Annotated in this window: 46 protein-coding genes (1 of these 46 cut by a window edge); 32 read left to right on the top strand and 14 right to left on the bottom strand. The window is 64.9% G+C overall.

Annotated elements, in window-relative coordinates; translation table 11 throughout:
• The first annotated feature begins 415 nt into the window (after positions 1-415).
• The 6 genes from ACIQLF_RS20010 to ACIQLF_RS19985 all read left to right on the top strand — a co-directional run bounded on the left by ACIQLF_RS20010 (position 416) and on the right by ACIQLF_RS19985 (position 8294).
• Positions 416-2422 (top strand): M13 family metallopeptidase, encoded by a 2007-nt coding sequence (locus tag ACIQLF_RS20010; protein WP_400302448.1) that lies wholly within the window; start codon positions 416-418, stop codon positions 2420-2422.
• Positions 2423-2682: 260 nt separating this feature from the next.
• Positions 2683-4314 carry a lysine--tRNA ligase gene (lysS, locus tag ACIQLF_RS20005; protein WP_400302438.1) on the top strand — a complete coding sequence of 544 codons (1632 nt, stop codon included), beginning with the start codon at positions 2683-2685 and terminating at the stop codon, positions 4312-4314.
• 1 nt (position 4315) lies between these two features.
• Positions 4316-4492: a hypothetical protein gene (locus tag ACIQLF_RS20000; protein WP_400302435.1), complete on the top strand. Its 177-nt coding sequence runs from the start codon at positions 4316-4318 to the stop codon at positions 4490-4492.
• A 120-nt stretch (positions 4493-4612) separates the two neighbouring features.
• Complete coding sequence (locus ACIQLF_RS19995) at positions 4613-4933, top strand: Lsr2 family protein (protein ID WP_210002809.1); 321 nt, start codon at positions 4613-4615, stop codon at positions 4931-4933.
• Between the two features lie 217 nt (positions 4934-5150).
• Positions 5151-7664 carry an ATP-dependent Clp protease ATP-binding subunit gene (locus tag ACIQLF_RS19990; RefSeq protein ID WP_400302432.1) on the top strand — a complete coding sequence of 838 codons (2514 nt, stop codon included), beginning with the start codon at positions 5151-5153 and terminating at the stop codon, positions 7662-7664.
• Positions 7665-7787: 123 nt separating this feature from the next.
• Positions 7788-8294, top strand: a complete 507-nt coding sequence (locus ACIQLF_RS19985) for an amino-acid N-acetyltransferase (protein ID WP_400302430.1) — start codon at positions 7788-7790, stop codon at positions 8292-8294.
• 34 nt (positions 8295-8328) lie between these two features.
• Here ACIQLF_RS19985 and ACIQLF_RS19980 read toward each other — a convergent pair whose 3' ends face one another.
• Positions 8329-9210 carry a LysR family transcriptional regulator gene (locus ACIQLF_RS19980; protein WP_400302427.1) on the bottom strand — a complete coding sequence of 294 codons (882 nt, stop codon included), beginning with the start codon at positions 9208-9210 and terminating at the stop codon, positions 8329-8331.
• Between the two features lie 119 nt (positions 9211-9329).
• Between ACIQLF_RS19980 and ACIQLF_RS19975 the strand changes: the two genes are divergently transcribed.
• Positions 9330-10403, top strand: coding sequence for a YeiH family protein (locus ACIQLF_RS19975; protein ID WP_400302424.1), 1074 nt, complete (start codon positions 9330-9332; stop codon positions 10401-10403).
• A gap of 518 nt (positions 10404-10921) precedes the next feature.
• Here the strand turns inward: ACIQLF_RS19975 and ACIQLF_RS19970 are convergent.
• Genes ACIQLF_RS19970 through ACIQLF_RS19950 form a run of 5 tightly spaced genes read right to left on the bottom strand, consistent with a single transcriptional unit; the run spans position 10922 to position 16182 of the window.
• Positions 10922-11620 (bottom strand): SDR family NAD(P)-dependent oxidoreductase, encoded by a 699-nt coding sequence (locus ACIQLF_RS19970; protein WP_400302421.1) that lies wholly within the window; start codon positions 11618-11620, stop codon positions 10922-10924.
• Complete coding sequence (locus tag ACIQLF_RS19965) at positions 11617-12483, bottom strand: alpha/beta fold hydrolase (RefSeq protein WP_400302420.1); 867 nt, start codon at positions 12481-12483, stop codon at positions 11617-11619. The genes ACIQLF_RS19970 and ACIQLF_RS19965 overlap by 4 nt, the downstream gene beginning before the upstream one ends.
• A gap of 45 nt (positions 12484-12528) precedes the next feature.
• Positions 12529-14442, bottom strand: a complete 1914-nt coding sequence (locus tag ACIQLF_RS19960) for a flavin-containing monooxygenase (RefSeq protein ID WP_400302417.1) — start codon at positions 14440-14442, stop codon at positions 12529-12531.
• A gap of 50 nt (positions 14443-14492) precedes the next feature.
• A complete protein-coding gene (locus tag ACIQLF_RS19955) occupies positions 14493-15305 on the bottom strand; it encodes an alpha/beta fold hydrolase (RefSeq protein ID WP_400302415.1) in 813 nt (270 codons plus the stop codon).
• Positions 15298-16182, bottom strand: a complete 885-nt coding sequence (locus tag ACIQLF_RS19950; protein ID WP_400302412.1) for an ABC transporter ATP-binding protein — start codon at positions 16180-16182, stop codon at positions 15298-15300. The genes ACIQLF_RS19955 and ACIQLF_RS19950 overlap by 8 nt, the downstream gene beginning before the upstream one ends.
• Before the next feature lie 353 nt (positions 16183-16535).
• Here ACIQLF_RS19950 and ACIQLF_RS19945 point away from each other — a divergent pair, with 353 nt between their 5' ends.
• The 19 genes from ACIQLF_RS19945 (at position 16536) to ACIQLF_RS19855 (ending at position 38145) form a co-directional block, all read left to right on the top strand.
• Positions 16536-17369 (top strand): SDR family NAD(P)-dependent oxidoreductase, encoded by an 834-nt coding sequence (locus ACIQLF_RS19945; RefSeq protein ID WP_400302411.1) that lies wholly within the window; start codon positions 16536-16538, stop codon positions 17367-17369.
• Between the two features lie 41 nt (positions 17370-17410).
• Positions 17411-18262 (top strand): ABC transporter permease, encoded by an 852-nt coding sequence (locus ACIQLF_RS19940; RefSeq protein ID WP_400302409.1) that lies wholly within the window; start codon positions 17411-17413, stop codon positions 18260-18262.
• 93 nt (positions 18263-18355) lie between these two features.
• Positions 18356-19171, top strand: a complete 816-nt coding sequence (locus ACIQLF_RS19935; RefSeq protein WP_400302407.1) for an SDR family NAD(P)-dependent oxidoreductase — start codon at positions 18356-18358, stop codon at positions 19169-19171.
• Between the two features lie 113 nt (positions 19172-19284).
• Positions 19285-20187: a LysR family transcriptional regulator gene (locus ACIQLF_RS19930; protein WP_400302405.1), complete on the top strand. Its 903-nt coding sequence runs from the start codon at positions 19285-19287 to the stop codon at positions 20185-20187.
• Between the two features lie 398 nt (positions 20188-20585).
• Positions 20586-22799 carry an acetate--CoA ligase family protein gene (locus ACIQLF_RS19925; protein WP_400302403.1) on the top strand — a complete coding sequence of 738 codons (2214 nt, stop codon included), beginning with the start codon at positions 20586-20588 and terminating at the stop codon, positions 22797-22799.
• 2 nt (positions 22800-22801) lie between these two features.
• Complete coding sequence (locus tag ACIQLF_RS19920; RefSeq protein ID WP_400302400.1) at positions 22802-24376, top strand: acyl-CoA carboxylase subunit beta; 1575 nt, start codon at positions 22802-22804, stop codon at positions 24374-24376.
• A 10-nt stretch (positions 24377-24386) separates the two neighbouring features.
• A complete protein-coding gene (locus tag ACIQLF_RS19915; protein WP_400302398.1) occupies positions 24387-25772 on the top strand; it encodes an acetyl/propionyl/methylcrotonyl-CoA carboxylase subunit alpha in 1386 nt (461 codons plus the stop codon).
• Positions 25773-25774: 2 nt separating this feature from the next.
• Positions 25775-25996 (top strand): biotin/lipoyl-binding carrier protein, encoded by a 222-nt coding sequence (locus ACIQLF_RS19910; RefSeq protein ID WP_400302397.1) that lies wholly within the window; start codon positions 25775-25777, stop codon positions 25994-25996.
• Between the two features lie 2 nt (positions 25997-25998).
• Entirely contained in the window at positions 25999-27015 is a 1017-nt protein-coding gene (locus ACIQLF_RS19905; protein ID WP_400302395.1) for an NADPH:quinone oxidoreductase family protein, read from the top strand.
• Between the two features lie 72 nt (positions 27016-27087).
• On the top strand, positions 27088-28206 hold the full coding sequence (locus ACIQLF_RS19900; protein WP_400302392.1) for an ABC transporter substrate-binding protein: 1119 nt from the start codon (positions 27088-27090) through the stop codon (positions 28204-28206).
• On the top strand, positions 28203-29288 hold the full coding sequence (locus ACIQLF_RS19895; protein WP_400302390.1) for a phosphotransferase family protein: 1086 nt from the start codon (positions 28203-28205) through the stop codon (positions 29286-29288). The genes ACIQLF_RS19900 and ACIQLF_RS19895 overlap by 4 nt, the downstream gene beginning before the upstream one ends.
• Positions 29289-30542, top strand: a complete 1254-nt coding sequence (locus ACIQLF_RS19890; RefSeq protein WP_400302388.1) for an acyl-CoA dehydrogenase family protein — start codon at positions 29289-29291, stop codon at positions 30540-30542.
• 457 nt (positions 30543-30999) lie between these two features.
• Positions 31000-32121, top strand: a complete 1122-nt coding sequence (locus tag ACIQLF_RS19885) for an ABC transporter substrate-binding protein (protein WP_400302386.1) — start codon at positions 31000-31002, stop codon at positions 32119-32121.
• Between the two features lie 361 nt (positions 32122-32482).
• Positions 32483-33499 (top strand): PDR/VanB family oxidoreductase, encoded by a 1017-nt coding sequence (locus ACIQLF_RS19880; RefSeq protein ID WP_400302384.1) that lies wholly within the window; start codon positions 32483-32485, stop codon positions 33497-33499.
• Positions 33500-33511: 12 nt separating this feature from the next.
• The gene (locus tag ACIQLF_RS19875) at positions 33512-34729 is read left to right on the top strand and encodes a cytochrome P450 (RefSeq protein ID WP_400302381.1); all 1218 of its coding nucleotides are present in this window, start codon (positions 33512-33514) and stop codon (positions 34727-34729) included.
• Between the two features lie 102 nt (positions 34730-34831).
• Entirely contained in the window at positions 34832-36484 is a 1653-nt protein-coding gene (locus ACIQLF_RS19870; protein WP_400302379.1) for an amidase, read from the top strand.
• 209 nt (positions 36485-36693) lie between these two features.
• Positions 36694-37011, top strand: a complete 318-nt coding sequence (locus ACIQLF_RS19865; protein WP_400302376.1) for an EthD domain-containing protein — start codon at positions 36694-36696, stop codon at positions 37009-37011.
• Positions 37012-37063: 52 nt separating this feature from the next.
• Positions 37064-37483 (top strand): heme-binding protein, encoded by a 420-nt coding sequence (locus ACIQLF_RS19860; RefSeq protein ID WP_400302373.1) that lies wholly within the window; start codon positions 37064-37066, stop codon positions 37481-37483.
• Between the two features lie 50 nt (positions 37484-37533).
• The gene (locus ACIQLF_RS19855) at positions 37534-38145 is read left to right on the top strand and encodes an NIPSNAP family protein (protein ID WP_400302371.1); all 612 of its coding nucleotides are present in this window, start codon (positions 37534-37536) and stop codon (positions 38143-38145) included.
• An 89-nt stretch (positions 38146-38234) separates the two neighbouring features.
• Here ACIQLF_RS19855 and ACIQLF_RS19850 read toward each other — a convergent pair whose 3' ends face one another.
• From ACIQLF_RS19850 to ACIQLF_RS19835, 4 genes are all read right to left on the bottom strand, one after another.
• Positions 38235-39437 (bottom strand): acetyl-CoA C-acyltransferase, encoded by a 1203-nt coding sequence (locus ACIQLF_RS19850; protein WP_400302368.1) that lies wholly within the window; start codon positions 39435-39437, stop codon positions 38235-38237.
• 72 nt (positions 39438-39509) lie between these two features.
• Positions 39510-39983: a MaoC family dehydratase gene (locus tag ACIQLF_RS19845; RefSeq protein WP_400302366.1), complete on the bottom strand. Its 474-nt coding sequence runs from the start codon at positions 39981-39983 to the stop codon at positions 39510-39512.
• On the bottom strand, positions 39980-40738 hold the full coding sequence (locus ACIQLF_RS19840) for an SDR family oxidoreductase (RefSeq protein ID WP_400302364.1): 759 nt from the start codon (positions 40736-40738) through the stop codon (positions 39980-39982). The genes ACIQLF_RS19845 and ACIQLF_RS19840 overlap by 4 nt, the downstream gene beginning before the upstream one ends.
• A 57-nt stretch (positions 40739-40795) precedes the next feature.
• Positions 40796-41449, bottom strand: coding sequence for a histidine phosphatase family protein (locus ACIQLF_RS19835; RefSeq protein ID WP_400302361.1), 654 nt, complete (start codon positions 41447-41449; stop codon positions 40796-40798).
• Between the two features lie 792 nt (positions 41450-42241).
• Between ACIQLF_RS19835 and ACIQLF_RS19830 the strand changes: the two genes are divergently transcribed.
• Positions 42242-43462, top strand: coding sequence for an acyl-CoA dehydrogenase family protein (locus ACIQLF_RS19830; protein ID WP_400302358.1), 1221 nt, complete (start codon positions 42242-42244; stop codon positions 43460-43462).
• Positions 43463-44015: 553 nt separating this feature from the next.
• Positions 44016-44819, top strand: a complete 804-nt coding sequence (locus ACIQLF_RS19825) for an oxepin-CoA hydrolase, alternative type (RefSeq protein WP_400302355.1) — start codon at positions 44016-44018, stop codon at positions 44817-44819.
• A gap of 206 nt (positions 44820-45025) precedes the next feature.
• Here the strand turns inward: ACIQLF_RS19825 and ACIQLF_RS19820 are convergent, their stop codons facing one another.
• Positions 45026-46054: an A/G-specific adenine glycosylase gene (locus ACIQLF_RS19820; RefSeq protein ID WP_400302353.1), complete on the bottom strand. Its 1029-nt coding sequence runs from the start codon at positions 46052-46054 to the stop codon at positions 45026-45028.
• Positions 46055-46113: 59 nt separating this feature from the next.
• Between ACIQLF_RS19820 and ACIQLF_RS19815 the strand changes: the two genes are divergently transcribed.
• Positions 46114-46740 (top strand): hypothetical protein, encoded by a 627-nt coding sequence (locus ACIQLF_RS19815; protein WP_400302351.1) that lies wholly within the window; start codon positions 46114-46116, stop codon positions 46738-46740.
• 39 nt (positions 46741-46779) lie between these two features.
• Here ACIQLF_RS19815 and disA read toward each other — a convergent pair whose 3' ends face one another.
• The 3 genes from disA to ACIQLF_RS19800 form a co-directional block, all read right to left on the bottom strand.
• Entirely contained in the window at positions 46780-47856 is a 1077-nt protein-coding gene (gene disA, locus ACIQLF_RS19810) for a DNA integrity scanning diadenylate cyclase DisA (RefSeq protein ID WP_400302349.1), read from the bottom strand.
• A gap of 117 nt (positions 47857-47973) precedes the next feature.
• Entirely contained in the window at positions 47974-49359 is a 1386-nt protein-coding gene (gene radA / locus ACIQLF_RS19805; protein ID WP_400302347.1) for a DNA repair protein RadA, read from the bottom strand.
• Positions 49360-49415: 56 nt separating this feature from the next.
• On the bottom strand, positions 49416-50543 hold the full coding sequence (locus ACIQLF_RS19800; protein WP_400302345.1) for an aromatic acid exporter family protein: 1128 nt from the start codon (positions 50541-50543) through the stop codon (positions 49416-49418).
• 225 nt (positions 50544-50768) lie between these two features.
• Between ACIQLF_RS19800 and pstS the strand changes: the two genes are divergently transcribed.
• From pstS to pstA, 3 genes are all read left to right on the top strand, one after another.
• Complete coding sequence (pstS, locus tag ACIQLF_RS19795) at positions 50769-51887, top strand: phosphate ABC transporter substrate-binding protein PstS (protein ID WP_400302343.1); 1119 nt, start codon at positions 50769-50771, stop codon at positions 51885-51887.
• Between the two features lie 151 nt (positions 51888-52038).
• Positions 52039-52971 carry a phosphate ABC transporter permease subunit PstC gene (gene pstC / locus ACIQLF_RS19790; protein WP_387529937.1) on the top strand — a complete coding sequence of 311 codons (933 nt, stop codon included), beginning with the start codon at positions 52039-52041 and terminating at the stop codon, positions 52969-52971.
• Between the two features lie 44 nt (positions 52972-53015).
• On the top strand, positions 53016-53271 hold the 5' end (the start) of the coding sequence (gene pstA, locus ACIQLF_RS19785; protein WP_400302446.1) for a phosphate ABC transporter permease PstA. 860 nt of this gene lie beyond the right edge of the window; 256 of the gene's 1116 nt are visible here — the first part of the coding sequence; the start codon lies at positions 53016-53018; its stop codon lies off the right edge, out of view.

Raw genomic sequence — 53271 nt, 5'->3', positions numbered from 1 at the left:
TGCACTCGGGAGGGTGTGGGAGAGTAGGACACCGCCGGACAACTTGTCCCGGAACCCCCCAGCCACGGGCTGGGGGGTTCCGATGTTTAACCCCGAAAACCCGGGCACCCGGAACATCGGGCACCCCCGGGAACCCCGGGGCGCAGGGCCCCCGCACGCCGCGGGGGCCCTGCCTGCGTTAACGGGCCGGGCCCTTCCCCGCAAAACCCCCGAGCACCCGCGGTAAATCGTTATCCACAACTTCTGTGGATAACAGGCTGCGGATGAAAGTAGTGATTGGTTCACCGCTGGAGTAACCAAGAAAAATAGTCTCAAATTCTTGTTTCAGACGCGTAAAGTGAATCATTGAGACCCAGGACATATCGCTCGAGCCCCTACCCATGGGAAAGAGCCCGCTCATATGAAGAGGACAATGATGGATGCCAAATCTCTAGTTCCAGCCGATGAAGCAGAAGTATCGACAGTTCGTACGAGCCATCGGGATGAGGACGTTCGCCCTCAGGACGACCTATACCGCCATGCCAACGGTTCATGGCTGAGCACCGCACAGATCCCCGCGGATCAAGGCACCTACGGATCCTTCATGGCCTTGCGCGATGACTCCGAGGCGGCGGTGCGCGCCATCATTGAAGCTGCGCAAGAAGAGACGATCCAGAATGCAGGGGAAATCGACGGCCGCAAAGAGCGCATTGCCAATATCTACACGAGTTTCATGGATGAAGCGCGAATCGAAGCAAATGGTGTCGAGCCAATCCGTGCGGATGTTTCAGCAATCTACGAGACCACCAACATCGAGGAACTCATACGTCTGAGTGGCTCATTTTATCGACGCGGAGTATCAGGGTTCATCCAGGCTGGCGCGAGCTCGGATGCAGGCGCCCCTGAGCGTAATCTGCTGACCTTCACACAGGGCGGCCTCGGATTGCCCGACGAGTCGTACTACCGTGAGGAGCAGTTCGCCGAGCTTCGCGGAGAATATCAGGAGCACCTGGCCCGTTTGATGGCATTGGGCGAGTTGAAGGACACTGAAACGGCAGCCCAAGCCGTCATCGACTTGGAAACCAAGCTTGCTTCGCACCACTGGGACCGCGTGAAATGCCGAGACGCACAAGCCCGTTACAACTTGATGAGCAACAAGCAACTGCTTGAACTCATTCCTTCCCTTGAGCTTTGGCTGAAGGGCGCCGGCATCGCCGAGAAGTACTACAACGAGGTCGATGTGTGGCAGCCTAGCTACCTCAATGGCCTTGAAGAGATCCTGCATGATGCTCCATTGGAATCCTGGCAGCACTGGCTTGCCGTCCAGCTGATTCGCTCGAATGCCCCATACCTGTCGAGCGCTTTCGTCAACGAGAACTTCTCCTTCTACTCGGCGAAACTTTCCGGTGTGCAGGAGCTGCGTGATCGTTGGAAGCGTGGTGTTGCCTTTACGGAAGGAGCCGTCGGCGAAGATATTGGCCAGCTGTACGTGGCCGAGCACTTCCCACAGCGCAGCAAGGACAAGATGGAGGCGTTGGTCGCCAAGCTGATTGACGCTTACAGGATTTCCATTGCCAACCTCGAATGGATGAGCCCGGAAACCAAGGAGAAGGCCCTCGAGAAACTCTCGATGTTCCGCTCCAAGATCGGCTACCCCAATGAATGGATCGACTATTCCTCGATTGCCGCGGTCGCAGATGACGTTATTTCAAACGTTGCTGCCTCTAACGAATTCGAATTTCTGCGCGAGCTAAAGAAGATCGACGACGGAGTCGATCGCGAACTTTGGTTCATGTACCCGCAGACCGTCAATGCGTACTACCACCCGCTGCTCAACGAGATCGCGTTCCCCGCGGCCATCTTGCGTTTCCCCTTCTTTGACGCAGATCGAGACGCTGCATCGAACTACGGCGCCATCGGCGCCGTAATCGGTCACGAGATCGGTCACGGCTTTGATGACCAGGGATCCCAATTCGACGGGACCGGTGAGCTGAAGAATTGGTGGACCGATGAGGACCGTGCGGCCTTCGATTCGCTGACTGGAAAGCTTGTCGAGCAGTATGACGCGCTTGTGCCGCCGGAAGCACCCGAACACCATGTCAATGGCAAGCTCACTCTGGGCGAAAATATCGGTGACCTTGGCGGATTGGGCATCGCCTACACCGCCTACAAGATGGACCTTGCCGCAAACAGCGTGGAACTCGACGAAGTTGTCGATGGGCTCTCTGGTGATCAGCGATTCTTCTACTCCTGGGCTGAATGCTGGCGCACCCTGATGCGTCCGGAAACCATGGTCACGCGAATTACGACTGATCCCCATTCGCCGGGCGAGTTCCGCTGCAACCAGGTTCCGAAGAACATGGATGCCTTCCATGAAGCATTTGGAACCAAGCCCGGTGACGGAATGTGGCTTGATCCGGAAGACCGCGTGAAGATCTGGTAATTGGCAAGGACCCTTCACAACAGAATATTTGTGAGCAACGATGATTCCTCCGTTCCGAGGAGAGTTTTCCCTGGAACGGAGGAATCATCTATTTCATTCCATCCCAAAGGCCGGCTCCGATTTCAACTAGGTGTACTTTAAGGCCGCTGGCAAAGAGTCGTGTATTCCTTTTGGTGTGTCTATAGGTGCAGGTGCTCATCCCTAAGCAAGGTATTGCATTACGGACATAGGGCGAGATGGTCCCGTCGTCCGATACCGGAATGTCCTCTCTCAGGTTTCATATTTCCTGGAAGTGGTTGTCAACAGGCGTTGTGGTGTCGCTGGACACCTCGCAGCCCACACTCAGCAAATGCAACGTAGAATTAACGATTGTGACTGCCGAAAAAACTTCCCCCGTAGCTAACACCACCGACCCCAACGACCAGCGTCAAGTACGCATGGATAAGCGCGCCGCATTGTTGGCACGCGGCGAAGAAGCATACCCGGTGGGAGTTGCACGCACTCACTCGCTTCAAGAAGTCCGCGCGCTTTTCCCGGAACTTGAACCAGACACGGCCACCGGCGTCCAGGTGGGCATCGTCGGGCGAATCGTCTTCATGCGAAACACCGGAAAGCTCTGCTTTGCCACTTTGCAGGAAGGCGGCCCGGAAGGCGCAGGAACCCGCCTCCAGGCCATGCTTTCCCTGGCTAATGTCGGCGAAGAAAAACTTGCCGACTGGAAGTCGCTGGTCGATCTCGGCGACCATGTCTTGATCACCGGTGAAGTAATTTCTTCGCGTCGCGGCGAACTTTCCGTAATGGCCACAGACTGGCAGATGGCCTCCAAGGCACTGCGTCCGCTGCCGGTCCTGCATGCAGAGCTCAACGAAGAAACCCGCGTGCGCCAGCGCTACGCCGACCTGATTGTCCGTGACGAAGCCCGCCAGATGGTTTACAAGCGCGCCGCAATCACCCGCGCGGTTCGCGACACCCTGCACTCGTATAGCTACGTTGAAGTTGAAACCCCGATGCTTCAGCTGATTCATGGTGGCGCTTCTGCACGTCCGTTCGAGACGCACCTAAACGCCTTTGACCAGCACATGACCCTGCGCATCGCGACCGAGCTTTACCTCAAGCGCGCAGTGGTTGGCGGAATCGATCGTGTCTTCGAACTGGGACGCATCTTCCGCAATGAGGGCGTGGACTCCACCCACTCACCGGAATTCACCACGTTGGAATGCTACGAAGCGTACGCAGATCAGTTCGTGATGGCCGATCGCATCAAGGAAATCATCCTTAATGCGGCCGATGCGATCGGTGCTGGCCGCGTTCTTGAAACGTCCAGGGGTACCGTAAACCTTGACGGCGAATGGGCATGGCTTAGCGTGTACCCGGGCCTCTCCGAAGCTGTGGGCGAGGAAATTACTCCGGATACTGATGCTGAAACCCTGCGTACAATCGCGGAGAAGCATGAAGTAAAGATCGACCCTAAATGGGGATCTCAAAAACTTGTCATGGAATTGTTTGGCGAAATTGTTGAGCCGACTTTGATTAATCCGACATTCGTCTATGACTACCCGCCGGCAGCGCAGCCGCTGGCACGCCCACACCGTAGCAAGCCGGGTGTCATCGAAGCCTGGGACTTGATCATTGGTGGCATGGAACGCGGCACCGCTTTCTCGGAGCTTATCGACCCGGTGGTGCAGCGCGATCGCCTGACCGAACAATCGCGCATGGCTGCGGATGGCGATGACGAAGCCATGCAGTTGGACGAAGACTTCCTGCGTGCACTTGAGTACGGTGCCCCGCCCATGGGCGGCATTGGATTGGGTATTGACCGACTGGTGATGCTCTTTGCCGACACCGGAATTCGCGAAACCATTCTATTCCCGTTGCTCAAGCCGGAGGCATAATATGCCTTATATCGAGGCACTGCTTCCAACCGTAGTTGTAGCGCTGATATTTTGGTTTGTTATTCGAGCTGTATCAAATGTCGACCGTACTGAACGCTTGGCTGAAGCTGAAGTCGACGAACAAATGAAATCGAACTTAGATGAAACAGGCAAAAATAGTTCCCAGTCTGAGAATTAGCTGAATGCCATAATTTCTACTTGTTAGATGATGCTTACTTGTGTTTATGATAAGGGTGGGCGCATGGATTGAAACCGTTATTAGGTTCAGGCGCTTTCCCATCAACACAAGGAGTAGCTAATGGCACGTCAGGTTCAGATTGCATTGATTGACGATATTGACGGTTCTGAGGCAAGCGAATCCATCGTTTTTGGCATTGGTGGGCAACACTATGAAATTGATCTAAACGAAGCGAATGCTGAAGCATTCCGCGAGGCCTTGAAGCCGTACATCAAGGTTGCGCGTGCGTCGAAGCAGTTCACTCCAAAGGAAGCTCCGGCCATCCGCGCCTGGGCCAAGGAGAACAACGTGAAGGTCAACGCTCGTGGTCGTCTGCAGGCAGATGTAATTGCCGCCTACCATGCTGCGATGGCTAAGAAGTCTCGTTCGAAGTCGAAGTAGTCATGCCCGGAGGGCTGCCATTTAGCTGTTAGTGGGAGCCCGATTGGGGAAATGATTGTCTGCAGGGGATTGGGTCCAAACGGGCCCGATCCCCTTGCGCGTTTAATGCATATGGAAAACGCCGAGGGTGAACAATGTTATCCCTTGGGCGAACATTCCACACGAGCGGGAAATTGATGCGTAGCATCGAAATACGTGTTAGCTAGGAGTGTGCCGCATGTTTGAGAGATTTACCGACCGTGCCCGTCGCGTTGTCGTGCTTGCCCAAGAAGAGGCGCGCATGCTCAACCACAACTACATCGGAACCGAGCACGTTTTGCTCGGCCTCATCCATGAGGGCGAGGGAGTCGCGGCCAAAGCCCTTGAGTCGCTGAACATCTCGCTTGGTGCAGTTCGCGAACAGGTTCAAGAGATTATCGGACAGGGCCAGCAGGCTCCTTCCGGTCACATACCCTTCACCCCCCGCGCCAAGAAAGTCCTGGAACTTTCCCTGCGTGAAGCGCTGCAGCTGGGCCACAACTACATCGGGACCGAGCACATCCTGCTTGGCCTGATCCGCGAAGGCGAGGGCGTTGCCGCCCAGGTCCTCGTGAAGCTCGGGGCGGACCTGTCCCGCGTCCGCCAGCAGGTCATCCAGCTGCTCTCCGGATACCAGGGCGGCAAGGAAACCGCAGGCGCCGGCGTAAGCTCCGGCGGCCAGTCAGAAGGCACGCCTGCGGGTTCCGCAGTGCTTGACCAGTTCGGCCGCAACCTCACCGCTGCCGCCCGCGAGGGCAAGCTCGACCCGGTCATCGGGCGCGAGTTCGAGATGGAACGCGTCATGCAGGTCCTCTCCCGCCGCACGAAGAACAACCCTGTGCTCATTGGCGAGCCCGGCGTCGGCAAGACCGCTGTCGTCGAGGGCCTGGCCCAGGCGATCGTGCGTGGCGACGTCCCGGAAACGATCAAGGACAAGCAGCTCTACACGCTGGACCTTGGCTCGCTGGTTGCCGGATCCCGCTACCGCGGCGACTTTGAGGAACGCCTGAAGAAGGTCCTCAAGGAAATCCGCACCCGCGGAGACATCATTCTGTTCATCGACGAAATCCACACCCTCGTGGGTGCCGGTGCCGCCGAGGGCGCAATCGATGCCGCCTCGATCCTGAAGCCGATGCTGGCCCGTGGCGAACTGCAGACCATTGGCGCCACCACGCTTGACGAGTACCGCAAGCACATCGAGAAGGATGCAGCGCTTGAGCGTCGCTTCCAGCCGATCCAGGTCAAGGAACCTTCCGTGGAGCACACCACGCAGATCCTGCGCGGCCTGCGTGACCGCTACGAGGCACACCACCGCGTCTCCATCACCGATGGAGCCTTGGTTGCGGCAGCCCAGCTGGCCCACCGCTACATTTCCGATCGCTTCCTGCCTGACAAGGCGATCGACCTGATCGACGAGGCCGGCGCGCGCCTGCGCATCCGCCGCATGACCGCCCCTCCTGCGTTGAAGCTGATGGACGAGGAAATCTCGACCGTTCGACTGGAGAAGGAAGCGGCCATCGATGCCCAGGACTTCGAAGGTGCTGCAGCCTTGCGCGACAAGGAAGGCAAGCTCCAGGAAGCCCGCGCCGAGAAGGAAAAAGCCTGGAAGAACGGTGAGCTCGACGAGATCGCCGAGGTCGATGCCGAACTCATCGCCGAGGTCCTTGCCAACTCCACCGGCATCCCGGTCATCAAGCTGACCGAGGAAGAGTCCACGCGCCTGCTGAACATGGAAGATGAACTGCACAAGCGGGTCATCGGCCAGGACCAGGCAATCAAGGCCATCAGCCAGGCCATCCGCCGCACCCGTGCCGGCCTGAAGGATCCGAACCGCCCCGGCGGCTCGTTCATCTTCGCCGGCCCGACGGGCGTCGGCAAGACCGAGCTGGCCAAGGCCCTCGCGGAGTTCCTCTTCGGTGAGGAAGATGCACTGATCACCTTGGACATGTCCGAGTACTCGGAGAAGCACACGGTTTCGCGCCTCTTCGGTGCCCCTCCGGGATACGTCGGCTACGAAGAGGGTGGCCAGCTCACCGAGAAGGTCCGTCGTCGTCCGTTCTCCGTCGTGCTCTTCGACGAGGTCGAGAAGGCGCACGCCGACCTGTTCAACTCGTTGCTGCAGATCCTGGAGGACGGTCGCCTGACCGACTCCCAGGGCCGCGTCGTCGACTTCAAGAACACCGTGATCATCATGACCACGAACCTTGGCACCCGGGACATCTCCAAGGGTGTGATGACCGGCTTCCAGTCGGCCACCGACACCCGCACCGGCTACAACCGCATGCAGGCCAAGGTGCAGGAAGAACTGCGTCAGCACTTCCGCCCCGAGTTCCTGAACCGTGTTGACGACGTTGTGGTCTTCCCGCAGCTGACCCAGGACGAGATCGTGGAAATCGTGGACCTGTTCCTCGCCCGCCTGCAGAAGCGCCTGGTCGACCGGAAGATGACCATCGAGCTTTCCCCTGCGGCTCGCGTGTTGCTGGCAACCCGCGGCTACGACCCGTCGATGGGTGCCCGCCCGTTGCGCCGCGTCATGCAGCGCGACATCGAGGACCAGCTCTCCGAGAAGATCCTCTTCGGCGAGATCACCGCCGGTCAGCACATCAAGGTCGACGTCGAGGGCGAGGGCGACGAAGCGACCTTCACCTTCAAGGGCGAGGGCGGCACTCCGCAGCTCGAAGGCGAACCGGCTCCGGTCGCCATCGAGGGCTAACCGCCGATCGAACCACCATCAAGAAGCCCGCAATCCATGAACTTGGATTGCGGGCTTCTTGGCGTCCCGGGGTGCTGCTACATAAAACGCGGCCCTCCGGCCCGGTGGGCATAGGATAAAAACATGACCTCCTTTACCGTCAGGCGCGCCCGTACCGGCGATGTGAAAAGCATCCGTGAACTAGTCAGGCCGTTGGCCAAGGACAGGGTGCTGCTGGAAAAGGAAGCCGTTGCCTACTACGAAAACCTGCAGGAGTTCTTCGTCGCCGTGGATGAAGCCGGAGCCGTGATCGGTTGCGGCGGCCTTCACGTGATGTGGGAGGACATCGCCGAGGTGAGGACCCTGGCCACCGACGGCGCGTGGCGCGGCAAGGGCGTCGGCCACCGGATCCTGGACCGGCTGCTGGCCGAGGCCCGCGAACTTGGCGTGGCACGGGTGTTCTGCCTGACCTTCGAGGTCGACTTCTTCCTGCGGCACGGCTTCAGCGTGATGGAAGAGCAATCCGCCGTCGACCCGGAGGTCTACTCCGAACTGCTGCGTTCCACCGATGAGGGCGTGGCCGAATTCCTGGACTTGGCGCGGGTCAAGCCCAACACGTTGGGCAACACCCGGATGATCGTCAGCTTCTAGCACTCCGGGCTGTCTGCCGATTCCCGGCGGGTTCTCAGTAGCCGGACCGCGCCCGTGCGCAGATGCCCAGCAGCATTGCCGCGGGCCCTTCCGTCGGGGCGGGACCCCGCCAGATGGCCTGCAGGTTCCTGACCAGGTTTCCCTCGTGCAGCGGCACCTGGATGAAGCTGCCCATGCGCAGGGAGCCTTCCACGGCCAGGCGGCTCAGCACCGCCGGCCCCATGCCGGCCGAGACCGACTGGCAGATCGCCGAGTTGCTGTTGAACTCCACGATCGGCGTTGCCCTGGCAGCGCCGACGCGCTCGTCGAGGAAGGCGCGGGTCCCGGATCCGGCTTCCCGCTCCACCAGGTGCGTCGCCGCCAGCTCCCGCAGGGTGACCGGTTCCCGGCGCGCGGCCCAGGGGTGGCCGGGCGGGGCGATGAGCACGAGCTCGTCGGTCCACACCGTGGCTGAGGACAGCTGCGGGGGCACATCCGGGGTCTCGACGAACCCGAGCGCGACGTCGCGGTTGTTTACGGCGGCGATGACCTCGCGGGAGTTCATCACCCGCAGCTTGGTCTTGATGCGTGGATCGACCTCATGCAGCCGGCCGATCCACGTGGGTGCCAGGTGCTCGGCAACCGTCATGCTGGCCGCGAAGGTGAATTCCCTGTCCGCCGGGGCGGCCAGGGCCTGGGCGCCTGTCCACAGGGTGTTGAGGCTCTGGAGCGCCTCGCGCGCCCACTCGACGACCAGCGTTCCCTCCTGGGTGAGCTTCGAGCCGGTCGTCGCGCGGGAAAGAAGCGGGAACCCCAGGCGGCGCTCCAGGGTCTTCACGGCCCGCGTGGCGTTCGATTGGGCCATGCCCACGGAGCGTGCGCCTGCGCTGAGGCTGCCGTGGTCGGCGATGCCGACCAGCAGCGCGAGCGAAGACATTTGTATCCAGTGTTCGATCCCGGGCATTCGTCCCGCAGCGCTATCCATATCAACATCATATGTCCGTGATGGCCAGCCTGTGCCTACCTGTGACGGCCCGGGCGTGAAAACGTCGTAGTATGCGAAAAGAAGACATATCACTCGAAGCCCCGAGGAGCATTCCCGCCCCGAAGGCAGTGGAGCCGACGCTGGCCCCGGCCCCCGGTTCGGGGTTCAGCCGGCTGCTGCCCGGCCTGGTCGCCTGCATCATCGGCGGGGCGATCGCATTGGCGGCCTCCAAGCTGCTGCCCGGGGCCAGCCCGCTGCTGATCGCCATCCTGCTCGGCGCGATATGGCGCAACACGATGAATGTCCCCGCGATCTTGATGCCCGGGGTGACGGTCTCCTCCAAGAAGCTGCTGCGCACGGGCATCGTGCTGCTGGGGCTGCAGCTTTCGCTCTCCCAGATCCTAGGCCTCGGCCCGGGCGTGCTGCTGGTGGTTGTGCTCAGCGTCGGCGTGACGTTTGGCGCAGCACTGCTCATCGGCAAGTGGCTGGACATCGAGCTGCCGCAGCGCCTGCTGATCGCCGCAGGGTTCTCCATCTGCGGTGCGGCGGCCGTGGCGGCCGCCGAAGGCGCGACCAAGGCCAAGCAGGACCAGGTGGCCACGGCCATCGGCCTGGTGGTGCTCTTCGGCACCCTGATGATCCCGATCGTGCCTGCGCTTGGCGCTCTCATGGGCATGAACGACGAGGCCATCGGCATGTTCATCGGCGCCTCGACCCACGAGGTGGCCCAGGTGGTCGCAGCCGGAGGCGCGGTCAGCTCCAGCGCCCTCGCCGTGGCCGTGACGGTCAAGCTGGCCCGCGTGGTCACCCTGGCCCCGATCGTGGCCGGCGTGAGCATCTACATGCGCAAGAAGCATGACGTGACGGATGCCAAGAAGCCGCCGCTGGTGCCGCTGTTCGTCCTCGGATTCATTGCCATGATGTTGCTGCGCACCACCGGCGTGGTGCCGGCGGGCCTGCTGGATGCCGCCAAGGTGGCCCAGACTTTCCTGCTGGCCGCCGCGATGTTCGGGCTCGGGCTCGGCGTCCACATCAAGGGCCTGATGCGTTCGGGCAGCCGCTCGCTGGTGCTCGCGTCCCTGGCCACGCTGGTGATCCTGGTGGTTGCGGCCGCCGGAACGATGCTCTTCCCGCCGCTGTCCTAACCGGAATCGGCTGCCGGCAGCCGGCTCCACGGGCCGTTTCCAAGCGAATCCCGGCACGCATCCCGAAACGGGGCGCGTGCCGGGATTTTGCGTTGTACGGGAAACCCTGGACGGGACCCCAAGGTGTTCGGCACGCCGCCGTGATCGGGCGGTCGGCCGCCCGGGGCTTCATTCCGCCGCGACGAGGCCCCCGTCGGCAACTGAGGGCCCGGCTCGCCCGCGGCGGGCTCGGGGCCTCAGCCGGCGCCGTGGGCGTCCTGCGGCCCCCTGTGCCAAGGCCGCTCCGCAATGTCCTGCCCGCGGTCGCCGGGACAGGCGGTTACGAGCCCCCCATGAGCCAAGCCCTCAAGGCGCCGTAGGCTCCGGGCGCGACACGCCTCCTCGTGCAGCATGCCTCGCGCTCTGTGCCGCTCGCCGGAGCACGGGCTGCGTTGTGTGGAACCCGCTCGGGCACCAAAAAGCCGCCGGCCCGCACCCCGTGAGGGGTGCGGGCCGGCGGCCTGGGATGGATGCGGGAATCAGCGGCGGATCGAACCGCCGTCGACGACCAGCGTCTGTCCGGTGACAAACCCGGAGCCCTCGGAGAGGAAGAAGCGGGTCGGTCCCACGTAGTCCTCGACCACGGAGGCGCGCTTGATGGCGCGGGTCTCGATGTTCTTGGCCTCGCCGCCGGCGAGCTTGGCGGCCAGCGGCGTCATGACCAGCCCGGGGGCGATCACGTTGACGGTGATGTTGCGTTCGCCCATCTCCACGGCGAAGCTGCGGGCAAAACCGATGATGCCCGCCTTGGACGCGGCGTAGGCGGCAGCGCCACCCGGAGCCTTGAACACGGTGCCCGAGGAGTACAGCACGATGCGTCCGCCGTCCTCCACCAGGTCGGCGGTTCCCTGGATGAAGTTCAGCGTGCCGTGCAGGTTCAGCAGCAGCGTGCGCTCCCAGTCGGCCTTGGAGGTATCCAGGAACTTGCCGAACAAGCCGACGCCGGCACAGTGGATCAGCGAGTGGATGCTGGTGCGGCCCTGTGCAGCCAGCGACTCGCGCACGGCCTCTGGTGCGTTTCCGGCGACGTCGCCCGCCACGTATTTGACCCCGTCGAGCGGGTTGGTCGGCAGCGAGCGGGAGACCGAGGTGATGTCCCAGTCATTGCGAAGGTCGTTGACCAGACCTTCGCCGATTCCCGAGGAACCGCCCGAAATAACCAGTGCCGGCGCGCTCATGCGTTGCCACCCTTCGTGATCTCGGTCAGGAACCCATTGATGAGGTCCCAGGTCTGCTGTGGCTGGCTGATGTTCGGGCTGTGCTTGGAATCCATGACCTCGGCCTTGGCCTGCGGCAGGAATTCCTGCAGCTTTGCGCTCCAGCCGCTTTCGAACAAGGTGTCGTCCTTGCCCTCGATCAGCAAGGCCGGGGTGTTCACACCCGCCAGGTTGCCCGGGTACGGGTCCGCCGGACGCTGGATAGCCATGGCCTCGGGCACTGCGGTGTGCGGGGCCTTCATGGAGGCGAAGTGCCCCGGCGCGACGGCCCAGCGCATGCGGGCCTCGAGCTGGGCATCCTTGCCGTCGAACGGTTCGCACAGGTAGCCGACGATTTCTTCCAGGCGCTCGGGCGTGCCGTCGAAGTCGCCGATCTTGGCCAGGTCGGCCCCGCGCCAGGCGCCGCCGGTGCCGGCGATGGTGGTCACCGAGGCGATCCGCTCGCGCAGCGCCGGGTTGGTCAGTGCGCGCAGGGTCAACGAGCCGCCGAAGGAGTTGCCGACCAGGTGCACCGGTTCGGTGACTCCCAGGTGGTCCAGCAGCGAGAACAGGTGGGTCAGGCGGAACGCGAAAGGCGAAACATCCAGGCGGATCGACTTGGCGGATCCGCCGTAGCCGAGCAGGTCCGGTGCAATCACGCGGAAGTTCTCGGCGGCCAGCGGCAGGATGCCACCCCAGGTCACATCCGAAGCGCCACCCCACGCGCCGTCGTGCAGGAACACGACCACGGGGGCCCCGGCGGTCGGACCGCCGGACAGGTAGCGGGTCTCGAGATTGGCGACGACTTCGGTCGTCTCGGTGAGCAAGGGTGTCTCGGTGAGCAAGGTAGCCTCCGTTGAAGTGGATCTGGTAATTGAAGTCATGGGGGATTAGCCGAGCTTGTAGTCTTCGGTGCGGACCTTGGAGGTGCGCTCGAAGTAGTTCCGTGCCGGCAGCGGCCACATGATGGTGGAGCGGCCCTCGGCGTTCATGTACCAGGAGTGGGTCTTGGACCAGCCCCAGGTGCGCTTGGCGCTTTCGGAGACGATTTCCTTGTCGTACGCGAAGAACACGTCGTCGCGCAGGTCCATCGACTTGTAGCCGCCGGTTGCCAGGGTCTTGATCGCGTCGAGCATGTAGACGGCCTGGCATTCCAGGAAGAAGACCAGGTTGCCGTGGATGACGGTGTTGGTGTTCGGCCCGTACATGCAGAAGAAGTTCGGGAAGCCCGGAAGCGTGGAACCGAGGTAGGCGCTGGCGTCGATGCCCCAGGTCTCGTGCAGGTCCTTGCCGCCGATGCCCGCGACGGACATCGGAAGCAGGAAGTCGGCGGCCTTGAAGCCGGTGCCCAGCAGGATCACGTCGGCCTCGATGTGCTCGTCGCCGAGCCACACGCCGGTCTCGTCGACGCGGTTCACGCCCTGGGAAACCAGGCGGACGTTGTCGCGCTTGAGGGTCTTGACCCAGGTGCCGTCGTCGCAGATGATGCGCTTGGCGGCCGGCGGGTAGTTCGGGATGATCTGCTTGGCCAGCTCGGCGTCGTCGCCGGCCTGGTCGAGCAGGTAGGAGGTCAGGTCGAGGCGCAGCGCCTCGTTGGCCGCAGAGACCGAGACCTCGGTCGGCCCGAAGTCCTCATCGACGGTGGCGGCCGCGAGGTTGCCCACGACGCGCGGCAGGAAGATCGAGAAGCGGTAGTAGGCGCGGTACTGGTTCAGGTTGTTCAGCAGCCAGCGCTCGCCGTCCGCGATCTCCTGGCGGAGCACCGGGGTGGAACGCAGCCACGGAGCGCTGCGCTGGAAGATGGTGACCTGTTCGGCGACCTTGGCGACTGCCGGGGCGAACTGCAGGGCGCTGGCGCCGGTGCCGACGACGACGACCTTCTTGCCGGAGAAGTCGATGCTGTGGTCCCACCGCGCGGAGTGCACGATGGGCCCCTTGAAGGTGTCAAGGCCTTCCAGGTTCGGGACCGAGGGGCGGTTGAGCTGGCCCACGGCGCTGACCACGATGCTGGACTCGAAGGTTTCCCCGACGCCCTGCTCGGTCTTGGTCTCCAGCGTCCAGGTGCTGGTGTCCTCGTTCCAGCGGGTCGCGGTGACCTCGGTGCCGTAGACCATGTGCTCCAGCAGGCCGTTGTCCTTCGCGAACTGGTGCAGGTATTCGTGGATCTTGTCCTGGCGCCCGAAGTGCGTCTCCCAGTCGTGCTGGGTGAAGGAGTAGGTGTAGATGTGGCTGCGCACGTCGGTGCGGCAATCCGGGTAGGTGTTTTCCCACCAGGTGCCGCCGACGTCCTGGCTCTTCTCGATGATCTTGAACGGGACGCCCGCCTGCTTCAGGCGCAGGCCGGCGAGCAGGCCGGAGAAGCCGGCACCGATGACCACGGCGTTCAGGGCGGTGTCCGGGGCAATGTCCGCAAGCTTCCACTCCGGCTGGCGCGGGTCGGTGTTGTTCGGGATGAAGGAGACCTCGGACATGGCCAAGGCGTCCTCGACGGGCGCACCCATCAGCCAGGTGCTCATGGCCAGGCGGAGTTCCTCGCTGGGAACCGAAGCCCAGATGTTCTGCGTCGCCAGGTGCGGTGCCAGCAGCTCGAAGCAGACGGCGCGGGCTGCGGCCTCGGCTTCCGCATCCAGGCCGCTGCTCGGCAGGGCCCGGAGGTTCGGGCGCCATTCGTCGCGCAGCACGCTGGTGTCGCCGGTGACATGGGCAGTCAGCATGATCAGCGCAGGGACCTGGGCCGACTCAAGGTGGGCGGCAAGTTCTTCTTCACTGACCTGCGTCGTGGTGCGATCCAGGGTCTTGTTCATTTCTTCTCCGTAAGGCAGTAAATAAGTGGGTGCGGCGGGCTCGAGGGCCGTTAGCGTGTCCAGCAATCAAGGCTGTCGAGGAACGGCCGCACCGTTGCGGCGACCTCGTGGGGGTTCTCGAAGGCGACGAGGTGTCCGCCCTTGGCAAAGAGCAGCTCCGCGCCGGCGATCGAGGCCGCAAGCTGCTCGACGACCGGGCGGGGGATGCTCCGGTCATCGTCGCCGCCGACGACGAGGGTTGGCGGCGGCGAGTCCAGCTGGAAGTCGCCGACCGTGGTCATGGCCTCGAAGTACTCGGCGATCGTGTTGCCGCCGGCCTCGAGGAACTGTGTGCGGGCCTGCTGGACCATGGGGTTGGAGGCATCGGTCGAGTTCTCGCCGAACCAGCGGTGCATGGTCACGTCCTCGACGTCCTCGAGCCCGTGGGGGGCCCGCACCTCTGCCCCGCGGGCCAGGGTTCCGCGGGCCGCCGCCTCGTCGTAGGCGCCGCGTGTTGCCATCAGGATCTGTGCGTCGACGCGGTCGGGGAAGCTGCCGGTAAGGGCCTGGGCGACCATGCCGCCCAGCGAGATGCCCAGGATGACCGAGCTTTCGACGTTCTCGGCGTCCCACATGGCGGCGATGTCGCGGGCGACGAGGCCCAGCGTCGGGGCGGTGTCGCCGCGCGGGCTTTCCCCGTGGCCGCGGAAGTCGGGCGCGAGCAGTTGGTATTCTTCGCCGAGCGCCTCGGCCAGGGGTGCGTACCAAGACCCGTCCAGCGCCAGCGAGTGCAGGACGGTGATCAGGCGCGGCCCGTGGCCGTACTGGCGGTAGGCCACGGTGGCGCCTTCGGCGCCGGCAACTTTTTGCAGGGTCTTAGCCATTCTTGCTCTCCTCCCGGATGCGCTGTTCGGCGAGATCGACTTCGCTCCGAAGTCGATCGGACATGTCGTGGAAATAGGACTTGAAGAGATCGGAATCCCGGCGCATCTCCTGGCGCCGCGGGCGCTCGAGATCGATCTTCATGTCGACGACCATGCGGCCCGGGCGGCTGGCCATCAGAATCACACGGTCGCTCAAGAGGATGGCTTCCTCCAAATCATGTGTCACGAAGATGACGGTGGGACGCTCGGCCTCCCACAGGCCGGTGAACTCTTCCTGCTGGATCGCACGGGTCTGTGCGTCGAGGGCCGCGAACGGCTCGTCCATCAGCAGGACCTTGGGGTTCTGCACCAGGGTGCGCGCGATGGCCACGCGCTGGCGCATGCCCTGCGAGAGGTGCAGGACGTCGGAATCGGCGAACTCGTGCAGGCGGACCTTGCGCAGCCATTCCTCGGCGCGCACGCGGCGCTCTTCCTTGGGAACGCCGCGGATCTCCATGCCGAGCTCCACATTGCTGCGGACCCGGCGCCACGGAAGCAGGGCGTCCCGGGCGAAGAGGAACGCAGCGTCGTTGCTTCCGGGACGCACCGGCTTGCCGTCGATGAGGACCTTGCCCGCGCGCGGCTTCAGGAGGTTGCCGACCATGCCGAGGGCAGTCGTCTTGCCGCAGCCCGACGGGCCGACGATGCTGACGAATTCCGAGGGTTCGATGCGGAGATTGAAGTTGTCCAACACCCGCACCGGCCGGTCGCCATGGAGGAAGCTGTGGTTCACGTTCTGGAACTCGACGGAGACCCCGCTGGCTGTGGACGGCGTGGCCGTCGATTCCATCGCAAGTGTTTCGCTATCGCCGGTTGAACGGAGGGTTGAATTGGGCATTGTCGCTCCAGTCATTAGTTTGCGGGGCCGACCCGTTTGGCAGTCTGCTGTGGTTCACGATTGCTGAGCCGGCGCCGTCATTGGTCACGCTGGAACAGCCTTGAACAAGGGGAAACCGGGGTGGTTTGAGTTGTGGTGCACGTCACCAACTTGTCCATGAATCGTTGAACACCTTGGCGACAGAGTCAAGAAAAAGTCGGCCAATCCGGGCCTATCGCCTCGATAGCGATTCCAACATTGCCCTTGGTTGCAAATGGAACGAAGCTTTCTCAAAACGCACCATTGCCATGAGGGCCCGCCGTGCGTGAGTCAGCCGCACACACCGGGCGCGCACCAATTCAGGAGGACGTCAGATGACGAACACAGCCATCACCAACAGCAAAAAGGTGGGTACGACCACCTTCGATTTCACCGGCCAGGTCGTCATCGTGACGGGCGCATCCGGCGGTATCGGGCAGGCGCTCGCCGACAAGTTCGCCGCAGCCGGCGCAGACTTGATCCTGCACGGCCGCAAGGCCGAGACACTGGAAGCAAAGGCCGAGCAGATCCGCGCGCTCGGACGCAAGGCCGTCGTGGTCACCGGCAACATCAAGGAACCGGCGACCGCCGATGCGCTGGTCAGCGCGGCCCTCGAGGAATTCGGCCGGATCGACATCCTGATCAACAACGCCGGCGGCAACTTCGCCGCGCGCCTGGAGGACCTTTCCGCCAACGCGTGGAATGCGACGATCGGCACCAACCTCACCGGCGCGTTCCACACCGCAGTCGCCTGCCTCCCGGTCTTCGAGAAGCAGGGCGGCGGCAACATCATCAACGTCGGCTCGGGCTCGGCGAACTATGCACACCCGATGCGCGGCGCCTACGCCGCCGCCAAGGCGGGGCTTGCCTCGCTGACCAAGACCATGTCGTGGGAGTGGGCCGACCGCGGCGTGCGCGCCAACTGCGTCGAGCCCGGCGCGACCCTGACCCCGTCCTCGCGCTTCGCCTCGGAAGAGGTCGAGAAGTCCTTCGGCGAGTTCCTGGCACTCGGCCGCGTGGGCCTGCCGGAGGAAGTCGCCGACGCATGCCTGTACCTGTGCTCCGGCGCGTCCAGCTTCATCACCGGAACCGTCCTACAGGTCACCGGTGGACCGCACACTTCTTCGCCACTTGACTCGAAGCTCGTCCGAGCCCCGCGCGAAGCCTAATTCATCCAGCACCACCGAATACCGTAAGGGAAAGGTTTGACATGGAAACGATCTCCACAGCCGATAACTTGGTCGCCACCTCTGGCGCCCCGGCCTACAGCGACAGCATGATCCTCGCGGAACGTCGCCGATCGCGCATCAACCGACAAGTGAGTGTCTGGGGCCTGAGGGTCGGCCTGCTCGCCGCATTTGTCTTCACCTGGGGCTTTGTCACCAGCCAGGGGATCATGGATCCGACGCTGGTTTCCACTCCCGGCGAAGTCGGGACATCCTTCATCAAGCAGCTGGGTGACGGGACCTTCTGGGTCGACGTCTCGGCGACGTTCAGTGGCGCCATGGCCGGTCTGGTCTCCGGTGCGATCCTCGGCATCCTGGCGGGCGTCACCTTCGCCCGCGTCGAGGTCCTCCACGTCGCGGCCAGGCCCTTCCTGACCTTGATGAACAGCCTTCCGCGTCCGGCGTTGGCTCCGATCTTCATCCTCTGGTTCGGCCTTGGCTTCGGCCCGAAGGCACTGGTTGCCTTCAGCGTCGTGTTCTTCGTCCTGATGACCAGCACCATGGGTGCCCTGCAAAGCATCGACCACGACATCAAGCAGTTGACCCAGTCGCTGGGCATGACGCGCAGGCAGCGCTTCTTCAAGATCGAACTGCCCTCGGCGTTGCCGTCGATCATTGGCGGGCTGCGCCTGGGCGCCGTCTACTCGGTGCTTGGCGCCGTGGTTTCCGAAATGGTCGGCGCCTACACCGGTCTGGGTCAGCGGTTGGTCGTCGTGACCAACAACTTCCAGGTTTCGGAGACCTTCGCAATCCTGCTGGCCATGGGCCTGTTGTCCATGGTCCTGGACCTTTCCATCTCCGGCGTCCAAAAAGCGGTTACCAAGTGGACGCGCTAGTTCGCTAGCGGTCCAAAACAATGGCCCGAACGAAACCGGCCGGGGACACATCCAATGCGTCCCCGGCCGGTTTCGTACAACGAGAGGAACCCCATGGAAATCAGCAATCCCGCGCGGCCGCTTCCCGCCACCGGCATCGACCACGCGAACCTATTCAGGCTTGATGGCAACTCGTATGTCATCCTCGGCGCGGGCAGCGGCCTGGGCGAGCACGTTGCACGCACGATCGTCGGGCTGGGAGGGCGCGTGCTGTGCGTGGACATCAACACCGAGCCCCTGCGGTCGCTGGCCGAAGAGCTGGGCATGCCGTTCTTGGTGGCCGATGCCACCAGCGAGGACGGTGCCGAAGCCATCGCCGGGGCGGTCGTCGCGGAATTCGGGCAGATCAACGGGTATGTCGATGTGATCGGGCAGATGCACCGCAACCAGATAGCCGGGTACTCGTTGGAGGCCTGGGAGCAGGACTTCAAGACGAACCTCGGCCACGCCTTCCTGGCGGCAAGGGCCCTGGCGCCCCTGGTTTCCAACGGATCGATTGCGTACGTCTCCAGCACCGTCGCCTCACGGGGAGGTTTGTTGGCGCCGGGCTACGGCCCGGCCAAGGCCGCGCTGGAAATCTGGGTCAAGCAGATGGCCGCGGAGCACGGGCCCCGCGGCGTCCGGGTCAACGCGGTGGCCCCCGGCCTGTTCCTTTCTCCGCGCGTGGCGGCCAAGGAGCGCAGCAGCCAGGAGGAGCGGGCCCTGTCTTCACGGTCGGTGCTCGGCCGGCTCGGTCAGCCGTTTGAAATCGCTGCGGCGCTTGCTTTCCTGCTTTCGCCCGCGGCGGGTTACATCACCGGAACCACGATCCCGGTCGAGGGCGGCGCATTGTCCCGGGATTCCACGGGTCTCGACGAGTTGTTTGGCTGAACTCGGGTGGGTGCATCGGGTTCGACTCCTTCACGAAATCCCGCAACGGAGTGCGATCAGGGTAACGTGGGCCACATGCGGCTTGTGGCCGCGACAGTTAGAAAGAGATTGCCATGAGATTTGCGCAGTTGCGCTACCTGGAGGCGGCATTGCGAACCGGATCGTTCCGGCAAGCCGCCAAGGAACTCGATATTTCCCAGCCGACGATCACCAACCAAGTGCAGCGGCTCGAAGAAGATCTCGGTGTCATCCTGGTAACCCGCGGGGCCAAGGGCGTGCGCCCGACCTATGCCGCGGAAAGGATCCTGCCACACGTGGTTGCAGCGGTCCAGGCCGAGAGGATGCTGCGCGAGGAGGCCAGCGCCATCGGCGGACTGAAGCTTGGCACCGTCCGGCTCGGCACGGTGCCGGCCGCATCTCAGACCATCCTTCCCAGGGTGGTCAAGCGCCTGCTGACCGAGTTCCCGAACGTGCGGTTCGAAGTGGACGAGGGGCCGTCAAGAATGGTTGTCAGCGGCGTCATCAGCGGCCAGCTGGACGTGGGACTGGTGACCCGGTTGCCGGGCATCGAACTGGCCCCGGCCGAAGACACCTTGATCCACCACATCAACCTGAGCTCCGGCCGGTTGGTCTTGTGTGTTCCCGAAGGGCACAGGCTCGCCGACAAGGACGACTTCGTCCCCTCGGACCTCGAGGGGGAGGCACTGATATTCCCCGCGGAATCAAGCATCTTCTGTAAGGCGTGGGAGCGTTTGCTCGAGGGGGTCGAAGCCAAAATCGTATTCACCACTCCCAACGCGGAGGCATCGCAGGCCATGGTGCGTGCGGGGGTTGGAATCTGCATGGCGAACACGCTGCTGGACTCGACCGTCAGCGGCAACGGCGTTTCGCTGGTCCCGCTACCCTTCGAGTGGGCGCATGCCAGCACCGCGGCCATCGTGCGGAAGGACGAGGCCAGGTCCTCGGCAGTGCAGGCGTTCCTGCGCCTCCTGCGGGAGAGCGCCAAGGCCATCTAGGGGCCAGCCTCGATATGAACGTCTTGACGGCTCGAGAGGGTCCCGGCGGGCCCGGCCCCCGGCAACGAGCAACCCACGAATGCCCGGCAGGAAACTGCCGGGCATTCCGCATTCCTGCGGCGTGCGTGCGACCCGGGCAGAGGTGGACCGAGGCGCCGAAAAGGCGGTTCTAGGGTGGCCGTCGGGGTTCGAAAAGCGTCCCGCTGAAGGGTGCGATTCACGGTTTTGGCTGCATTCAGGGCCGGAAAAAATGCCGGTGATAAAGGCCTCCGATAGCGCAGGCATATCACCGTGCCAGCGCCAAAATGCTTCCCAGAATTGGTTTGACTCAGGAGACTGAAGTCACACCGGGCGCGAGTTCTTGCCGTCCGATCCAACGTTCAGTGAGGTGCCCCCAGTTGTTAGTCGATACAGCCAAGCCTAGTAGCTCCGCCACCATCGTTGAGTTCATTGCGCAGGCCAAGACCCGGGAGTCGGCCATGTTCACCGAAGCAGAAGGAAAATCCCTGCTTTCGGCATTCGGAATCGATACCCCCCAGGGCGTTGAAATCGCCGTGGGTGAGGAACTTCCCGGCCACCTTCGTGAGCCCCTGGTCGTCAAGGCGATCTCCACGACTCTCGTCCACAAGTCGGATGCGGGCGGTGTCCGCGTCGGCGTGACCCGCGCCGAACTCAACGAGGTCGCTGCGCAGATGCGCGAAAGCCTTGCCGATTTCGGGCACAAGCTCGACGGCCTGCTGGTCGAGGAAATGGTTCCGGCCGGCCACGAAATCATTGTCGGCGCAGTGCGTGCCCCCGGACTGGGCTGGACCGTCATGGTTGGCCTGGGCGGCGTCCTGGTCGAGGTCTTCGAAGACGTGGCCTTCGGCCTGGCGCCCCTGTCCGAAAACCAGATCCGCGACATGCTCGCCGAACTGCGCGGCATGAAGGTGCTCAACGGCGCCCGCGGCGGCGTCAAGGCAGACATCGACGCGCTGGTCGTCCTGATCTCCCGCCTTGCCGGCCCCGCCGGCCTGCTGGCCTCGCTGCCGGAAGACGTCACCGAGATCGACCTGAACCCGGTCATCGTTTCGGACACCCGTGCCGTGGCGGTCGACGCCCGCTTCGTCGTCGGAGAGGTCGAGGCAAAGCCGGCCGCCGCGATCGAGGCCAAGCCCACCGACTTCGCCCCGCTGTTCACACCGCGCCGCATCGCGGTGCTCGGAGCCAGCGGAAAGCGCCCGAACCTGGCCAACCGCTTCATCCGCAACATCCTTGCCGGCGGCTTCGACGGGACGATCATTCCGGTCAACCCCACCACCGCCGTCATCGAGGGCCTGCCGGCCGTTGCCTCCCTCGCCGAGGTCACCGAGCCGATCGACTACGCCTTCGTTGCCCTTCCGGCGGCACGCGTCGCCGAGGCGTTGGGAGCCGGCGCCGGCCGCGTGCGCTTCGCACAGGTCGTCTCCAGCGGCTTCAGCGAGATCGAAGAGGGCGTCGAACTCGAGGCGCAGCTTGTCTCGACGGTCCGCGAGTCGGGCATCCGCCTGATCGGCCCGAACTGCCTGGGCACCCACGCCTCGGCCGGAAAGCTCTCCTTCGTCCCCGAGGCACCGCTGACCCCGGGCACCACCGCCGTGGTTTCGCAGAGCGGCGGTTTGTCGGTCGACATCCTGCGCGTCGGCGCCTCCAGCGGCATCGACTTCCACTCGGTGGTCAGCATCGGCAACAGCGCCGATGTCAGTGCCGCCGAACTTGTCTCCTCCCACCTGGGCAACGACGAGGTCCACGTCATCGGCCTGTACCTGGAATCGCTCAGCATTGCCCGCGAGGTCCTGGACGTGCTTGACGCGGCCGAGACCCGCAAGCCGGTCGTGCTGCTTGCCGGCGGCCGCACCAGCGGCGGATCGCGTGCCGCCACCAGCCACACCGGCGCCCTGGCAGGCAACCACCGGCTGTGGCCGGCCATCGCCCGCCAGGCCGGCATCACCCTCGTGGATTCGCTCGCCGACTTCGCCACCGCCCTGCACGCGCTCTCGACCGTCGACCTCGGCGTCAAGCCAAACGGCAACGAGGCCGTCCTGTTCGGCAACGGCGGCGGAGCCAGCGTGCTCGGCGCCGACGCACTTGACCGCCAGGGCATCTCCACCACGCCGCTTCCGGAATCGGTCATTGCCGAACTGGAATCCCTCGAGGTTCCGCCGGGCAACGGTTTCCACAACCCGATCGACGTTCCGGCCGGCACGCTGGCCGTCAAGAGCGGCGGCGTGGCGGGGGACATCCTCAAGGTCGTCCTGGCCGGCAGCGAACCCGCCGTGCTGATCACCCACCTGAACGTGGGCATCATCCAGCGCAACCTCGGGGCCACCCACGGCGACGTGACGGGAACCATCATCGACTCGATCGCCGCGGCCCGCGACGAATCACACTCGAACACCCACCAGCTCTTGGTGCTGAAGTCCGACGGCAGCGCCGGAACCGGCGACATGGTCAAGGCCTACGCCCAGCGCGCACGGGCCATCGGCATCCCGGTCTTCGGGGCCTTCGAAGACGCGGCATTGGCCTCACGGGCAGTGCTCGAACAGAGCAAGCAGATCCACCAGGCGTCGCTTGGCGCAGACGGAAGGCAGTAGAAATGACAACCGAAGCAGTCAAGACCGACGTGGTCGACATCGAGGAAGCCAAGCTGACCCGCGAGCAGGAGCACGAGAAGAAGCGTGCCGCTGCGCTGGCCATGGGCGGTTCCAGGAAGCTTGAGGCGCGCCGCGCCAAGGGCGAACTGAACGCACGCGAGCGCATCGCGCTGCTGCTGGACCCGGGAACCTTCCGCGAGAGCGGCCTGTTCGTGACCTCCGCAGTGCCTGCGGACCGCGACAAGACCCCCGCCGACGGCAAGATCACCGGAACCGGAGAGGTCGACGGCCGACGTGCGAGCGTTGTCGCCTACGACTTCACCGTCAAGGGATCGTCCTCGTCCCCGATCAGCAACAAGAAGATGTCCCACTTCAAGGAACTGGTCGTCAAGACCGGCCAGCCGCTGGTCTACCTCTGCGAATCCACCGGCGTGCGCATGCCCGACGCCATGGGCGGCACCGGCATGGGCTCCGCCAGCGGCAAGACCCGCTTCCTGCGCCAGCGCGAAAGCCCGTGGGTTTCCGCGGCCTTCGGCTACTGCTTCGGTTCGGCCGCCTGGCACACCATGGCCTCCGACTTCGCGGTCTTCCGCAAGGGTGCCGTGCTCGCCGTGTCCAGCCCCAACCTGGTCGCCCGCGCCACCGGCCAGCAGGTCGACGCCCAGGAACTCGGCGGCTGGAAGATGCACGCAGAGGTCACCGGCTTCGCCGACGCCGTCGCCGACACCGACGAGGAAGCGATCGAACTGATCCGCCGCTTCCTCTCCTACCTGCCCTCGCACAACGGCGAGACCCCGCCGCTCGCACCGATCCCTCACGGATCCGGCGAACGCGCCGAGGAAATCAAGAACATCGTCCCCGAGTCCCGCACCCAGACCTACGACGTGCGCAAGGTCATCGACATCGTCGCCGACACCGGCTCGGTGTTCCCGATCAAGGCCCGCTACGGCAAGTCCCTGGTCACCTCGCTGGCCCGCATCGGCGGCCAGTCCGTGGGCATCATCGCCAACAACCCGATGTTCAAGGGCGGCGCGCTGGACGGAGCGGCCTGCGACAAGGCGACCAGCTTCCTGGTTCTCTGCGACTCCTACAACATCCCCGTGGTCATGCTCGTCGACCAGCCGGGCTTCCTGATCGGCCTCGAGGCCGAGCGCAGCAAGGTCGCCGGCAAGATCATCAACTGGATGAACGCGCTCTCGCTGGTCACCGTGCCGAAGATCGCCGTCACCATGCGCAAGAACTACGGCCAGGCCCTGATCAACATGGGCGGCGGCGGCACCGCCGACGCGACGGCCGGCTGGTGGTCCTCCGAGGTCAGCTTCATGGACCCGACCTCCGCGGTCTCCGTGGTGTACGGCATCGACAAGGAAACCGACCCGGAGATGTACGAGCTGCGCCTCGCGGAGATGAACAAGGGCACCACCGCCTACGACGTGGCCCAGGTGTTCGGCTTCGAGCAGGTCATCGACCCGTCCGAAACGCGCGAGTTCATCCTCGGCGCCCTGAAGGACCACTACCGCGCCCGGACCAACGGTGTTGGCGAACACCTGTTGCGCACCTGGCCAACGAGCTTCTAAGGAGCGCATCATGAGTTCATTCCCAGAGTCACTGCTGATCGCCAACCGCGGCGAAATCGCACGACGCATCATCAAGACGGCAAACCGCCTCGGTGTCCGCACCATCGCCGTCTACCACAAGGTCGATGCCGGCCTGCCGTACGTTTCCGAGGCCTCCGTGGCCATCGAGCTCAAGGGCGACATGCCCGTGCAGTCCTACCTTGACCGCGAGCAGATCATCGCGATCGCCAAGGAATCCGGCGCCGCCGCCATCCACCCGGGCTACGGCTTCCTGGCCGAGAACGCCGGCTTCGCCCGCGAAGTCGCCGACGCAGGACTGACCTGGGTCGGCCCCTCGGCCGACGTCATCGACGTCATGGGCGACAAGGTCGAGTCCCGCCGCGCCGTTGCGGCCGCGGGCGTGCCGATCAGCGGCGACGCCGGCGCGGCGCTGAAGACCGGCGACGAGGCCGTCGAGGAAGCGGAACGCGTCGGCTACCCGGTCATGGTCAAGGCCTCCGCCGGCGGCGGCGGCATCGGCATGGCCGTGGCCCACGACGCCGACGAGCTGCGCAAGGCCTTCGAGAACACCAAGTCGATGTCGGAGCGCAGCTTCGGATCCGACCGGGTCTTCGTCGAGCGCTTCGTCGAGTCCGCACGACACGTCGAGATCCAGGTCCTGGGCCTGAACGACGGCACCATCGTGGCCCTGGGCGAGCGCGACTGCTCCACCCAGCGCCGCCACCAGAAGCTGATCGAGGAATCCCCGGCGCCGCACCTGGCCCCGGAGACCCGCGCACGGCTCATCGAATCGGCCATCGCGGCCGCGGGATCGGTCGGCTACCGCAACGCGGGCACCGTGGAGTTCCTGCTCGACACCCGCACCGGCGACTTCGTCTTCCTCGAGATGAACACCCGCATCCAGGTCGAGCACCCGATCACCGAGCTCACCCACGGCGTCGACCTGATCGAGCAGCAGCTGAGCATCGCGGCATCGGGCACGACCACCGCGGACTTCAACCCGGTGTCCCGCGGACACGCGATCGAGCTGCGCATCTGCGCCGAGGACCCGAAGAAGTTCTTCCCGCGTCCCGGCCCGATCGACGGCTGGATCGAACCGACCGGCGAGGGAATCCGCGTGGATTCCGGCTACACGGCCGGCACCGAGGTCACCCCGCACTTCGACTCGCTGATCGCCAAGGTCTGCGCGTACGGGGAAACCCGCGAGGACGCGCTGGCACGGGCCATCCAGGCCTGCGGCGAATTCCAGATCGAGGGCCTGGTCACCAACCAGCCGTTCCTGGAGGAGATCCTCGCCGACGAGGAATTCAACGACGGACGCTACGACACCGGACTGGTGGAGCGCATCCAGATACGACTTAAAGAACAGGCCAAGCTGGCCAAAAGGAGTGCATGAAAATGGCAGAGACAATTGTGGCAGACATGGGCGCCAACGTGTGGAAGATCCTCGTTGCCCCGGGCGACCGCGTGGAAGAAGACGACGTCTTCATGATCCTCGAGGCCATGAAGATGGAAATCCCGGTGACGGCCGAGGATGCCGGCACCGTGCTGTCCGTTGACGTGGCAGAGGGCGACGTCGTGGCCCCCGGCCAGGCACTGATCCAGTTCGAGTCGGAGTAACCATGCCGATCCCCAGCACCCTGAAGGCGTGGAACGTCACCGAGCTCGGCGAGCCGGTTGACGCGCTGCAGCTAGTTGAACGCGCGGTACCGGTACCCGGTGAAGGCCAGGTCCTGGTGCGCGTGCTCGCCTCCGCCGCCAACTTCCCGGACGTGTTGATGTGCCGCGGCGTGTACCAGGTCAAGCCGGAACTGCCTTTCACCCCCGGCCGTGAAGTGTGCGCCGAGGTCGTCTCGGCGGGCCCGGGCGTCACCCGCGCCGCCGTGGGGGACAGGGTGTTGGGCCTGACCACGTTGCCGCACGGCGGTTTCGCCGAGTACGCACTGATGGACCAGGACAAGGTGCACCAGGCACCGGAATCGCTTGACAACGTGCAGGCCGCCAGCCTGTTCATCGGCTACCAGACCGGCTGGTTCGGACTGCACCGGCTGGCCCGGATCCAGCCCGGCGAGACGTTGCTGGTCCACGCCGCCGCCGGCGGGGTGGGCAGCGCCGCAATCCAGCTCGGCAAGGCCGCCGGCGCGAAGGTGATCGGCGTGGTCGGCGGAGAGGCCAAGGCCGAATACGCCAGGAAGCTCGGCGCCGACCTGGTCATCGACCGCCGCAAGGAAGACTTCGTCGAGCAGGTCAAGGTGTTCACCGGCGGCAAGGGCGCGGATGTCATCTACGACCCGGTCGGCGGCGAAACCTACCAGCGCTCCACCAAGTGCATCGCGTTCGAGGGCCGGATCATCGTCGTCGGCTTCGCCGGCGGCGAGATCCAGAAGGTTTCGCTGAACCACGCACTGGTGAAGAACTACTCGATCATGGGCATCCACTGGGGCCTGTACAACACCAAGAACCCGGCGGCCGTCGATGACTGCCACCGGGAACTGGTCAAGCTGGCGAATGCCGGGGCAATCAGCCCGTTCGTGAGTGAACGCTTCTCGATCGACGGCGTTCCGGCCGGCCTGCAGAGGCTTGCCGATGGCAAGACGGTGGGCCGAGTGGTCATGGAGCACGCGGACAACACCGAATAACCACGTTTTGCAGATGCGGTGAATGAGCGCAGCCCGGGCCGTCAGGTCCGGGTCAACCACACAGGAGTATGAATGTTTGAGTCACAGAATGGCGGGTCGCCTCGTGGGGGCCTGCGGGCATTGGACAACGGAGTCTCGCGCCGGTCGCTGTTGAGGTACGCGGGACTTGGCGCGGCGGCACTGGGTTCTGTCCCGTTGCTGTCGGCCTGTGGCGGCGGGGCCCCCGCCAAGACGGGCGCCACGCAGAAATTCGGTGTTGCGGCGTTCCCCGGCGATGCATACTTCCTGGACACCATCAACCTGGAAAACAAGTTCTACGCATCGCACCAGCTTGAGGTTCCCAAGCACGTCACACCGCAAAGCGGTGTCCAGGCATTCCAGCTGATGGTTGCAGGCGCCGCCGACGGCTACGCATCGGACACGGGGCTGCTGATGGCAACCCACGCCAACAGCTCCAAGGGCAAGCGCCCGGTGCTGCTCGGTTTCCGGACCGTCGAAACCACCTATGGGATTGTTGGCGGCCCGAACAGCCAGTGGCCGGCCGCGGATGCAAGCTTCGAAGAGAAGATGCGCTCCCTGAAAGGCAAGAAGATCGGTGTCTCCGCGGTTGGCGCCGGCGGCGACCTGCAGCTGCGGTTGGCACTCGAACTTGCGGGTATGAAGCCCTCCGACGTCACGGTGCTGGCCGTGGGCCCCACGGCCCAGGGTATCCCGAACATCAAGGCCAAGCGCATCGATGCCTACGTCACCGTCCAGTGGACGGCAACCCGCTTCATTGCCAAGGAGACCGGCGGATCGGTCTTGCTCGACTTCGCAGAAGAGGGCATGCCCGACTTGATGCGCAACCAGGCGGTTGTGGCCATCGCGGTGCGCGAGGAAATGGCGCAGCAGCAGCCGGAGGTCGTGCAGAACTGGTTGGCTGCGCAGGACGAGGCCAGCAAGTGGATCGGCGAGAACAAGGAAGCGGCGGCCAAGCTGCTCAACGACAACGGGCTTGGCGGCAAGGGGCTGGAGATTGCCACGGAATACGTGGAGCACTACGTTTCCTCGGTGCAGCCGAAGCTGAACCCGATGTTCAAGGCGCCCCGGGAAACCGTTGAAAAAATGTCAGAACTCGCGCTGCGCTTTGGCAGCGTCAAGAAGGGCGATATCACCTATGAGCAGCTCGTACCGGAATTTGCACGCGCATGAGTAACGTGACGGCCCAGAAGGGCACAGAGAAAAAGTCGGTGGATTCCACGTCCCCGACCGGGCTCGATCTGGAAAATCTCACCCGGTGGTTGGCCACCGAGCGCCCCGGCATGGTTGCCGGCGAGCTTTCGGCGACGCTGATCCAGGGCGGCAAATCGAACCTGACCTACGAGCTCACCGACGGAACCAAGCAGTGGATCGTGCGTCGACCGCCGCTGGGCACCATCATGGCCACGGCGCATGACATGCGCCGCGAATACACCATGGCCGATGCGCTGGACGGAACCGATGTCCCGGTGGCGAAGATGTTTGCCTACTGCGGGGACAAGGACGTCATTGGCGCCGAGTTCTACATCATGGAACGCATCGACGGCGTACCCTACCGCTACGCCGACGAGTTGCGTCTGCTGGGCGAAGAGCGCACCCGCGCCATTTCGACCGAACTGGTCCGGACGCTGGCCAAGCTGCATGCAGTGGATCCCGCGACCGTCGGCCTGTCCGACTTCGGCCGTCCGGAGGGCTTCCTGGCCCGTCAGGTCAAGCGCTGGAAGACCCAGCTGGATGCCTCGTTCACCCGCGAACTTCCGGGTGCCGACGAACTCTACGAAAAGCTCGTCGCCGCGGTTCCCGCGGTCTCGGCCTCCGGCATCGTCCACGGCGACTTCCGCCTGGACAACGTGCTGATGGGCAGCGACGACATGCCTGCCGCGGTCATCGACTGGGAAATGGCAACGCTCGGGGACCCGCTGTTGGACCTTGCGCTGATGCTCACCTACCAGCGACGCGCCAAGATCGTTGCGGACCGGGACACCACCGACCCCGCAACCTACGACGTGACCTTGGCACCCGGGTACCTGTCGCAAGAAGAAATCATGGACCTCTACGAACAAGAGAGCGGACGCTCGCTTGACGGATTTGGATTCCATCTGGGCCTTGCCTGCTTCAAGCTGGCAGGGATTTCCGAGGGAGTCCGTTACAGACACATCAACCGCCAGACTGTTGGCGAGGGCTTCGAGGATAGCGGCAACACTGTTCCCCTGCTGCTGGAACTCGGACTCGAATCAATGAAGGAGTACAAGTAAATGGATTTCTCGACAGACGAGCGGACTGAACTGCTCAAGAAGGAACTTGTCGACTTCATGTACGGGCATGTGTACCCGAACGAAGCCGCCTACCAGGAAGAACTGGACGGACTCGAGAACCCTTACGCGTTCTCCGAGTCAAAGATCCTCAACGAGCTGCGCGCCGAGGCACGCAGCCGCGGGCTGTGGAACCTGTTCCTGCCCGGTGAGGGTGGTGCCGGCCTGACCAACATGCAGTACGCGCCGCTGGCCGAAATCACCGGCCGCAGCCGCACCCTTGCCCCGGCGGCACTGAACTGCGCGGCGCCGGACACCGGCAACATGGAGTTGCTTGCGGAGTTCGGCACCGAGGAACAGAAGGAAAAGTGGCTCAAGCCACTGCTGAACGGCGAGATCCGCTCGGCCTTCGCCATGACGGAACCGGACGTTGCGTCCTCGGACGCGACGAACATCGAGACCTCGATCGTGCGCGACGGCGACGACTACGTGATCAACGGCCGCAAGTGGTTCATCACCGGTGCGATGAACCCGAACGCCGAGATCCTGATCGTCATGGGCAAGACCGACCCGACGGCCGACCGCCACCGCCAGCAGAGCCAGATCCTGGTTCCGCGCAACACCCCGGGCGTTAACATCAAGCGCGGCATGAAGATCCTCGGCTTCGAAGACACCTACAACGGCGGCCACGCCGAGATCGTGTTCGAGAACGTGCGCGTTCCCGCGACGAACCTGATCGGCGGGGAAGGCGACGGGTTCGCCATCGCCCAGGCCCGTCTGGGCCCCGGCCGCATCCACCACTGCATGCGTGCCATCGGCATGGCCGAGCGCGCCATCTCCATGATGTGCGAGCGTGCGGACAGCCGTGTTGCCTTCGGCAAGCCGCTGAGCGACCAGGGCGTGATCCGTGACTGGATCGCCGAATCGCGCGTCCGCGTCGAGCAGCTCCGCCTGATGGTCCTCAAGACCGCCTGGCTCATGGACACCGTTGGCAACAAGGGCGCCCACACCGAGATCCAGGCCATCAAGATCGCCACCCCGTCCACCGTTGAATGGATCCTCGACAAGGCAATCCAGGTGCACGGTGCCGGCGGCCTGTCACAGGACTTCTTCCTGTCATCGGCATTCGCCTACGCGCGCACGTTGCGTTTCGCTGACGGTCCGGACGAGGTCCACAAGAACTCGTTGGCCCGCAACGAGCTCAAGCGCCAGCGCGCCCGCCGTGAGGCCCGCGCGGCCGCAGCAGCCAGGGCCTAAAGCAGAATCAAAAAGTCCCCCGTGCCGCAGTCGCGGCACGGGGGACTTTTGCGCGCCCGCAGCCCGTTCAACACCCGATAGCTGTCTCTTATCACCCTGCGCAAGTTGCGGTGCTTTCAATGCAGGCGGCCACCAAAGAGACTTGGGTCACACCGGGCGTTTAGTGCGCCGGGGAAAGGCCCGGACTGCGAAGACGGGCCGTGGATCGGTCAAGGGTCGCTTGGCCAACGGGGGATCCACCAAGGCCTGCGCAACACCAAAAATATTGCGGCGGCCAGTCCATGCAAACAACAGCCTGGCAGCCCGGCGGGTTTCGCACCCGCCTCACCTCAAAGTTTTGCCCGAACGGAAGCGGCGGGAGCAATAGCCATGGAGCGCGCCCTGACCAAGGGCCGCAAGATCTTGCTTCCGACGAAATCAGCTTCACCGAGCACGAATCAACCACGCAGGAGTATGAATGTTTGAGTCACAGAATGGCGGGTCGCCTCTTGGAGGTCTGCGGGCATTGGACAACGGAGTCTCGCGCCGATCGCTATTGAGGTTTGCGGGACTTGGCGCTGTAGCCATTGGCGCTGCGCCATTGCTGGCGGCCTGCGGGAGCAACGCGGCACCCGCAGGGACCGGTGCCACGCACAAGTTCAACGCTGCGGCGTTCCCCGGCGATGCGTACTTCCTTGACACCATCAACCTGGAAAACAAGTTCTACGCATCGCACCAGCTCGAGGTCGCCAAGCACATTACCCCGCAGAGCGGCGTCCAGGCGTTCCAGCTGCTCGTTGCCGGTGCCGTTGACGGCTATGCCTCCGACACGGGGCTGTTGATGGCAACCCACGCCAACAGCTCCAAGGGCAAGCGCCCGGTGCTGGTTGGTTTCCGCAACCTGGATTCCACCTACGGGATCATTGGCGGCCCGGACAGCCAGTGGCCGGCCGCGGATGCAAGCTTCGAGGAGAAGATGCACTCGTTGAAGGGCAAGAAGATCGGCGTCACGGCCGTTGGCGCCGGTGGCGACCTGCAGCTGCGGTTGGCCTTGGAATTGGCGGGCATGAAGCCCGGCGACGTCACGGTGCTTGCCGTGGGCCCCACCGCCCAGGCCATCCCGAACATCAAGGCCAAGCGCATCGACGCCTATGTCGGGGTCCAATGGACGGCAACGCGGTTTATCAGCAAGGAGACCGGCGGGACGATCCTGCTGGACTTCGCCGAAGCCAGTGCGCCGGACCTGCTGCGCAACCAGGCGGTTGTGGCCATCGCGGTGCGCGAGGAAATGGCGCAGCAGCAGCCGGAGGTCGTGCAGAACTGGTTGGCTGCGCAGGACGAGGCCAGCAAGTGGATCGGCGAGAACAAGGAAGCGGCGGCCAAGCTGCTCAACGACAACGGGCTTGGCGGCAAGGGGATGGATATCGCCACGGAGTACGTGGAGCACTATGTTGCCGACGTGCAGCCGAAGCTGAACCCGATGTTCAAGGCGACGGAGGAAACCGTGGACAAGATGGCCGAACTCGCGCTGCGCTTTGGCAGCGTCAAGAAGGGCGATATCACCTACGCGCAGCTCGTTCCCGAATTCGCGCGCGCCTAAGCGGGAACGCAAAACGCACCGAACGGTTCAGCGTCCTGCCCGGGTAGGCCATGGGCGTGGCTCGGTGGGGGCGGCGGCCGGCATTGACCGCCGGCGGCCAGGACGGGCCCCCGACCCTCGCCCGATCCGCCCGACGCCCCGCAATGCACCCGTGCGCCAGTTCACATTCGGCGGCGCCCTTGCCGTCACCCAAGCAGGGACAGCATCCCCGCGTACCGCACCTTGCGGCACGCGGGGATGCTTTTTGGTGTTGAAAACAGCCATTGTTCGCTGTCAAGCAATCGTCCGCCGCAGTGCGGCTATCACCTCGATAAGTCATGTGAGATTGCTTACAACACCCGCTAGCGCGCATGATCGAACCATGCCTACTACAGCCGCTTCGCTCTCGGTCGATGCTTCGTCGACCCCCAAATCCGCTGTCGGCCGCCCGGGAATCCAGTCCTTGCGGGTGGCGCGGAAAGATGTCCTCGCCGACGGTGTCGTGCGGCTGAGGCTCGAAGAACCAAACAACGCCCGCGTCCCCGATTGGACGCCCGGATCCCACATCGAACTGGTGCTCCCCACCGAGGACCAGGGTGCGCTCTCGCGCCACTACTCGCTGTGCGGGGACCGCTGGGACGCCCACTCCTACGAGGTTGCCGTGCTGCGCGAACCGAACTCGCGCGGCGGGTCGCACTATATCCACGACGTGCTGGCCGTCGGTGACATGATCACCGTGGGCACCCCGCGCAACAACTTCCTGCTCACACAGGGCACCCGCTACGAATTCATCGCCGGCGGCATCGGGATCACCCCGATCATGACCATGATCGCCGCAGCCGAGAAGCTGGGCATCGACTGGCACCTGCACTACGGTGGCCGCAGTCGCGTCTCGATGGCTTTCCTGGACGAGCTGGCCCAGTACGGCGACCGCGTCACCGTCTGGCCGCAGGACGAGCTGGGCCACCTGAACCTGTCCTTCCTCAACGAGCCCGTCGAAAACGGCCGCGTGTACTGCTGCGGCCCGGAGCCGCTGCTCAACGCCGTGGCCGGAGCGGCCTCCGAGTGGCCCAAGTGGGCGGTGCGCTTCGAGCGCTTCGTGCCGGCCACCCAGCCGCCTCCGGTGCGCACCGAACCGTTCGAGCTTGAACTGTCCCGCTCCAAGAAGTGCGTCACGGTCGGCACGAACGAGACGGTCCTGTCGGCACTGGGCAATGCCGGGGTTCCGGTGCTTGCCTCCTGCATGGAGGGAGTGTGCGGCACCTGCGAGGTCTCCGTCCTGCGCGGCACCCCCGAGCACCGCGACTCGCTGCTCAACGACGGTGAACGCGCCAAGAACGACCGAATGTTTGTCTGCGTGTCACGTTCGATCACCGACAAACTCGTCCTGGATCTTTAGGAGATACCCCCAATGACTGCCCCCACCCAATGCCCGGTGAACCACGGGACCATCCCCGTCCTTGACGACGATCCCTTCTCCCCGGAAATCCTTGAAAACCCGGTGCCGTTCCAGAAACGCCTGCGCGAGGCCGGCCCGGTGGTATTCCTTTCCAAGTACAACGTCCACGCCATGGGCGGCTACGAGGACCTCTCGAGCGCCGTGGCCAACTGGCAGGGTCTTTCCTCCGGTTCCGGCGTAGGCCTCAACGAGCCGTGGCGAGCCCGCGGCCTGCTGCAGATGGACCCGCCGGAGCACGACGCCCCGCGCGAAGTGCTCCAGGAAATCCTCTCCTCGCGTGCGCTGCGCGCCATGAAGGACAACTGCCTGGAACGTGCCGGAACCCTGATCGATGAGATCCTGCAGGGCACCACCTCCGGACAGCAGATCGAAATCGACGGCCACGGCCAAATCGGCTCGGTCTTCCCGGTGAACTTCTTCCCGGATGCCTCCGGCATCGACGAGACGGACCGTGAGAACCTGGTTCCGTACGCCGACCACATCTTCAACGCCCTGGGCCCGAGCAACGACCTGGTCAAGAAGGGCGAATGCAAGGCCGCCGAGTACCAGGAATGGGCCACCGCCAAGTGCCAGCGCGACTCGCTGAAGCCCGTGGGCTTCGGCGCGGACATCTGGGCCGCCGCCGACCGTGGCGAGATCCTGCACGAACACGCGCCGCTGTTGACCCGTTCACTGCTTTCGGCAGGCGTCGACACCACGGTGTACGGCATCTCCGGCATGCTCTACGCCTTCGCCTCGCACCCGGAACAGTGGAACGCCTTGCGCGAGAACCCGGGCCTGGCCCGCGTCGCCTTCGACGAGTCGCTGCGCTGGGAATCCCCGGTGCAGCAGATCTTCCGCAAGACCACCGCAGAGGTGAACTTCGGCGGAAGCATCATCCCCGCCGAAAGCCGTGTCATGTTGTGCTTCGCCGCGGCAAACCGCGACCCGCGCCGCTGGGAGAACCCGGACAAGTTCGACCTGACGCGCGACCCCTCCGGGCACCTGTCCTTCGGCATGGGAATGCACCAGTGCGTGGGCCAGCATGCGGCACGCCTGCAGGCCGCCTCCCTGCTGGAGAAGCTGATTCCGCGCGTGAAGAGCATTGAGCTTGCCGCGCCGATCGGCCGCCAGCACAACAACACGCTGCGCGGCTGGGCATCCGTGCCGCTGCGCCTGACGCTCGCCTAGGTAGATCCCTTAGGTGTGTGCATGCCGGCATCGGGGAGGGACCCCTCGATGCCGGCGGGGGTGTGCACCGCGAATCGCAACGAATGCCAAGGAGCCGAACGCATGAGAGCTGCCGTTGAAACGACCGAGCTCCACCAACTGACACTGGCGCAAGCAGGGGAGCTCATCGGCTCGCACAGGCTCTCCCCACTCGAGTATGTCGAGGCGCTGGTTGCCCGCGCCGAGGCCGTCGACGGGCAGGTTCAGGCGTACGTCACCCGGACCTTCGAGCAGGCGCTCGACGGGGCACGGAAGGCGTCCGACGAGATTGCCGCCGGCCGCTACCGTGGTCCGCTGCACGGCATCCCCTTTGCGCTCAAGGACTGTTTCAACACCGCGGGCATCCCGACCACCGCGCATTCCAGGCTGCTGGCGGACAACGTGCCGGCCCGGGACGCCGCGGTGACCCGGAAGCTGCACTCGGCCGGTGCACTGCTGATGGGCAAGCTGGCTCTTTTCGAGTTTGCCCATGGCGGACCGTCGTTCGATCTTCCCTGGCCGCCACCGCGGAACCCCTGGAACCTGACCCGTGTCACGGGAGGCTCCTCGAGCGGTTCTGCGGCGGCGATTGCCGCTGGCATGGTGCCGGCCAGCATCGGCACCGACACCGGCGGCTCGATCCGCGTTCCGGCATCCCGCTGCGGCATCACCGGCCTGATGCCGACCCCCGGACTGGTCGGTCGCTCCGGGGTGATTCCCCACTCGCACACCTTCGACCGCAGCGGCCCCATGGCACGCACCGCCGAGGACTGCGCGATCCTGCTCCAGGAAATCGCCGGGCACGACCCTGCCGACCCCGCCAGCGTGGCCCGCGAGATCCCCGACTATATCGGCGCCCTGACCGGGGACCTGCGCGGCCTGCGGATCGGCGTGCTGCGGCACAACTGGGAGGAAGAGGTCGCGGCAAGCGCGGACGAACGCCGTGCCATGGAAGCCGCGAGGGGCGTGCTCGAAGAGCTGGGCGCCACGCTTGAAGACTGCCGGATACGACCCATGCAAAGCTACGGTGACATCAAGACGATCATCGCCGAAACCGAGGTGTTCAACGTGCACCAGCCGGAGCTGATCGCCCGCCCCGGCCACTTCGGCGACGACATCCTGGGCCGCATGCTGCCGGCCGCCCTGTTCACGGCCAACGACCTCATCCGGGCCGGTCGCGAGCACCAGCGGGCCATCGCCGAGATGCAGCCGTTGTACGAGCGCTTCGACGCATTCATCACCATCTGCTCGGGCGAGGCCCCTGCCTTCTCCGCACACGACCCGCTCGCCTTCTGGAAGCATTCCAACCACTTCACCGCCGCCAATGTCACCGGCCAGCCGGTCCTCGCGCTGCCCAACGGCTTCGGTTCCGGAGGGCTCCCGCTGGGCATGCAGATCCTCGGCCGGCCATTCGGCGAGACGACGATCCTGCGCATCGGCCACGCGTACCAGTTGGCCACGGGGTGGCACCTGAGGCGCCCCGAGCTTGTCGCCGGCGCCGTTGCGCCGCCGGTGGAAGAACCGACATTGACGACGGGAACCATGGGGAACGTCGACCCGGCACTGCGCGCGACGTGCCTGGCGGCAGCCGGCCGGGCCGGCCTGGACCTGGAAGGCCGCATGCTCGAACAACTGCTGGAAGGCGCACCCTACGCCCTCGCGATGGCTGACCGCATGCCGCGCGACCACGCGTACGCCGAGGCGCCGGCCAACGTCTTCTCGCTGCGCTCGCCCTGAACACCTCCCGAACCCGCGCCGACCGCGGGTGCACGCCACGGCACAAACAATTGAACACTTCCTCTTGAGCACCACCCCTTGACCTCGCCCGTTGGACATCCAGCAACGGGCGACCCACAAAGAACGCCGCCGACGCGGGGCACTGACCTGCACCGAAGTGCCGGGCCGGGATGCCCCGCGGCCTGAGCGGCCGTCGAAAGGTAAGGCACGTGAAGGAAAGCACCGAATACATGTGGCTCGTCCAGCTAGATATCCCGGAGGAGCTCGACGACGAGTTCAACCGCATCTACAACGACGAGCACGTTCCATTCATCGCGAAGGTCCCGGGTGTCCTGGGCGTCCAGCGCTACGTCCTGGAACGGCCCAACCCCGGCGTGCAGCGCTACGCAACTGTCTACCGCGTGGACTCCCCGGACCTGCCGCAGACCCCGGAGTGGAAGGCCGCATCCGCGCAGGGCGAGTGGGCCTCGAAGATCAGGCCGCACACCTCCAACGCCAAGCTGTCCATGTTCCGGGCCATTCCCTAGCGCGTCCGCGACTTCAGAAACCCTTTTTCCGAAACCACCCGAAAGACAGGTCATGACACTCACCCTCGCACAGGCAAACCTCGTCATTGCAAGCGCCATCGACAAAGCCACGGAATTGGACATCAGGATCAGCGTCTCGGTCTGTGACGCCGGCGGCCGGCTCCTCGCCTTCGGGCGGATGGACGGCGGGCACTGGGGCGCCGGCTATGGCTCGCAGGGCAAGGCCGTTGCCTCCGCCGGCTTCGCCAAGCCCAGCGGCCTGCTGGCCGAGCGTGCCGCCTCGCCGATCATGTCCGGCATCGCCCAGGCCGAGGGCGGGCACATCTTCTACGCCAAGGGCGCCGTCCCGATCTTCAGCGACGGCATCCTGGTCGGAGCCTGCGGCGTGGGCGGCGGCTCCGGCGAGCAGGACGAGGAATGCGCCGGCGCCGGCGTCGCCGCGCTGGATGGCCTGCTGAGCCTCCGGGGTTGAGCGGCCCCGCCACCGAGATCCCGTTCGACCAACACGAGAAGGAAATGCCAATGATTTACGAAATCCGTTCCTACCAAGTGGATTCGGAAAACGTGCCGGAGTTCGAGCGGCGGTTCGGCAGCGGGTACGCCGACCGTGCCGAGTTCTCGCCGCTGGCCGGATTCTGGCGCACCACGGACCAGCCGCAGAGCGAAGTGATCCACGTGTGGCCCTACCAGGACCAGGCCGAGCGCACCGAGCGTCGCGCGCTCGCCGCCAAACACCCGAACTGGCCGCCGGCAACGGGCGGATTCGTCGACCGGATGATGGTTGAGCTGGTCATCCCGTTCGACTTCGTCGAGGAGCCGGCCCCCGCGGCCATCGGGCCGGTCTTTGAGATCCGCTACGACTACTTCAAGGTCGCCGACCTCCGCGCCGCCGGGGAGGCCTGGTCGAACGCGATCCGGGAGCGCAGCAAGCACGACTCGCTAGTGCTGGCCGGGCGCCTGGAGTTCGGACAGACCAACGGGATCGTCCAGATCTGGGCGCACCCGGACGAGGAGCACCGTGCGCGGGCCGTCGCGGCCGTTGGGGCAGGGGCCACGCGCCCGGCCGACTGCCCGGCACCGCTCTCCACGCTGGTGAAGCGGCTTGCCCCGGCGGAGTTCTCCCCGCTGCAGTAGCGGGTTGAAAACAATTGCGGGCGGTTTCCCTGGGCATGATGCCCGGGGAAACCGCCCGCAGGTGTTTCCGCGGTGTTTGGCGAGCCCGCTTAGCGCGCGACCTCGAAGAGGCCCGCGGCGCCCATGCCGCCGCCCACGCACATGGAAACCACCACGAACTGCGCATCGCGGCGGCGGCCTTCGAGCAGCGCGCTGCCCACGGCCCGCGAGCCTGTCATGCCGTACGGGTGGCCCAGCGCGATCGCGCCGCCGTTGACGTTCATCTTTTCCGGGTCGATCCCCAGGACGTCGCGGCAGTAGACCGCCTGCGAGGCGAAAGCCTCGTTCAGTTCCCAGATCCCGATGTCGTCAACGGTCAACCCGTGGTTCTTCAGGAGCCGCGGGATGGCCGTGACGGGACCGATCCCCATCTCGTCGGGTTCGCACCCGGTCACGGCGATGCCGCAGTAGTAGCCCAGCGGAGCGAGGCCCAGCGACGCGGCGTAGTCGCTGTTCATCAACACGTTGGCCGAGGCGCCATCGGACAGCTGCGAGGCGTTGCCGGCCGTCACGGTCGGGTTCGCGGTGAATTCCCCGGGCTGCAGGACCGTGCGGAGGCCCGAGAGGGTTTCGAAGGTTGTTCCGGCGCGCACGCCCTCATCCTGGGAGACGAGTTGCTCGGTCTCGCTGATCTCGCCGCTTTCCTTGTCGGTCTTCAGCGTGATTACCCAGATCGGCGCGATCTCGTCGTCGAACCTGCCGCTCGCCTGCGCGTTTGCGGCCCGCTGCTGGGAAGCGGCAGCCATCCGGTCCTGCGCCTCGCGGCTGATGCCGTAGCGTTCGGCCACGAGCTCGGCGGTGCGAAGCATGGGCATGTAGGTGCCGGGGACGTTGGCCTCGAGCCAGGAATCGCGGATCCGGTACTTGTTGTAGTGCTCGTTCTGCACCAGCGAAATGGACTCGACGCCGCCGCCGATTGCCACATCCATGGAATCGAAGAGGATCTGCTTGGCCGCCGTCGCGACCGCCATCAACCCGGAGGAGCACTGCCTGTCGATGGTCTGCCCGGGAACCGTCACCGGCAGGCCGGCACGCAGTGCGCCCTGGCGGGCGACGTTGAAGCTTTGCGTGCCCTGTTGCACGGCCGCGCCCATGACGACGTCTTCGACCAGAGACGGGTCGATTCCGGTCTTGGCCAGTGCCGCGGCAATCGCGTGCCCGGCCAGCTCCGGTGCCGAGGTGTTGTTGAAGGCCCCGCGGTGCGCCTTGCCGATCGGGGTGCGGGCCGTGGCGACGATGGCGGCTCTGGGCATGGTGGTGCTCCTTCGGGAAGAGGGTTCTACGGAGTATACGGGGCGGCGGGGGACGAGAGATCCTGCCGTGGACTAGGCGGCGGGGGCCTCGTAGAGGCGGGAGACGACCTCGGCGACGCAGCCCGGCTTCTTCGCCTCCCCGTCGAGCTCCTGTTCGACGGTGACCTGGACCGTTGACTGCGCCCAGCTGTCCTGCCGCTCGAGGGACACCAGCTTGACCCGGCCGCGCACGCGCGAGCCGACCAGGACCGGGGCGGGGTAGCGGACCTTGTTGGATCCGTAGTTCACGCCCATGGACAGCCCGTCGATGCGGTAGGTGTTGAACATGAACCCGGACACCAGCGAGAGCGTCAGGTAGCCGTGCACCAGCGTGGTGCCGAACGGTCCGAAGGCCGCGCGCTCGGTGTCGACGTGGATCCACTGGTGGTCGTTGGTCACCCTGGCGAACGCATCGATGTCTTCCTGGGTGATGGTGCGCCATTCGGTGACGCCGATTTCCTCACCCACAACCTGTGCGAAGTCGTCGATGCCGTTGAAGATCCTCATGCCTTCGGACCGCCCGCAACGTAGAGCACCTGGCCGGAGACGAACCCGGAGTTCTCGGAGGCGAAGAAGGACACTGCGTTGGCGATGTCCGCGGGCTTGCCGGTGCGGCGCACCGGGATCGCGGCGGCGGCCTTGGCGGTGAAGTCCTCGAAGGTGATGCCCATGCGCTCGGCGGTGGAGGCCGTCATCTCGGTTTCGATGAAGCCCGGCGCGATCGCGTTGGCCGTGACGCCGAACTGGCCGAGTTCCAGGGCCAGGGTCTTGGTGAAGCCCTGCAGGCCGGCCTTGGCTGCGGAGTAGTTGGCCTGGCCGCGGTTGCCCAGCGCCGAGGTGCTCGAGAGGTTCACGATGCGGCCCCACTTGGCCTCGACCATGTGCTTCTGGGCGGCGCGGGAGACCAGGAAGGAACCACGCAGGTGCACGTTCATGACCAGGTCCCAGTCGGAGACCGACATCTTGAACAGCATGTTGTCGCGGATGATGCCCGCGTTGTTGACCACCACGGTGGGTGCGCCGAGCTCGTCGGCGGTGCGGGCCACGGCTGCCTCGACGGCGTCCTCGTCGGAGATGTCGGCGACGATGCCGATGGCGGAGTGTCCGTCGGCGCGCAGGCCGGCGGTCAGGGCGTTCAGGCCCTTCTCGTCGAGGTCGATCGCCGCGATGTTGAATCCGTCGGAAGCCAGGCGGCATGCAATTTCGGCGCCGATGCCGCGGCCTGCTCCGGTGATGATTGCCGTGCGCTTTGGTTCAGTCATGATGGATCCTGTTTCCTGTCTCTGGTGTGAAGTTGGTGTTTGCCCCGCCGGGAACGTTTAGCGGTAGGTGATCCAGGAGCTGGGGAGATGGCCGTGGTCGTTGAACGTCACCATCGTCTTTCCGGAGGCGCCGGAGACGATCTTGGTGACGCCGGAATTCACGGTGACCCGGTTCAGCGCGAGCCATTGCTCGAATCCGCCGTCAAGCAGCCGGGCCGCCGCCCAAGCGATGACGCCGGAACTGGAGACGACGACAGCACTCTGCCCGGATCCGAGTCCGTCGACGGCCCTGTCGAGCGCCGCGTCGACCCGATCGGTGAACGCGGTGAATGTTTCGAGGTAGTCGGCGTCATGGTCGCCGGAGGCCCACCGCGTGGAGGCCTTTTCGAGCAGTCGCTGGAATGCCCGTGAATCGCTCTTGGCGCTCGGGTCATCCGTGGGATAGGCGCCGATCACCGCGGAGGCGTTGAATTCGTCCCAACCCGGGTCGATGCCGAGCTTCGTGTCCCAGTCGGTGGCCTCGATGAGCCCCTGGGCCGTCTGGCGCTGGCGCTTCATGTCGCCGCTGGTGATGCTGGTCGGGGTGGTCCCGGCCCGCATCAGAAAGGCGCCGAGGGACTGACTCTGGTCCTTGCCGCGGGGCGACAGGCGGTCATAGTCCTCGGTGCCGAAGGATGCTTGTCCGTGCCGGACCAAGTAGAGAACGCTCACGATCAGGACGTTAGCCCAGCAAGACTCCCGTCCGGTAGCTTTTGCCCGCTATAGCCGCGATAGGTGGAGTCGCCTACGCCCCGGCGCTGTGGCTGGGGCGTAGGCGACAAGACATCGTTGTGGCAACAACGGCAAGGACAGCGGCTGGGACAGAAGGGCCGGCGACTTGGCGCATGGAAAAGTACCTCCCGGGGCCTGAGTCAGCGAGCATTGAAACTGGCGGTGATGCGCTGTTGGCTGGCGCCGGGGTGGTGTGTGTTGAGAAAGTACGGGGCTTGCCAATGCTGGCTGAACCCGACCGTGCACGAAGAGACCCTTTATCAGGGCATGGGGCCGCACCTATCACGGTGATTGGCTGAAGCGCTCGGGCCAAGGCCCGTGCCGGGGCCTGCGCACCGTCAACCGGGGCTGCTGGGAACCTCGGGACCGAGTGGAAAAGAGACGGTAGTTCGTGGATACCATGCGGAATTTTGCGTCTTGCGAGGCTGCCACGGGTGACCTTTGTGCCGGATCAAGATGTGTCAAGGGTTAGGTTTAGGGGCCTGCTCCAATGCAGGCCTGGGGGCTGCCGGCCTCGTTCCGTGTGGCCATCACGCTTGTTAGTGTGGTCTGCACTACACGGTGGCGACTCACCATGGGTGAAAGGGCCCAGGGAGTTAACGACGCCCGGGGCATGGGGGCGGTGGGTTTTGATAGGCATGCCGCCTCCCCTGTTCCTGCCGTTGGTGCCCTTGCCGTTGAGGCTTCCGGGTAACTACTTATCCCGATGGAAACGAAAAGAAAGTATGGACCATGACCTCGGTTTTTGACCACCCGGACTATTTCTTGCTTGATGCGGATCTCACCGATGCTGACCGGGCGCTCCGCGACCGGGTACGTGCCTTTGGCCAGACAAGCATTGAACCAATCATCAACGATTACTGGGAACGCGCAGAATTTCCGCGCGAGGTCATTCCGGGTCTCCGCGATCTTGGAATCATTGGAACCTTCATCAAGGGCTACGACTGCCCCGGCTTCTCCCGCCAGGCGGCAGGAATCGTGGCCCGCGAAATGGGCCGCATCGACGGTTCGGTAAACACCTTCCTGGGGGTGCACTCGAACCTGTGCATGGGCTCGATCTACATGCTGGGCAACGAGGAGCAGCGCCAGCGCTGGCTGCCGGCCATGGCACGCCTTGAAAAGACCGGTGCGTTCGCACTGACCGAGCCGCTGCATGGCTCGGACTCGGTGTCCCTGGAAACCTCGGCGCGCCTCGAAGGCAACACCTGGGTGCTCAATGGCCACAAGCGCTGGATCGGCAACGGCCACGAAGCGGACGTCATTGTGGTGTTCGCCCGCGACGAGGCCGACGGAAACGTGAAGGCCTTCATCGTGGAACGCCAGGCCTCGGGCGAGTACCCGGCCGGCTACAACCCAACGCCGATCGTTGGCAAGATCGGCAAGCGTGCCATCCTGCAGGCAGACATCGTCATTGAGAACCTGCGTATCCCGACCGAGAACCGCCTGGAAAACTGCGAATCCTTTGACGGTGTCAACCGCGTGTTGAAGGCGACCCGTGGCGGCGCCTCGTGGGAGGCAGTGGGCCACGGCATGGCGGCCTTCGAGATGGCAGCCAAGTACGCCCTGCAGCGCGAGCAGTTCGGGGCGCCTATCGGCAGCTATCAGTTGGTCCAGGAGAAGCTGGCCACGATGCTTTCGGACCTGACCAGCATGCAGCTGATGTGCACCCGCATGGCGGAGCTGCAGGAGCGCGACGAGCTGACCGCGCCAATGGCTTCCTTGATCAAGATGACGACCTCGCGCAAAGCCTTGGCCATATGCCGGGAGGCCCGCGACATGATGGCCGGCAACGGCATGCTGCTGGAGAACCACGTGGCACGCCACCTGACCGACATGGAAGTCGTCTCCACCTACGAGGGCACCGATTCCATGCAGGCCCTGATCGTGGGCCGTGACATCACCGGAATCTCCGCGTTCACCCGCAAGCAGTCGCTGCAAACCGCAGCCCGATAAACAGCGGTCCCCGCCGGCCGGGGAACGCAATAGAAGCGCGACGAAGCCGGGCATGGGATCCCGTGCCCGGCTTCGTCGCGCTTGGCATGCGGTTTGAGGGTAGCAACAGGACTACATGGACCTCTTGAGCTCTTGCCTCCCACGATGGGCGGCGGGATCCGACTTGGATTCCTGCCCCTTTACGCGCCCAGTGTTACAGTCGCGTTTGCAGGGTGTGGCTCCGGGCACTGTAGTGGTGGCGTTGCGCCCGGTGCTGGTGTTTTCGATGCAAGAAGGGAACGACGTGCCGCGGCCTGCGACGTGGGCATCCCCACCAGTGCGTCGGCCAGCATGCGGCCCGCCTTCAGGCCGCATGCTGGCTGGAGCATCTTGGTTGCCCGGGCCAAGACCATCGAACCAAGGCCGTGCGGTGCCCGCCGGCCCGCGACCGTACCGCCGGCCACTCAGCACGAATCGTTTACGCCCCGGGCCCGCCATGCGGAACCGCAGCACTGAGTGCGGACGAAGAATTCCACCAGCTCCGTTACACAAACCTTGGACAGGAATCGGCCCCATGACCACCGATGTTATATTGGCCCGCACCGAAGGCGCGGTCTTGGTGCTGACAATCAACAACCCCGCCACGCGCAATTCGATCGGACCCGAGTTTTTCCAGGCCGCCAGCGAAGCGCTGGCCGGGGCAACTGGCGACCCTGCCGTGGGTGCAGTGGTCATTGCGGGTGCAGGGGATTTCTTTTCCTCCGGCGGCAACCTCAACCAGCTTGCAGCCACTAGGGAGATAACCCCCGAAGCCCGCCGCGCGCGGCTTGAATTGCTGCATGGGCTCATCCGGGAGATCAGGAGAAGCCCGAAGCCCGTCATCACCGCGGTGGAAGGCGGAGCCACCGGAGCGGGCATGTCGCTGGCACTTTCCGGGGACCTTATGGTGGCTGCCCGTAATGCCTTCTTCGCCGCTTCCTACGTCAAGGCGGGGTTGACTCCCGACGGCGGGCTGACCGCGCTGCTTGCCGAATCCGTGCCGCGCCAGCTGCTGACCCAGATTTGCCTGACCGGGGAGCGCGTCTCCGCGGAGCGGATGCACGCACTCGGCGTTGTCACCACCCTGACGGAGCCCGGCCGTGCGGAGGCCGCCGCCATCGAAATGGGCCGCCAATTGGCACAAGGCCCGGAACGCGCCACCGGCCGGATCCTCGACCTGTGCCGTACCGCTCCCGTTCTTCCACTGGAGGAACAGATGGACCGGGAAGCCCGGTCCATGGTGGCTAGTCTCGGTGACCCCGAAGCGGCCGAAGGCATTGCCGCTGTGCTGGGGCGCCGCAGCACCGATTTCGTTTTCCTGCGCCGGTCGGCCCGGTAAGGGGGAGCACCGGATCCAATCCCCCAATGGTTTGCGGTTCGCTTCCGCCCGCGGGTGACGTGCCTGGGAGCAGTGCTCCGGTGCCGGACAGCTGGTGCTTTCGCAATTCGTTCCGGGCAGCCCTGCCGTGCCGGAAGAGATATGGCTTGCCGATGCCTGCAATGGCTTCGACGGGGCATCGTCACCGGTCGGAACTTGCCGGTCATCTAATGCGGCAGGCCGATGCCAATCGCGCCCTGCTGCGCCAGCCCGTCTGCCAGCAGCGAATCCAGTGCCCGCTCGCGTTGTTCGGCGAGGGCTGGCAACGCATGCAGGGTCACCCATGCCTCATGGGCGGGGTCTCCCTGCCGGGCGGAGACGGCGATCCGCGGATCGCTTGCCGCTGCTGCCAGGTCGGGCACCCCGACTAAGTCCTCCCGGTTCACCGGACCCGACGAATGACGCAGCACGGCCATCATCGCTCCGCGGACCTGGCGGTCGGTTCCGTGCCAGGGCTGGCCCTTGGGAACATAGTGCGGTTCAGGGCGTCCTGCCGCAATCCAGGCGCATTGGTCAATGACCGGGCAGTCCTCGCAGCGCGGGGAACGCGCGGTGCACACCAGGGCGCCAAGTTCCATGACACCGATGTTCCACGTGTTTGCCAGCGCAACCTCGCCGGCATTTTGCGGGTTCGCTTCCGGCAGGAGCCGGGCGGCCAGGGCCAGTTCGGCGGCATTCTGGTTTTGCTCGGGCAGGGCCTTGCCGCTGACCAAGCGTGCGTGGACCCGGCGGATATTCGTGTCAACGACCACCGTGGGCACGCCAAAGGCAAAGCAGGCGATGGCAGCTGCCGTGTAGGTGCCCACCCCGGGCAACGCCAGCAGTTCGGCTTCGGTCCCGGGAACCTGCCCGCCGTGCTGCTCGGTAATCACGACCGCCGCGGCATGCAGGCGCAGGGCGCGACGCGGGTAGCCCAGCCTGCCCCAGGCGCGGACGGCCTCCGACACAGGTTCGGCGGCAAGGTCCGCCGGCGTCGGCCAGCGGTCCATCCACGTCTCCCAGACCGGCAGGACCCGAACCACGGGGGTCTGCTGCAGCATGAATTCGGAGACCATGATGCCCCAGGCGCTGGTCGATTTTTCCCGCCAGGGCAGGGTTCTGGCATGCGTGGAGTACCAGTCTGCGATGTGCTGGTGGAGCAGCGGTAATTGCGGGTGTGGCACGTGAAACCTCGGGACAGTTAAATGGGACAACATTACTCTAACGGGCGGCGTGGGAGCCGTGGCGGAACGCGATAGCTTCGTAGCCTTGAGGTATGGCAGAAAAGCAGGTCCGTTCCACTCGCCCGTCCCCAATGGTGTATCGACGCCGTCGTCTGGCGGCGCTGATCGCCGGGCTCCTGGTGATCGTGCTTTTGGTGTGGGCGGGAATCGCCATTGCCTCGTCGCTGCGCCCGAAGGAGACGGACGGCAATCCGGCCCAGGCTGCGGCGCCGAGCGATGCTCCGACGGCCACGGAAAGCACCCTCCCCGTGGTGGAGCCAAGCAATGGAACCGCAGTGTGTTCGGAAGGCGACGTCAGCGTTGCTGCAACGACGGCACAGGCAACGCACGGACCCTCGCAGAACCCGGTGCTTGTCATGACCATCAAGAACATCGGCAAGTCCGAGTGCATTGTGAATGTCGGTACAAGCCAGCAGGAATTCACCGTCATGAGCGGCAGTGACAGGATCTTTTCGACGGCCGATTGCCTTGCGGATCCCAGCGACATTGAAATCACCATGAAGCCGGGCAGCAGCGAAAGGGCGCGGTTCACCTGGGATCGGGTCCGCAGCGCTCCCGGTTGCAAGATTGTCAACGCCAAGCCGCGTCCCGGGTGGTACGGGTTCACCGCAACGCTCGGGAACATCACAAGCCAGAAGACCGGCTTCGAACTGAAATAGTGTGGAGGGTCGTCCGCCGGTCTGCGCCGGAAGCGGATGCTAGATGAAGCGGTCCAACAACGAGGACTCCGCAATGCGGGAAAGCCCCTCGCGCACGGTGCGTGCGCGCTGCTCTCCGATGCCGTCGACCGCCATGAGATCCTCGATGTTGGCTGCCATCAGGCGTTGCAGGCCACCGAAGCTTGTGACCAGGCGGTCTGCGACGGCCCGAGGGACGGACTTGATGCCGGCGAGCAAGCGGTATCCCTTGGGGGCGACGACTGCCTCCAATGAATCGATTCCGGGGGTGACGCCAAGAATCGTGGCGATCTTTCCCAAATCGATGAGGTCGGTGCTGTCCAGGTGCTGCAATTTGCGCAGGGCAGCATCGATGTCGAGTTCTTCCTTGCCCAGGGAAGAGTAGTCCTTCAGCAACAGGTCCGATCCGGGTCCGAGCCCGGCGGACAGTTCATCGAGCTGCAATGCGAGGAGACGGCCGTCGGCGCCGAGTTCCAGCACGTACTGGGCGATTTCCTCGGAAATGCGCCGGACCATTTCCTGCCGTTGCAGCATTGCCGCAACATCCCTGACCGTTACCACGGCCTCGATCTCGGCCGCCGAGAGCGCATTCGTGACCTGGTCAAGGCGTGAACGGTAGCGTTCGAGCGTTGCTAGGGCCTGGTTGCCGCGGGCCAGCACCGGTTCGGAACCTTCCAGGACATACCGGATGCCCTGCACGTAGAGCGCAATGATGTGCATCGACTGGGATACCGAGACCACGGGGAATCCCGTTTGGATGGCAACGCGTTCGGCCGTGCGGTGGCGCGTGCCCGATTCCTGGGTGGGAATGCTGTGGTCGGGAACCAGCTGGACGCCCGCGCGCAGGATGTGCGAAGCGTCCTTGTCGCAGACGATTGCACCATCCATCTTGGCCAGTTCGCGAAGGCTGGTGGGGGAGAAATTGATGTTGATATCGAATCCGCCGGAACAGATCGCATCGACGACCTTGTCGTGGCCCAAGACGATGAGCGCGCCGGTTCGGCCGCGCAGGATGCGTTCAAGGCCATCGCGCAACTCCGTGCCCGGGGCAACCCGCGCCAGTGTGGTGCGCAGTGCATCTTCGGGGCTTTTGGACATGGCCATTTCCTTCCAGGGAATTTATTCAATGGTATGGCCATGTCTGTGGTGGTGAATGCGGAAATGAACGCAAATGCCCGGTATCGGTACCTCTTTGTTACCAATGTGCCCAAAAACCTAGTTTTTGACCCGTTGCTCGAAGGCGATGTTGAGGGCTTCGTGCACCGACGAGACGGTGAATACCCGGATGGAGTCCGGGATGTTCTTGGGTGGCTGCGGCGAGTCCGGAACCATCGCGTAACGGAACCCGAGGCGTTCGGCCTCCGTGATGCGCCTGCCGATCTCCGGCACCGGGCGAACCTCCCCGGCGAGGCCGACCTCGCCGAACGCGACGAACTGCGGCGGCAACGGGTGGTTGTGCATCGAGGAAGCCAGTGCCAGCGCCGTGGCCAGGTCGGTTGCCGGTTCGCTGAGCTTGACCCCGCCGACGGTGGCCACGTAGGAATCCAGGCCGCCGAGTTCCATCTTTGCCCGCGATTGCAGCACGGCAAGGATCATCTGGGTGCGGGCCGCATCCAGGCCGCTGGTGGCCCGGCGCGGGATCGCACTCACCGAACGGGACAGCAGTGTCTGGATCTCGGCAACCAGGGGGCGCCGGCCCTCAAGGGTGACGGTGATGCAGGTTCCCGGGACGGGGTCCTTGGTGCGGGTGACAAACAGGCCCGAGGGATCCGCCAGGCCGTGGATGCCGGTTTCGGTCAGGTCGAAGCAGCCCACCTCGTCGGTGGGGCCGTAGCGGTTTTTCAGGGCCCGCAGCAGGCGGAGGCGGGAATGGCGCTCGCCGTCGAACTGGCACACCACGTCGACGAGGTGTTCCAGCAACCGGGGCCCGGCGATCGAGCCTTCCTTTGTCACGTGGCCGACCAGCACCGTGGTCATGTTCCGGCGCTTGGCCGCGTTGATGATGGACGCCGCAACCTCGCGGACCTGGGAGATGCCGCCGGCCGTGCCGTCGACCTCGCCCGAGGCCAGCGTCTGCACGGAGTCGACGATCAGCAATTCCGGGTCGATCTTTTCGATCTGGCCCAGCGCGATGCCCAGGTCGGATTCGGCGGTGAGGAAGAGCGTGTCGGCAATTGCGTCGATGCGTTCGGCACGAACCTTGACCTGGGCCGCAGATTCCTCGCCGGTGATGTACAGGACCCTGCGGTCGCCGCGGGCCGCTCGCGCGGCAACATCCAGCAGCAGGGTCGACTTGCCTACGCCGGGTTCGCCCGCCAGGAGGATCACGGCGCCGGGCACGAAGCCGCCGCCGAGCACGCGGTCGAGCTCGTCGACCCCGGAGGGCCGGTAGGAGGCGGCCGAGGCGTCGATGTCGCCGATGGGCTGGGCGGGGCTGGCGATGGTGGTGGCGACGGTGGTCTTGGCGCTGACGGCTCCCATTTCCTCAACGGTGCCCCACGCCTGGCATTCGCCGCAGCGGCCCACCCACTTCACCGTGCTCCAGCCACATTCCGCGCAGCGGTAGGACGGAGTGGATTTGGTGCGTGCGCTCTTTGCCATGTGCTTGATGCTAGTGCCTTGCGCCGACAGTTTGCGCAGGCGCGGTGTGCCGTTCGCTAGAGGCGGGGGAGCAGTGCCACGGCATCCTCATGCAGGGTTCCGGTGGCCTCGAGCAGGTCGACGACCAGGGGACGCAGCAGCAGGACCATGCCTTCGCCCTGCATCCCGCTCACATGCAGGGACTTGGGGTCCAGCCGGGCCGCGCAATCGGACAGCTCACGTTTGGCCCGCGAAATGGCGCGTGAATATCCCGATTCCGTGGGTTCAAGGACCGCATGGCCCAGCGCATCGACCGCCTCCGAGAGTTCGGTCAGCAGGCCGGCAACCGTCTCCACGCCCCTGTCGCTCAAGGCGGCGTTGTCGATCACGGTGGTGAGGCGGCGGGCCAGAACGCGGGAGTTCCTCACCGCGAGATCCGTCTTCTCCGCTGTCACCACGAGCCTGCCGATGTCCGAACGGTGGCGCCGGTGGGCCGGCGCCAAGGTGGCGACCTCGCGGGCAAGGTCAAGCGAGCCGGGCAGGGCGTCCATGAGGGGCTGGGTGGCGCGGGCGCGGATCAGGGCGTGGAAGGCCATCGTGGAATCGGAGGTGCTGACGGCGCGCCCGCATTCCTGAAGCACGCCCGACAGCTCGTTCAGGAGTTTGCCCAGGTCTGCCATCGGCGTCCTCCGGGGATCGCGCGGCAGGATCATCAGGATCAACAGGGCGCAGACCGAGCCCACCACGGCGTCCAGCGACCTTGCGAACGGTCCGGCCTCGCCGATGGGAAGCAGGACCACCAGCAGCGATTGCAGACCCAGCTGGGTGGTAAAGATCGGCCCGGAATCCAGGTAGCGGGCGATCGTCAGGGAAAGGAACAGGACGGTGGCGGCCTGCCAGAGGCCGGTTCCCAGGAACGTGAGCAGCAGGTCGCCGACGGCCACGCCGAGCGTGCAGCCGATCGCCACCTCCATGGTGCGCCGCACCGTGGTTTGGGCGCCGAAGCCCAGCGCGAGCAGGGCGCTGGTTGCGGCAAAGATGGGGCCCTCGTGCCCCAACACGCGTTCGGCTATCCAGTAGGCCAGGATTGCGCACACGGTCATTTGGATGATTTTCGGCATGGAGCTTTGTGCCCTGCGCATCCCGACCCGGTTGCGACGCTTGATAAAGCCCCAACCGCTGGCAATCGAAGTTTTCACGCCCATGCCCCCAGTCTGTCACGGCCCGGACTTCCGCGGTTCGCGGGGCGCAAGTGAGCCGAAACACCAAAGTATCCGCGGCTTGTTCATCTTCCGTTCACCTTCATCGCAACGTCTGGTTACCTACGCGGCCTAACTTCGTATTGAAGCGATGTGCCAGCGCGTGCATCGACGGGTGCGAACCACGACGATTCGGACCATCATTGACAGGTACTTGAAAGAGGAAAATTCGTGAAGCTCAATCGCATTGGCAGCGCGGCTGCTGTCCTTACCGTAGCCGCACTGGCACTGACCGCGTGTGGTTCGGACAGCCCGACCGCCACGGCAGGAACCAGCGCCTCCACCGGAGGCGCAAGCGCCGGTGCGGTTTCCGGCACGCTCACCGGTAGCGGTGCTTCCTCGCAGAAGTCGGCCATGGAAGCCTGGAAGGCCGGCTTCGAAGCCGCCAACGCCGGCACCATGGTCCAGTACTCCCCGGATGGCTCCGGCGCCGGACGCAAGGCCTTCCTGGCTGGCGGCGCGCAGTTCGCCGGCTCGGACGCCTACCTGAAGACGGAAGAGATCGAAGCCTCGAAGAGCGTCTGTGGTCCCGAGGGCGCATTCAACGTCCCGGCCTACGTTTCCCCGATCGCCGTGGCCTTCAACCTGCCGGGCGTCGAAACCCTGAACCTTGATGCGGCTGCAATCGCCAAGATCTTCAAGCTCGAGATCACCAAGTGGAACGACCCGGCCATCGCCGCGGCCAACCCGGGCGTTGAACTTCCGGACACCGCAATCACCGTGGTCCACCGCAACGACGAGTCCGGAACCACCGAGAATTTCGTCGAATACCTGGCAGCTGCTGCCAAGGACGTCTGGACCTATGAAGTCAGCGGCGACTGGCCGGCAGACCTTGCCAGCGAAAACGCCAAGGGCACCTCCGGCGTTGTTGCCACCACCACCGGCACCGTCGGCGCCATCACCTACGCCGACCACTCGGCCGTGGGCAAGCTCGGCACAGTCAAGGTGAAGGTCGGTGAGGACTACACCGAGATCTCCTCCGAAGCCGCCGCCAAGGCAGTGGAAGCAGCCACCCCGGTCGCCGGCCGCGGCGAGCTGGACATGTCGCTGGACCTGAAGCGCGACTCCACCGAATCGGGCACCTACCCGATCATCCTGGTTTCGTACCACGTGTTCTGCTCCAGCTACAAGGACCAGGCCACGGTTGACCTGGTCAAGAGCTTCGGCGAGTACGTCCTCTCCGACGCCGGACAGAAGGAAGCTGCAACCTCCGCGGGCAGCGCCCCGCTCTCCAGCAAGATGAGCGAAGCGGCCATCAAGTCCGTCGAATCCATCAAGGTCGGCTCCTAGCCAAGACCCCTCCCGCGCCTTCCCGCCCGATGCCGGCAATCGCCGCATCGGGCGGGGCGCGCGGACTCCACGGTTTTTCCCCTCCTCATCCCACGCCAAGCGGCCACCCGATCCCCGTATCCGCTTGCACAACATTTGAAGGCTCACCCTTATGACCACCAACGCGCTGCGGCGCCAAGGATCCAACGGGCAGGCCGGAGACAAGATCTTCTCCGGTGCCGCGCTCGGCGCGGGCATCCTCATCCTCGTCACTCTTTTTGCCGTTGCCTTGTTCCTGTTCATCCAGGCGCTCCCGACCTTCACCGCCAACCCGGCGCTGATCACCGGCGGCGAAGGCTTCGGCAGCTACATCTTCCCGATCGTCATCGGCACCGTGATCGCCGCGGGCATCGCCCTGCTGATCGCCACCCCGGTGGGCATCGCGGTCGCTCTGTTCATCTCCCACTACGCGCCGCGCAAGCTGGCCGCGGGCCTGGGCTACGTGATCGACCTGCTTGCGGCGATCCCGTCGGTCATCTACGGCGCCTGGGGCTACCTGGTGCTGGCTCCGGCGCTCGTGCCCGCCTACCAGTGGCTGGCCGAAAACCTGGGTTTCATCCCGATCTTCGCGGGCCCGGCCTCGCAGACCGGCAAGACCATCCTCACCGCAGGCATCGTGCTGGCCGTGATGATCCTTCCGATCATCACCTCGCTGAGCCGCGAGATCTTCCTGCAGACCCCCAAGCTCCACGAGGAAGCCGCACTCGCCCTGGGCGCCACGCGCTGGGAAATGGTCACCATGTCGGTGCTGCCCTTCGCCCGCCCCGGCATCGTCTCGGCAGTCATGCTGGGCCTGGGCCGCGCGCTGGGTGAAACGATGGCCGTGGCGCTGGTGCTCTCCACCGGCGCGCTGATTCCGTCGCTCATCAAGTCCGGCAACCAGACCATTGCCGCGGAAATCGCCCTGAACTTCCCAGAAGCCTTCGGCCTGCGACTTTCCGAACTTATCGCCGCCGGCCTGGTGCTCTTTGTCATCACCCTGGTGGTCAACCTGATTGCCCGGGCCATCATCGCCCGCCACAAGGAATTCTCGGGAGCGAACTGATGAGTGCCGTGACAACCAAGCAGACCAAGAACACCGTTCCCGGCATGCCGGACAAGACGCCGAAAGCGCCCCTGGCGCGCAAGCGCAATTCACTGGCCAAGGGCCACCTGCCGCGCTTCGCGGTTCCGGCCATCGCAGCCGGTTCGCTGGTGCTCGGCGCCGCGGCCTCGACGCTCACCGGGTTCTCGGTGGCGTCGCTGGCGATCTACACCGCCGTCATCTTCGTAGTCGCCGCCGCCGTCACCACGACCGCGGTGGAAGGCCCGCGCCGCGGCAAGAACGCCCTGGCCACGTACCTGG

The sequence above is a fragment of the Paeniglutamicibacter sp. NPDC091659 genome (assembly GCF_044756805.1).
Classification (GTDB): Bacteria; Actinomycetota; Actinomycetes; order Actinomycetales; family Micrococcaceae; genus Paeniglutamicibacter.
This window is presented reverse-complemented; position numbering and strand designations above follow the sequence as displayed.

Excerpts from the sequence above, each read along its gene's own strand:
- ACIQLF_RS20010 (WP_400302448.1), top strand. The coding sequence starts at position 416 with ATGGATGCCAAATCTCTAGTTCCAGCCGATGAAGCAGAAGTATCGACA.
- lysS (WP_400302438.1), top strand. The coding sequence starts at position 2,683 with ATGTCCTCTCTCAGGTTTCATATTTCCTGGAAGTGGTTGTCAACAGGC.
- ACIQLF_RS20000 (WP_400302435.1), top strand. The coding sequence starts at position 4,316 with ATGCCTTATATCGAGGCACTGCTTCCAACCGTAGTTGTAGCGCTGATA.
- ACIQLF_RS19995 (WP_210002809.1), top strand. The coding sequence starts at position 4,613 with ATGGCACGTCAGGTTCAGATTGCATTGATTGACGATATTGACGGTTCT.
- ACIQLF_RS19990 (WP_400302432.1), top strand. The coding sequence starts at position 5,151 with ATGTTTGAGAGATTTACCGACCGTGCCCGTCGCGTTGTCGTGCTTGCC.
- ACIQLF_RS19985 (WP_400302430.1), top strand. The coding sequence starts at position 7,788 with ATGACCTCCTTTACCGTCAGGCGCGCCCGTACCGGCGATGTGAAAAGC.
- ACIQLF_RS19980 (WP_400302427.1), bottom strand. The coding sequence starts at position 9,210 with ATGTCTTCGCTCGCGCTGCTGGTCGGCATCGCCGACCACGGCAGCCTC.
- ACIQLF_RS19975 (WP_400302424.1), top strand. The coding sequence starts at position 9,330 with ATGCGAAAAGAAGACATATCACTCGAAGCCCCGAGGAGCATTCCCGCC.
- ACIQLF_RS19970 (WP_400302421.1), bottom strand. The coding sequence starts at position 11,620 with ATGAGCGCGCCGGCACTGGTTATTTCGGGCGGTTCCTCGGGAATCGGC.
- ACIQLF_RS19960 (WP_400302417.1), bottom strand. The coding sequence starts at position 14,442 with ATGAACAAGACCCTGGATCGCACCACGACGCAGGTCAGTGAAGAAGAA.
- ACIQLF_RS19955 (WP_400302415.1), bottom strand. The coding sequence starts at position 15,305 with ATGGCTAAGACCCTGCAAAAAGTTGCCGGCGCCGAAGGCGCCACCGTG.
- ACIQLF_RS19950 (WP_400302412.1), bottom strand. The coding sequence starts at position 16,182 with ATGCCCAATTCAACCCTCCGTTCAACCGGCGATAGCGAAACACTTGCG.
- ACIQLF_RS19945 (WP_400302411.1), top strand. The coding sequence starts at position 16,536 with ATGACGAACACAGCCATCACCAACAGCAAAAAGGTGGGTACGACCACC.
- ACIQLF_RS19940 (WP_400302409.1), top strand. The coding sequence starts at position 17,411 with ATGGAAACGATCTCCACAGCCGATAACTTGGTCGCCACCTCTGGCGCC.
- ACIQLF_RS19935 (WP_400302407.1), top strand. The coding sequence starts at position 18,356 with ATGGAAATCAGCAATCCCGCGCGGCCGCTTCCCGCCACCGGCATCGAC.
- ACIQLF_RS19930 (WP_400302405.1), top strand. The coding sequence starts at position 19,285 with ATGAGATTTGCGCAGTTGCGCTACCTGGAGGCGGCATTGCGAACCGGA.
- ACIQLF_RS19920 (WP_400302400.1), top strand. The coding sequence starts at position 22,802 with ATGACAACCGAAGCAGTCAAGACCGACGTGGTCGACATCGAGGAAGCC.
- ACIQLF_RS19915 (WP_400302398.1), top strand. The coding sequence starts at position 24,387 with ATGAGTTCATTCCCAGAGTCACTGCTGATCGCCAACCGCGGCGAAATC.
- ACIQLF_RS19910 (WP_400302397.1), top strand. The coding sequence starts at position 25,775 with ATGGCAGAGACAATTGTGGCAGACATGGGCGCCAACGTGTGGAAGATC.
- ACIQLF_RS19905 (WP_400302395.1), top strand. The coding sequence starts at position 25,999 with ATGCCGATCCCCAGCACCCTGAAGGCGTGGAACGTCACCGAGCTCGGC.
- ACIQLF_RS19900 (WP_400302392.1), top strand. The coding sequence starts at position 27,088 with ATGTTTGAGTCACAGAATGGCGGGTCGCCTCGTGGGGGCCTGCGGGCA.
- ACIQLF_RS19895 (WP_400302390.1), top strand. The coding sequence starts at position 28,203 with ATGAGTAACGTGACGGCCCAGAAGGGCACAGAGAAAAAGTCGGTGGAT.
- ACIQLF_RS19890 (WP_400302388.1), top strand. The coding sequence starts at position 29,289 with ATGGATTTCTCGACAGACGAGCGGACTGAACTGCTCAAGAAGGAACTT.
- ACIQLF_RS19885 (WP_400302386.1), top strand. The coding sequence starts at position 31,000 with ATGTTTGAGTCACAGAATGGCGGGTCGCCTCTTGGAGGTCTGCGGGCA.
- ACIQLF_RS19880 (WP_400302384.1), top strand. The coding sequence starts at position 32,483 with ATGCCTACTACAGCCGCTTCGCTCTCGGTCGATGCTTCGTCGACCCCC.
- ACIQLF_RS19875 (WP_400302381.1), top strand. The coding sequence starts at position 33,512 with ATGACTGCCCCCACCCAATGCCCGGTGAACCACGGGACCATCCCCGTC.
- ACIQLF_RS19870 (WP_400302379.1), top strand. The coding sequence starts at position 34,832 with ATGAGAGCTGCCGTTGAAACGACCGAGCTCCACCAACTGACACTGGCG.
- ACIQLF_RS19860 (WP_400302373.1), top strand. The coding sequence starts at position 37,064 with ATGACACTCACCCTCGCACAGGCAAACCTCGTCATTGCAAGCGCCATC.
- ACIQLF_RS19855 (WP_400302371.1), top strand. The coding sequence starts at position 37,534 with ATGATTTACGAAATCCGTTCCTACCAAGTGGATTCGGAAAACGTGCCG.
- ACIQLF_RS19850 (WP_400302368.1), bottom strand. The coding sequence starts at position 39,437 with ATGCCCAGAGCCGCCATCGTCGCCACGGCCCGCACCCCGATCGGCAAG.
- ACIQLF_RS19845 (WP_400302366.1), bottom strand. The coding sequence starts at position 39,983 with ATGAGGATCTTCAACGGCATCGACGACTTCGCACAGGTTGTGGGTGAG.
- ACIQLF_RS19840 (WP_400302364.1), bottom strand. The coding sequence starts at position 40,738 with ATGACTGAACCAAAGCGCACGGCAATCATCACCGGAGCAGGCCGCGGC.
- ACIQLF_RS19830 (WP_400302358.1), top strand. The coding sequence starts at position 42,242 with ATGACCTCGGTTTTTGACCACCCGGACTATTTCTTGCTTGATGCGGAT.
- ACIQLF_RS19825 (WP_400302355.1), top strand. The coding sequence starts at position 44,016 with ATGACCACCGATGTTATATTGGCCCGCACCGAAGGCGCGGTCTTGGTG.
- ACIQLF_RS19820 (WP_400302353.1), bottom strand. The coding sequence starts at position 46,054 with ATGTTGTCCCATTTAACTGTCCCGAGGTTTCACGTGCCACACCCGCAA.
- ACIQLF_RS19815 (WP_400302351.1), top strand. The coding sequence starts at position 46,114 with ATGGCAGAAAAGCAGGTCCGTTCCACTCGCCCGTCCCCAATGGTGTAT.
- disA (WP_400302349.1), bottom strand. The coding sequence starts at position 47,856 with ATGTCCAAAAGCCCCGAAGATGCACTGCGCACCACACTGGCGCGGGTT.
- radA (WP_400302347.1), bottom strand. The coding sequence starts at position 49,359 with ATGGCAAAGAGCGCACGCACCAAATCCACTCCGTCCTACCGCTGCGCG.
- ACIQLF_RS19800 (WP_400302345.1), bottom strand. The coding sequence starts at position 50,543 with ATGGGCGTGAAAACTTCGATTGCCAGCGGTTGGGGCTTTATCAAGCGT.
- pstC (WP_387529937.1), top strand. The coding sequence starts at position 52,039 with ATGACCACCAACGCGCTGCGGCGCCAAGGATCCAACGGGCAGGCCGGA.